This window comes from Ruminococcoides bili (assembly GCF_040093295.1).
In the GTDB taxonomy this organism is placed as follows: domain Bacteria; phylum Bacillota; class Clostridia; order Oscillospirales; family Acutalibacteraceae; genus Ruminococcoides; species Ruminococcoides intestinale_A.
The window spans coordinates 1-57,671 of the sequence record NZ_JBBNJY010000010.1; the positions used below are offsets into that span (position 1 = coordinate 1).

49 protein-coding genes, 4 tRNA genes, 1 pseudogene and 2 riboswitches (1 of these 56 running past the window's edge) are annotated in these 57,671 nt (G+C 37.7%); of the genes and pseudogenes, 25 read left to right on the top strand and 29 right to left on the bottom strand.

The window, feature by feature from the left end; genetic code table 11:
* Positions 1 to 262: 262 nt before the first annotated feature.
* From AAAY30_RS04900 to AAAY30_RS04920, 5 genes are all read right to left on the bottom strand, one after another.
* Entirely contained in the window at positions 263 to 559 is a 297-nt protein-coding gene (locus AAAY30_RS04900) for a sigma factor-like helix-turn-helix DNA-binding protein (RefSeq protein ID WP_186935083.1), read from the bottom strand.
* Entirely contained in the window at positions 559 to 768 is a 210-nt protein-coding gene (locus AAAY30_RS04905; RefSeq protein WP_022235317.1) for a hypothetical protein, read from the bottom strand. Before AAAY30_RS04905 ends, AAAY30_RS04900 begins: the two co-directional genes overlap by 1 nt.
* A 272-nt stretch (positions 769 to 1,040) precedes the next feature.
* The gene (locus AAAY30_RS04910) at positions 1,041 to 1,358 is read right to left on the bottom strand and encodes a hypothetical protein (protein ID WP_302190969.1); all 318 of its coding nucleotides are present in this window, start codon (positions 1,356 to 1,358) and stop codon (positions 1,041 to 1,043) included.
* Between the two features lie 117 nt (positions 1,359 to 1,475).
* Positions 1,476 to 1,787, bottom strand: a complete 312-nt coding sequence (locus tag AAAY30_RS04915) for a hypothetical protein (protein WP_302190968.1) — start codon at positions 1,785 to 1,787, stop codon at positions 1,476 to 1,478.
* On the bottom strand, positions 1,774 to 1,947 hold the full coding sequence (locus AAAY30_RS04920) for a hypothetical protein (protein ID WP_301965970.1): 174 nt from the start codon (positions 1,945 to 1,947) through the stop codon (positions 1,774 to 1,776). The genes AAAY30_RS04915 and AAAY30_RS04920 overlap by 14 nt, the downstream gene beginning before the upstream one ends.
* A 419-nt stretch (positions 1,948 to 2,366) precedes the next feature.
* On the opposite strand from AAAY30_RS04920, the gene AAAY30_RS04925 reads away from it, so the two are divergent.
* A tRNA-Arg gene (locus AAAY30_RS04925) sits at positions 2,367 to 2,443 on the top strand.
* A gap of 353 nt (positions 2,444 to 2,796) precedes the next feature.
* Positions 2,797 to 3,342, top strand: coding sequence for a restriction endonuclease (locus AAAY30_RS04930; protein ID WP_295026167.1), 546 nt, complete (start codon positions 2,797 to 2,799; stop codon positions 3,340 to 3,342).
* 128 nt (positions 3,343 to 3,470) lie between these two features.
* Here AAAY30_RS04930 and AAAY30_RS04935 read toward each other — a convergent pair whose 3' ends face one another.
* Genes AAAY30_RS04935 through melB form a run of 5 tightly spaced genes read right to left on the bottom strand, consistent with a single transcriptional unit; the run spans position 3,471 to position 9,861 of the window.
* The gene (locus AAAY30_RS04935) at positions 3,471 to 4,538 is read right to left on the bottom strand and encodes an aldose epimerase family protein (protein WP_337781613.1); all 1,068 of its coding nucleotides are present in this window, start codon (positions 4,536 to 4,538) and stop codon (positions 3,471 to 3,473) included.
* A 16-nt stretch (positions 4,539 to 4,554) separates the two neighbouring features.
* Complete coding sequence (galT, locus tag AAAY30_RS04940) at positions 4,555 to 6,066, bottom strand: UDP-glucose--hexose-1-phosphate uridylyltransferase (protein WP_178586094.1); 1,512 nt, start codon at positions 6,064 to 6,066, stop codon at positions 4,555 to 4,557.
* Between the two features lie 10 nt (positions 6,067 to 6,076).
* Positions 6,077 to 7,069: a UDP-glucose 4-epimerase GalE gene (galE, locus tag AAAY30_RS04945; RefSeq protein WP_302197216.1), complete on the bottom strand. Its 993-nt coding sequence runs from the start codon at positions 7,067 to 7,069 to the stop codon at positions 6,077 to 6,079.
* A 34-nt stretch (positions 7,070 to 7,103) separates the two neighbouring features.
* Positions 7,104 to 8,384: a galactokinase gene (locus tag AAAY30_RS04950; RefSeq protein ID WP_499215780.1), complete on the bottom strand. Its 1,281-nt coding sequence runs from the start codon at positions 8,382 to 8,384 to the stop codon at positions 7,104 to 7,106.
* A gap of 1 nt (position 8,385) precedes the next feature.
* Positions 8,386 to 9,861 (bottom strand): melibiose:sodium transporter MelB, encoded by a 1,476-nt coding sequence (gene melB / locus AAAY30_RS04955; RefSeq protein WP_499222349.1) that lies wholly within the window; start codon positions 9,859 to 9,861, stop codon positions 8,386 to 8,388.
* A 228-nt stretch (positions 9,862 to 10,089) separates the two neighbouring features.
* On the opposite strand from melB, the gene AAAY30_RS04960 reads away from it, so the two are divergent.
* A complete protein-coding gene (locus tag AAAY30_RS04960) occupies positions 10,090 to 11,103 on the top strand; it encodes a LacI family DNA-binding transcriptional regulator (protein WP_302197219.1) in 1,014 nt (337 codons plus the stop codon).
* 571 nt (positions 11,104 to 11,674) lie between these two features.
* Here the strand turns inward: AAAY30_RS04960 and AAAY30_RS04965 are convergent.
* Positions 11,675 to 11,773: pseudogene (locus AAAY30_RS04965) on the bottom strand (NfeD family protein); the annotation flags it as partial.
* 301 nt (positions 11,774 to 12,074) lie between these two features.
* Here AAAY30_RS04965 and AAAY30_RS04970 point away from each other — a divergent pair.
* The 4 genes from AAAY30_RS04970 to AAAY30_RS04985 all read left to right on the top strand — a co-directional run bounded on the left by AAAY30_RS04970 (position 12,075) and on the right by AAAY30_RS04985 (position 13,500).
* Positions 12,075 to 13,073 (top strand): nucleoid-associated protein, encoded by a 999-nt coding sequence (locus AAAY30_RS04970; RefSeq protein WP_302190964.1) that lies wholly within the window; start codon positions 12,075 to 12,077, stop codon positions 13,071 to 13,073.
* Positions 13,074 to 13,182: 109 nt separating this feature from the next.
* Positions 13,183 to 13,257: transfer RNA gene (locus tag AAAY30_RS04975), tRNA-Cys, on the top strand.
* 54 nt (positions 13,258 to 13,311) lie between these two features.
* A tRNA-Val gene (locus AAAY30_RS04980) sits at positions 13,312 to 13,387 on the top strand.
* A gap of 37 nt (positions 13,388 to 13,424) precedes the next feature.
* Positions 13,425 to 13,500, top strand: a tRNA-Gly gene (locus AAAY30_RS04985).
* 145 nt (positions 13,501 to 13,645) lie between these two features.
* Here the strand turns inward: AAAY30_RS04985 and fic are convergent.
* From fic to AAAY30_RS05000, 3 genes are all read right to left on the bottom strand, one after another.
* Positions 13,646 to 14,251, bottom strand: coding sequence for a protein adenylyltransferase Fic (fic, locus tag AAAY30_RS04990; RefSeq protein ID WP_302186731.1), 606 nt, complete (start codon positions 14,249 to 14,251; stop codon positions 13,646 to 13,648).
* A 299-nt stretch (positions 14,252 to 14,550) separates the two neighbouring features.
* On the bottom strand, positions 14,551 to 14,988 hold the full coding sequence (locus AAAY30_RS04995) for a dockerin type I repeat-containing protein (RefSeq protein WP_499215781.1): 438 nt from the start codon (positions 14,986 to 14,988) through the stop codon (positions 14,551 to 14,553).
* Positions 14,989 to 15,242: 254 nt separating this feature from the next.
* A complete protein-coding gene (locus AAAY30_RS05000; protein WP_252559445.1) occupies positions 15,243 to 16,946 on the bottom strand; it encodes a MutS-related protein in 1,704 nt (567 codons plus the stop codon).
* Positions 16,947 to 17,213: 267 nt separating this feature from the next.
* On the opposite strand from AAAY30_RS05000, the gene AAAY30_RS05005 reads away from it, so the two are divergent.
* Both AAAY30_RS05005 and AAAY30_RS05010 read left to right on the top strand, forming a co-directional pair.
* Positions 17,214 to 18,593, top strand: coding sequence for a Mur ligase family protein (locus AAAY30_RS05005; protein WP_022235089.1), 1,380 nt, complete (start codon positions 17,214 to 17,216; stop codon positions 18,591 to 18,593).
* Complete coding sequence (locus tag AAAY30_RS05010) at positions 18,590 to 19,306, top strand: hypothetical protein (RefSeq protein ID WP_412438008.1); 717 nt, start codon at positions 18,590 to 18,592, stop codon at positions 19,304 to 19,306. Before AAAY30_RS05005 ends, AAAY30_RS05010 begins: the two co-directional genes overlap by 4 nt.
* Before the next feature lie 521 nt (positions 19,307 to 19,827).
* Here AAAY30_RS05010 and AAAY30_RS05015 read toward each other — a convergent pair.
* On the bottom strand, positions 19,828 to 21,234 hold the full coding sequence (locus tag AAAY30_RS05015; protein ID WP_499215782.1) for an aminotransferase class I/II-fold pyridoxal phosphate-dependent enzyme: 1,407 nt from the start codon (positions 21,232 to 21,234) through the stop codon (positions 19,828 to 19,830).
* A complete protein-coding gene (locus tag AAAY30_RS05020; RefSeq protein ID WP_418523237.1) occupies positions 21,234 to 22,823 on the bottom strand; it encodes a peptide chain release factor 3 in 1,590 nt (529 codons plus the stop codon). Before AAAY30_RS05020 ends, AAAY30_RS05015 begins: the two co-directional genes overlap by 1 nt.
* 284 nt (positions 22,824 to 23,107) lie before the next feature.
* Here AAAY30_RS05020 and hemW point away from each other — a divergent pair, with 284 nt between their 5' ends.
* On the top strand, positions 23,108 to 24,202 hold the full coding sequence (hemW, locus tag AAAY30_RS05025) for a radical SAM family heme chaperone HemW (protein ID WP_499215783.1): 1,095 nt from the start codon (positions 23,108 to 23,110) through the stop codon (positions 24,200 to 24,202).
* A gap of 150 nt (positions 24,203 to 24,352) precedes the next feature.
* The gene (hcp, locus tag AAAY30_RS05030; RefSeq protein WP_337781619.1) at positions 24,353 to 25,990 is read left to right on the top strand and encodes a hydroxylamine reductase; all 1,638 of its coding nucleotides are present in this window, start codon (positions 24,353 to 24,355) and stop codon (positions 25,988 to 25,990) included.
* A gap of 237 nt (positions 25,991 to 26,227) precedes the next feature.
* On the opposite strand, the gene AAAY30_RS05035 is transcribed toward hcp, so the two are convergent.
* On the bottom strand, positions 26,228 to 26,494 hold the full coding sequence (locus tag AAAY30_RS05035; RefSeq protein ID WP_022235083.1) for a hypothetical protein: 267 nt from the start codon (positions 26,492 to 26,494) through the stop codon (positions 26,228 to 26,230).
* Positions 26,495 to 26,969: 475 nt separating this feature from the next.
* On the opposite strand from AAAY30_RS05035, the gene AAAY30_RS05040 reads away from it, so the two are divergent.
* Complete coding sequence (locus AAAY30_RS05040; RefSeq protein ID WP_337781620.1) at positions 26,970 to 27,602, top strand: 4'-phosphopantetheinyl transferase family protein; 633 nt, start codon at positions 26,970 to 26,972, stop codon at positions 27,600 to 27,602.
* A 121-nt stretch (positions 27,603 to 27,723) separates the two neighbouring features.
* On the opposite strand, the gene AAAY30_RS05045 is transcribed toward AAAY30_RS05040, so the two are convergent.
* The 6 genes from AAAY30_RS05045 to asd all read right to left on the bottom strand — a co-directional run bounded on the left by AAAY30_RS05045 (position 27,724) and on the right by asd (position 33,204).
* Positions 27,724 to 28,524: an amino acid ABC transporter ATP-binding protein gene (locus AAAY30_RS05045; protein ID WP_337781621.1), complete on the bottom strand. Its 801-nt coding sequence runs from the start codon at positions 28,522 to 28,524 to the stop codon at positions 27,724 to 27,726.
* A 12-nt stretch (positions 28,525 to 28,536) separates the two neighbouring features.
* Entirely contained in the window at positions 28,537 to 29,187 is a 651-nt protein-coding gene (locus AAAY30_RS05050; RefSeq protein ID WP_022235080.1) for an amino acid ABC transporter permease, read from the bottom strand.
* 2 nt (positions 29,188 to 29,189) lie between these two features.
* Entirely contained in the window at positions 29,190 to 30,029 is an 840-nt protein-coding gene (locus tag AAAY30_RS05055; protein WP_249376553.1) for a transporter substrate-binding domain-containing protein, read from the bottom strand.
* A gap of 328 nt (positions 30,030 to 30,357) precedes the next feature.
* Entirely contained in the window at positions 30,358 to 31,125 is a 768-nt protein-coding gene (gene dapB, locus AAAY30_RS05060) for a 4-hydroxy-tetrahydrodipicolinate reductase (RefSeq protein ID WP_252559431.1), read from the bottom strand.
* 24 nt (positions 31,126 to 31,149) lie between these two features.
* Positions 31,150 to 32,052 (bottom strand): 4-hydroxy-tetrahydrodipicolinate synthase, encoded by a 903-nt coding sequence (dapA, locus tag AAAY30_RS05065; RefSeq protein WP_294388478.1) that lies wholly within the window; start codon positions 32,050 to 32,052, stop codon positions 31,150 to 31,152.
* Between the two features lie 60 nt (positions 32,053 to 32,112).
* On the bottom strand, positions 32,113 to 33,204 hold the full coding sequence (gene asd / locus AAAY30_RS05070) for an aspartate-semialdehyde dehydrogenase (RefSeq protein WP_301954755.1): 1,092 nt from the start codon (positions 33,202 to 33,204) through the stop codon (positions 32,113 to 32,115).
* Between the two features lie 242 nt (positions 33,205 to 33,446).
* On the opposite strand from asd, the gene queA reads away from it, so the two are divergent.
* The 6 genes from queA (at position 33,447) to AAAY30_RS05100 (ending at position 40,855) form a co-directional block, all read left to right on the top strand.
* Entirely contained in the window at positions 33,447 to 34,472 is a 1,026-nt protein-coding gene (gene queA / locus AAAY30_RS05075) for a tRNA preQ1(34) S-adenosylmethionine ribosyltransferase-isomerase QueA (RefSeq protein WP_186935103.1), read from the top strand.
* A gap of 43 nt (positions 34,473 to 34,515) precedes the next feature.
* Positions 34,516 to 35,646: a tRNA guanosine(34) transglycosylase Tgt gene (gene tgt, locus AAAY30_RS05080; protein ID WP_499215784.1), complete on the top strand. Its 1,131-nt coding sequence runs from the start codon at positions 34,516 to 34,518 to the stop codon at positions 35,644 to 35,646.
* Positions 35,647 to 35,728: 82 nt separating this feature from the next.
* A complete protein-coding gene (gene yajC / locus AAAY30_RS05085; protein ID WP_195410574.1) occupies positions 35,729 to 36,145 on the top strand; it encodes a preprotein translocase subunit YajC in 417 nt (138 codons plus the stop codon).
* A gap of 99 nt (positions 36,146 to 36,244) precedes the next feature.
* Positions 36,245 to 36,637, top strand: coding sequence for a TIGR04086 family membrane protein (locus AAAY30_RS05090; protein WP_022235072.1), 393 nt, complete (start codon positions 36,245 to 36,247; stop codon positions 36,635 to 36,637).
* A 327-nt stretch (positions 36,638 to 36,964) separates the two neighbouring features.
* Entirely contained in the window at positions 36,965 to 39,100 is a 2,136-nt protein-coding gene (locus tag AAAY30_RS05095; RefSeq protein ID WP_499215785.1) for a YARHG domain-containing protein, read from the top strand.
* Positions 39,101 to 39,139: 39 nt separating this feature from the next.
* Positions 39,140 to 40,855: a hypothetical protein gene (locus AAAY30_RS05100; RefSeq protein WP_337781622.1), complete on the top strand. Its 1,716-nt coding sequence runs from the start codon at positions 39,140 to 39,142 to the stop codon at positions 40,853 to 40,855.
* Between the two features lie 168 nt (positions 40,856 to 41,023).
* Here AAAY30_RS05100 and AAAY30_RS05105 read toward each other — a convergent pair whose 3' ends face one another.
* Positions 41,024 to 42,172 carry an LCP family protein gene (locus tag AAAY30_RS05105; RefSeq protein ID WP_249376566.1) on the bottom strand — a complete coding sequence of 383 codons (1,149 nt, stop codon included), beginning with the start codon at positions 42,170 to 42,172 and terminating at the stop codon, positions 41,024 to 41,026.
* Positions 42,173 to 42,328: 156 nt separating this feature from the next.
* Positions 42,329 to 42,916: a 5'-deoxynucleotidase gene (gene yfbR / locus AAAY30_RS05110; protein WP_303106824.1), complete on the bottom strand. Its 588-nt coding sequence runs from the start codon at positions 42,914 to 42,916 to the stop codon at positions 42,329 to 42,331.
* A gap of 155 nt (positions 42,917 to 43,071) precedes the next feature.
* On the opposite strand from yfbR, the gene AAAY30_RS05115 reads away from it, so the two are divergent.
* The 5 genes from AAAY30_RS05115 to AAAY30_RS05135 are packed head-to-tail and all read left to right on the top strand — an operon-like array spanning position 43,072 to position 49,568.
* Positions 43,072 to 45,528 carry a YfhO family protein gene (locus AAAY30_RS05115; protein ID WP_499215786.1) on the top strand — a complete coding sequence of 819 codons (2,457 nt, stop codon included), beginning with the start codon at positions 43,072 to 43,074 and terminating at the stop codon, positions 45,526 to 45,528.
* Positions 45,529 to 45,549: 21 nt separating this feature from the next.
* Entirely contained in the window at positions 45,550 to 46,926 is a 1,377-nt protein-coding gene (locus AAAY30_RS05120) for a Sapep family Mn(2+)-dependent dipeptidase (RefSeq protein WP_302602137.1), read from the top strand.
* A gap of 49 nt (positions 46,927 to 46,975) precedes the next feature.
* Positions 46,976 to 47,764 (top strand): hypothetical protein, encoded by a 789-nt coding sequence (locus tag AAAY30_RS05125; RefSeq protein WP_022235065.1) that lies wholly within the window; start codon positions 46,976 to 46,978, stop codon positions 47,762 to 47,764.
* A 2-nt stretch (positions 47,765 to 47,766) separates the two neighbouring features.
* Positions 47,767 to 48,843: a glycosyltransferase family 2 protein gene (locus AAAY30_RS05130; RefSeq protein ID WP_499215787.1), complete on the top strand. Its 1,077-nt coding sequence runs from the start codon at positions 47,767 to 47,769 to the stop codon at positions 48,841 to 48,843.
* Entirely contained in the window at positions 48,843 to 49,568 is a 726-nt protein-coding gene (locus tag AAAY30_RS05135; RefSeq protein WP_329961495.1) for a DNA alkylation repair protein, read from the top strand. Before AAAY30_RS05130 ends, AAAY30_RS05135 begins: the two co-directional genes overlap by 1 nt.
* Before the next feature lie 48 nt (positions 49,569 to 49,616).
* On the opposite strand, the gene AAAY30_RS05140 is transcribed toward AAAY30_RS05135, so the two are convergent.
* Entirely contained in the window at positions 49,617 to 49,994 is a 378-nt protein-coding gene (locus AAAY30_RS05140) for a hypothetical protein (RefSeq protein ID WP_370740017.1), read from the bottom strand.
* 159 nt (positions 49,995 to 50,153) lie between these two features.
* A riboswitch (FMN riboswitch) is annotated at positions 50,154 to 50,275 on the top strand.
* Positions 50,276 to 50,397: 122 nt separating this feature from the next.
* Between AAAY30_RS05140 and AAAY30_RS05145 the strand changes: the two genes are divergently transcribed.
* Both AAAY30_RS05145 and AAAY30_RS05150 read left to right on the top strand, forming a co-directional pair.
* Entirely contained in the window at positions 50,398 to 51,051 is a 654-nt protein-coding gene (locus AAAY30_RS05145) for an ECF transporter S component (protein WP_370740016.1), read from the top strand.
* 47 nt (positions 51,052 to 51,098) lie between these two features.
* Positions 51,099 to 51,195: riboswitch (THF riboswitch) on the top strand.
* Positions 51,196 to 51,282: 87 nt separating this feature from the next.
* Positions 51,283 to 51,855 carry a folate family ECF transporter S component gene (locus AAAY30_RS05150; RefSeq protein ID WP_252559407.1) on the top strand — a complete coding sequence of 191 codons (573 nt, stop codon included), beginning with the start codon at positions 51,283 to 51,285 and terminating at the stop codon, positions 51,853 to 51,855.
* A gap of 163 nt (positions 51,856 to 52,018) precedes the next feature.
* Here AAAY30_RS05150 and AAAY30_RS05155 read toward each other — a convergent pair whose 3' ends face one another.
* The 3 genes in view from AAAY30_RS05155 to AAAY30_RS05165 are tightly spaced (at most 46 nt apart) and all read right to left on the bottom strand, a layout consistent with a single transcriptional unit that may run on beyond the window.
* Positions 52,019 to 52,822, bottom strand: a complete 804-nt coding sequence (locus AAAY30_RS05155; RefSeq protein ID WP_337781628.1) for an MBL fold metallo-hydrolase — start codon at positions 52,820 to 52,822, stop codon at positions 52,019 to 52,021.
* A gap of 46 nt (positions 52,823 to 52,868) precedes the next feature.
* The gene (gene addA / locus AAAY30_RS05160) at positions 52,869 to 56,405 is read right to left on the bottom strand and encodes a helicase-exonuclease AddAB subunit AddA (RefSeq protein WP_499215788.1); all 3,537 of its coding nucleotides are present in this window, start codon (positions 56,403 to 56,405) and stop codon (positions 52,869 to 52,871) included.
* Positions 56,405 to 57,671: the end of a PD-(D/E)XK nuclease family protein gene (locus tag AAAY30_RS05165; protein ID WP_499215789.1), read on the bottom strand. The gene runs 2,066 nt beyond the window's last position; the window shows 1,267 of its 3,333 coding nt (coding positions 2,067-3,333); the start codon falls outside the window, past its right edge; the stop codon is at positions 56,405 to 56,407. The genes addA and AAAY30_RS05165 overlap by 1 nt, the downstream gene beginning before the upstream one ends.

The following is a 57,671-nucleotide window of genomic DNA, read 5'->3' on the forward strand; positions in this document are numbered from 1 at the left end:
CGATCGGCAAAGCCCACAAATACTTTCCGATTACGCAATCTAGCAATAGCAAAACAGCTTGCTGTTTGCGCCTGATAAATTGCAATATAGGAAAATATTATGGGCGCTGCCCAAACCCGCAATTGTTGAAAAAATTGAGTAAACTTTTTTTGTTTTTAGGAGGATAATTTAGCTTTAGCTAAATTTCAATGCCCGACCGACACTCCGCTAAATCATAATTTAATGTTACCCCAACATTTAGAACCCAACCAAAATTCAATATTCACATATAATATTTTGCAATTTTATAGAGTTTTGCCGCTCCCATTTGAATATGTCTTGTGACAACGGGCGGAGTTATACCAAGTTCGCTTGCAATGGTTTTCATCTTTTTTCCGTTAAAATAATACTCAAAAACGCAATGGCGCTGTCTGTCGGTAAGGTCATTCTCTATGACATTCATTAGTATTTTTAAAACTTTCTGACGGTTTTCGCTGTTGGTTTCGCCGTCCATAAGGCTTTTTTCAAAGCAAATCTTATCGGAATTTAAATCGGAAAAATGTATAAGTTTACTTCTCATCACATTACCCCCTTATATCTTGCCTCAAGCAAATTTGCAATATCAAGGCACTCAAGGTAATAACCTCTGTATCTGCAAATTTTCTCATTGATTTCCTTTTTATTTAATAAACTTTTAGTTTTTAACATACTTTTATATTTATCAACAACAGACAGCATTTTGTCTGCCTCTGCCCTGTATTCTTTTGACCATTCAAGATAATTGTTCATATTAACATCCTTTCCGCTTACTATTCATCAAATAAGAACCAACGGGGCTTGGTTCTCTATATAATATTATAGAGAGAAAAAATCACAAAATCAAGAGTTTTTAGAACATTTGTTCTAATTTAACTGATTTTAATGAACAAAGTCCCTTTTTCAGTACTTTGCTAATTGTTTTTTTAATTATTAACAGAACAAAAAATAAACCGACATTGATAAAAAACTCAATATCGGTTTAATGTCGGTTATGATTTTTAAATAAAGAGAATATATAACTGTTATGCATCATACCAATTAAAATTTTCATAATCGGGATACATTTCAGAAAACTCATCGTCACTGTATTCGTTTTTCACTTCATTTGCTATATCTACTACATAATAAGTATTACCGATTTTCAAATACGCAAAATTATTGGCATAAGCAAATGAATCAAAACGGCCGCTCAATATTTTTGTGCCGTTATTTATTACATCATCAACTTCTGTCGGTGGAATATATAACTCGTCCTGTAACATACTGTCTGATTTATCGTTGTTATGAGCGATTTTAAAAATAGATTTATTTTCAAAGGTATATACGGTCACATCAATCATCGAAATTACAGCCTGCCGTAAAAATTAAAATTCCGCATATAAAAGTTAGTATAAAAAAACTTAACACTTTCCTCATAATTTTCTCATATCTAAGATAATCCGAGAATTTATATTTATTTAAACATCACTGTGAAAATAATATAAAATTTGTGTTTCCTTATCTAAATAATATAAATTAAAGTTATTCAAAGGATTGCTTTTGTCCTTTGATATAAAACAAAAGTAATCATCCACATTAATTTGATTTTCTAAGAAATCATAATTATTACGCATATCATCGGTTGAATTATTTATTCTTCCGCTAAAATATTCTATACAGTTTTTAATGCTGTCCGTATTTTCATTCGTAACTTTCTGAAAGTTGTCATTTGATTTTATACTTTCCGATATATCATTATTATTTACATAATAATATTTATGATAATCCACAAAATCTCTTGCTCCGTACTCTTGCTCCGTAAGAATATTTCTCACAACCGGAATATTTAGGCAATGTTTTCAAAACACCGCTTTCATAATTACATGCTGAAAAAATAAAAATTAACATTACTGAAAATTGCAGCAATAAAAGTTTTTTTGTCAACTTCATAAATACCACTCCTTCTATAATTGTATAAATATTTTAAAAAACAGAAAGTTAAATATTTATCATATACCCTTACTTTACAGTATAATATTATCATATATAATATTGTTTAGCAACACATTCGCAATAATCTACAGCTTTTTGTATGAATACCTAACAAAAATCAACAGTGATTGGTATATATCACTAACAGTATAATTTAAAGGATTTTCAAACAATACTTAATTTTAAAGCTGACAAACTTCAACTGTTTTATTGTTAAACTTTCTTGACAAAGCAAAATATTTATAATAGAATATTAACAGATATGTGCCAATAGCTCAGCAGGATAGAGCGTCTGCCTCCTAAGAATATGTTGCAACACACACTTTTGATCGGAAAGTGTATGGTAATGTGGTAGAATAATCGTAAATTTAATACACGTCTTCGTAGCTCAGCCGGATAGAGCGTCCGCCTCCTAAGCGGAAGGCCGTGGGTTCGAATCCCGCCGAGGACGCCAAAAATTCCGCCGGAAAACCCAGTAAAATCAAGGGTTTCCGGCGTTTTTTCATTTTTACGAAGAAACAGCAAAAACGAAAAAATCACAAATTTTCATCAGCAAATTCTCCGTCTGCTAATGGAATTTAGGACTAATGTCGTCCGACTTTCAGGTGGACAGCTTGCTAATAAAAATTAGCAAAAAAATCGCTGTTTTGCTAATGAAAATGCCCTCTCTGATAATGGCGGAAAAAATCGAGCCAAAAATCCTGCTAATGGACAAGGCGGTCGTTACTCTGTTAATTTGTTCATTTAGGGGTGGCGAGCGACAATCGCACACTACCTCTATGCCCTTTTGACCTTGTAAATGTGATAATGGCAAATACAATGTTGCCGAGATTGGCTATCATAAGAATAATAAAAGGTTTATCAGCAGAAGCAAGGAACAAAATTAACAATCAGGATTATCTTGAAGAAGCGATTAAAACAATTAACAAGCTGCTCAAAGAATTCAAGAGTAAGGAGTTTTTGACATCCGAACTAATTGAGGGCATTGGTGCTCTTGAAAAGGACATTTTCGAGGTGGATAAGATTGTCAATGAGGACGAGATAAAGTATCTGTTTACACCAAATCCAGCTCATAAAAAAGCTATGAACTTGAAATATAAGTTTGACAGTGAAGGTGAATGGAAGTTTGCAAAAGCTCTTGACGATGATCCGAATGTAATGCTATACACTAAGCTCAAAAAAGGCGGTTTTGTTCTTGAAACTCCGGCAGGAAATTACTCTCCTGACTGGGCGATTGTCTATCAAAAGGGCAACGAGAACTTTGCTATGTATTTTATAGCAGAAACAAAATGGGATCCTCACTGCTTTTATTCCACAGCTCGGCACATAACCGCTAAAACAGAATATGTTTAAGACGGTGTAATACTATAAAACATGAAACATCCTCATAGATTAAAAATTAAGGACCACCCAAGAAAAAAATAGGTGGTCCTTGATTTTAGAGAGATTTTATTTTTAAAGGAGTTAGAAATCAGCTCATTTTATTTGTTTATACCAAAAATATATTTTGTAGTTTGTGTATAGTTTTCGTTTGCTTTTAATATTGTCGTAGGAAAACTCTTGTGATTTACAGCATCGGGAAAGCCCTGGGTTTCAAGACAAAACGCGGGATTTTCTCCGTATGTTGCTGAATCCTTTCCCATATTGGACAAAACATCGACATAATTTGCTGTATATACATGAACACCTTTTTGAGAAGTATAGCATTTTAATGTGATTCCGCTATCAATACCCTCAGCTTCAGCTGCAAGCACAAATTCTTCATCAGAATGATTCAGCACAAACATATGATCAATACCGTTTGCAAAACCAATCTGCTTGTTTTTTCTGTCAATGCCATTTCCAATTAACTTGGGTTCGGTAAAATCAAACGATGTATTCTTAACGGGAGTTATCTCTCCTGTGGGATTGAGGTTTGAATTTATCGGTATGAAGGAATTTGCATTTATTTTCAGCTTGTGATTTTCTGTAACTTTACCGCTTTTATGTCCGTTAAGATTAAAATATGAATGATTGGTCAGATTACATATTGTGTCTTTGTCAGAAACTGCCGACCATTTTATCGTAAGTGCATTTTCATCATCAAAGGTGTAGCGTACAAAGACCTTCATATTTCCGGGATAGCCCTCATCACCGTCGGGACTATCAAGCATAAATAGAACTGTATTTGGAACTTTATCATCAACTACCGCAAGCCACACTTTGCGGCTAAAGCTGTTAAATCCGCCGTGTAGATGGTTACTCCCATTGTTTACAGAGAGCTGATAATCTTCTCCGTTAAGAGTAAACTTGCCGTAAGCAATTCTTCCGCAACATCTTCCGACAGTAGCACCGAAGTATGTTCCGTCAAATTCATAACCGCCAATGTGCTCATAGCCGAGAACTACATCTCTAATACTACCATTTTTGTCGGGAACTTTTATCGAAACGACACTTGCGCCTAAATCACATAATGTCACGCTTGCTCCGCTGTTATTTTCTATTGTATAAAGATGAGTGTTTTCACCTTTGGATGTAGGTTCAAAATTTACTACCCTTACCTTTGACATTTTAGCACTTCCTTTACTACAGAGTCTTTATAAATTTATCAAACGCCTTTTGTCCTTCAGGAGTTCTTTTGAATACACCTGCATCCAAAAGAACATTAAGAAACACCTTTCCTATCTCATTTTGAATTATTGAATCAACATTATTTTCATTGATTTCATCATACTGCGAAACAAATTCATTTACCCACTCGGAATGTTTGCTGATTTTCGGAATTTCACTTACATCCTTGTGATTAAGAATAGCATCCTTTAAAATAGCCATTTCATCTTTAAGCCTTGAGGGCAATACTGCAAGTCCCATAACTTCAATAAGGCCGATATTTTCTTTTTTAATATGATGCAAATTCGCATGAGGATGAAATACTCCCAGAGGATGCTCTTCACTTGTAATATTATTTCTGAGAACGAGGTCAATAACAAATTTTCCATCCTTTGTAAAAGCAATCGGAGTAATAGTGTTGTGAATTTCACCATCTGTTTCGGCAAAAATGCCAACATCTGCGTCCGTGTACGCTCTCCAACTCTTTAGAATATAAGAAGATAATGAAATAATGCTGTCCTTGTTTTTACCTGTCAATCTTACAACTGACATAGGCCACTTTACAATTCCACACTCCACATCATCAAAGCCGTTAACAATAAACTTTCTTTCAACCTCTGCCCTATTAAGTGCAAAGCTGTATCTGCCACCCTGAAAATGTTCATGTGTAAGTATTGAACCGCCTACAATCGGTAAATCAGCATTCGAACCGATTATATAATGCGGAAACTGTGAAATAAAATCAAACAGTTTTCTGAATGTAGAATCATTGATTACCATTGGTGTATGCTCACCGTTAAACACAATACAATGTTCATTGTAATAAACATACGGAGAATATTGCATAAACCAGTTATCTCCGTCAATGGTGAGCGGAATAATTCTGTGATTATCTCTTGCAGGATGATTTACTCTTCCGGCATATCCTTCATTTTCCTTACAAAGCAAACATTTCGGATAGCCCGACTGTTTTTGAAGTTTTGCCGCTGCAATAGCTTTCGGATCTTTTTCAGGCTTTGAAAGATTTACAGTGATATCAATATCACCGTATTCGGTTGATGTTTTCCACTTTAAATCTTTCTTAATACGATATCTTCTTATATAATCGGTATCGCAGCTGAATTTATAGTAGCTATCGGTTGCAAGTTTAGGAGAAGCGCTATAATTCTGCCAAAATTCTCTTATTACTTCTGACGGTCGCTTAACAAGTGAAGCCATAAGTTTCACATCAAATAAGTCGCGATATGTTACTGTATTTTCGGGAATGATTCCTTTTTCGTATGCATAATCAAGAAGTCCCGACAAAATTTCTTCAAGAGTATCCTCGTTATCTGCTGTAAGACAAGTACAACTGTCATCAGGTTCATCCATATGGAACAACGATAAAAGCCTATTTTGCGTGTAGATTATATCCTCTTTTTCAATAAGCCCTGTATTGATTCCGTATGAAACAAGTCTTAATATTAAGCCGTAAACGCTGTTCTTCATAAATACCGCCTCACTTACTATAGCCGTTTGGATGTGTTGAATGCCATTCCCACGCTGTTTTAATAATTGTTCCCAGATCATCATACTCAGGTTTCCAGCCAAGTACAGTTTTCGCCTTATCGCTTGATGCAATCAATACAGCAGGATCGCCGCTTCTTCTGCTTTCTTCAACAACCTTAATGTTTTTCTGTGTAACTTCCTTTGCTTTTTCAATTACCTCACGGACAGAAAAACCTACACCGTTGCCAAGATTGAATATATCACTTTTACCGCCCTTCATAAGATATTCAACTGCAAGAATATGAGCCTGTGCAAGGTCAGTGACATGGATATAATCACGAATACAAGTTCCGTCAGATGTGGGATAATCAGTACCAAAAATACTTATGTGGTCACGGGTACCCTGCGCCGCTTGAAGAATAATCGGAATAAGGTGGGTTTCAGGATTATGTGCCTCACCGATTTTTCCGCTGATATGTGCTCCGCATGCATTAAAATATCTGAGAGAAACATATCTTAAACCATGTGCTTTTTCAACCCAATAGAACATTCTCTCCATGGATTTTTTTGTTTCTCCGTAGCAGTTTGTCGGATTTGTCGGATCGGTTTCAAGAATAGGAGTTCTCTCAGGCTCACCGTATGTTGCCGCTGTTGATGAAAATACAATCTTATCAATTCCGTGAGCAACCATTGACTGAAGCAAAACCTTTGTGCCGTTGAGGTTATTATCATAATATTTGAGAGGGTTGGTCATACTTTCACCGACAAGTGAATTGGCTGCAAAATGAATTACAGCATCAATACCTTTTTCTTTATCAAAAACGCTGTCAATTTCACTTCTGTTTCTGAGATCGCCTTTATAAAATTTTGCTTTGGGATGAACCGCCTCGATATGACCTGTTTCAAGGTTATCGAATACAACAACCTCATTACCACTTTCAATAAGTCTGTAAACTGTATGCGAACCGATATATCCGGCACCGCCTAAAACAAGAATTTTCATTTTGTCCTCCTTAATAAAAACAAAACCTACATAATTACATTACTTTTATTCCGCCGTATTTTCTCACTTTGAGAACATGGCATGAGTTTTCTCCGAAAATTTTATTTATAAATTCTTTGTAATTACTTACAAAATCATTTTTGACAAACGCCTGAATTGTACCTGCAAATCCACCGCCGTGAACACGGCACACGCCGTAATTGCGAAGAAGGCTTTCGCTGAGTGCAAGGGCTACCGAGATGTTCTGATGTTGAATATCTCTTGTTGTATATACATTCTGAAGATACTTAAACGATGAATTACCGGATTTTCTGATTGCGTCAAGGAATTCAACAAACTTACCGTTTTCAAGTGACGAAACGGCATTTTTAACATTATGCTCCTCATTAAAGAAATGAATTGCACGAAGTACCGGTCTGTCGCCAACAGCCTCACGAATTTCGCCAAGGTGAATATAAAATTCGTTTGAATCACAATTTCTCAGATAATCTTCTCCGAGAAAATTTGCAACTTTTTTCATTTCCGAGGGAATCATAGCATAATCATCTGTAAGATCAACATGATCACCCTTTGTGTCAACAATACAAAGACTGTAATCATATTTTTCAAATTCGGTAGGTACTTTCTTAACAATTGGCTTTGTCGGATCTTTAAAGTCAATGTTAACCATTCCTCCGACTGAACAAGCCATTTGATCCATAAGTCCGCACGGCTTTTTGAAAAATACATTTTCAGCATACTGAGAAATCTGAGCAATCTCAACTGAATTTATTTTCATATCATTATATAAACCGGAAATAATAGTTCCGACAACTACCTCAAAAGCTGCTGACGATGAAAGTCCTGCACCAACAAGTACATCACTTGTTGCATAAGCATTGAATCCACCAATTTTGTATCCATGATCCTTAAGTCCACGAAGAACACCTCTGATGAGGCTGACCGTTGTGCCTGCCTCATCATTATTAACTTCAAGGTCATTTATATCGAGAGTAATCATATCATAACCGTCAGAAACAAATCTTACAACATCATTGTTATTCTTGGCCGACACAGCAATAGTATCAAGATTAATGGATGTTGCAAGCACCATTCCATGCTGGTGATCTGTATGATTACCGCAAACCTCACTTCTGCCGGGAGCACTGAATATTGCTACTTTATCAGGGCAATAAATTGTTTCATACTGCTCAATTGCATGAACATATCTTTTTTTCTGATAATCAATCATTGATGAATCTATATATATATCAGTGAAAAGATTATCAAATTCGCCGTTTGTAATTTTTTCAATTGCTGTTTTAGTATCAATCATTTTATTTACCTGCCTTTTCCGCAACTGTAGGAAAGAACATAGAAGGCTCTGTGTTACCGCTTTCATCAAGCTGTTGTGTCATATCAATCTTGCCTTCTCTTCTTGCACTGATTGTGTTTATAACCTTCTTCATCATACCGTCATTGAGTTTATATTTCTTTCTGTAAACAACATAAGCAATAAGCATACAAACCGCAGGAACAATGCACATAAGTGTACTGATTGATGCTACTGTTGCAAATGACTGTTCCTGTCCCGGAATATACTGTGTGCTTCCAAGTGCCGCGCCAATACCGAGTGCTGTAAGAGCTGCTGTGAATTTTACGATAAGCGTCTGAAGTGAGAATACAACGCCTTCATTTCTTGTTCCAAGCTTAAATTCACCGTAATCAACAACATCTGCAAGGAATACTGTTGCACAACCAAGTTCAAGACCTGTACCAAGTTTTACAATAACACCTGAGATTGATGTGAGCACAACATTGTGCGGAGCAAAAATACCTACGAGCAAAAGCATTACAAGACCAAATGCAGGGAAAAGACACGCAAGAAGGAACGAAGTTTTTCTTGAAAGAAATTTTGTAACCTTAGGGAATACGATAAGACCTACAACCTCTGCGATTGATGCGCTGATCATAAATGATGACATCATTCCTGCGTCGCCGCAAACATATTTGAAATAATATGTAGCAACACCCATAATGCACTGAATGCCGATGTTGTAAAGGAAGATAAGAGTTACCGCCCAACGAAGTTGATCATTCTTGCCGATGATTGAGAAAATATCTTTAAACTTAACTTTCTTTTCCGGAACAGAATCATCTCTCTTTTTTGGAAGATTGATTACTGTAATACCGATTGTAAGAATAAATACAATTGCAATTATGATTGCAAATCTGTGATAACCTGCCTGATTTGTTGTGCCGCCGCCGAGAGCCTCAATAATTTGAACACCAAAGCCTGCAATAACAAGTGACTGACCGATACTTGCAAAGATTCTCGGAAGTACCGAAACTTTTTCTCTCTCCTCAGGATTTGAAGTGAGGTTAGGAATAATTGACCAATAAGGAATATCCATAATTGTGTAAGTCATACCCCAGAGTATGTAAGCTGCTGTTGCAAATATGCAAAGTCCAACACCATTGAGGTGGAAGTCTGTGAATAAAACAACAAATATAATTGAATTAACCAGCGTACCTATTACAAGCCATGGAATAAATTTACCCCATCTGCTGCGTGTGTTATCAACAATCATACCCATAAACAAATCATTAAAGGCATCCCATAACTTTGCAACAAAGAACATTACGCCGATAAATACCGGGTTGACCTTGATGATGTCTGTGAAATAAATCATTGAAAATGTGGCAATCATACCATAAATCATATCTTTGCCGAGGGCACCTAAAGCAAAGGTGTATTTGATTCTACCTGGGATTTTGCCATCAAGTCTTGGTTGTGATGATGTCTGTTTCATAATTTTTCCTCCTTTTAATTTTAAATGAAACGCCGTGACAACCTGCACAAAAGATTTCGCTATTATTTGATAATAATGTTTCTTTTGTTTTTATGTTAACTAAATTATATGTTTTGTTTCGTAAACTGTCAATAGTTTTTGGTAAACATTTTTACTTTCTCCGTTTTTTACTAAACACGACTTGATTTTTTAGTAATATTTCACTATAATAGTAGTGAGGTGATTCAAATGGCTACAATCAGAGATGTTGCCAAAAAGGCAAATGTATCAGTAGCTACTGTTTCAAGAGTGCTTAATAACGACGCTACCCTCAGCACCTCGCTTGAAACAAAGCAAAAAATATTTGCAGCAGCTAAAGAACTTAATTATGTAAAGAAAAAAAGGGTTACATCAGCACCTTCATGTCGCATTGGAATTCTACAATGGTTCTCTTTCAAACAGGAAATTGAAGATAATTATTACTTTTTGATGAGACAGGGTATCGAGGACTACTGTTCAAAAAATAATATAAGTATTGTACGAACATTTAAAACAGACAATGACTATCAGAATGTACTCTGCGATGTTGATGGCATAATCTGCCTCGGGAAGTTTAGTAAACAAGAAATAAAATTACTGCATTCATTGAATAATAAAATTGTTTTTCTTGATATGACCGTTGAGAATATTGAAATCACATCCGTATCGCTCGACTTTCGTCAGGCAGTGTCCGATGCAATTAAATATCTATATGATTTAGGCCATAGAACAGTTGGCTTTATCGGAGGCATTGAACAGCTTGAGGACGGAACGATATTTCCTGATAAACGACTCAACACTTTCACAGACATTTGCGATGAACTAAACATTAAATATGATGGGTTTATTATGCAGGACAAATTTTCAACATCATCCGGTTATAAAATGATGTCAGAAATGATCAGCAAAGGAAATCTCCCCACAGCTATTTTTGCGGCAAGCGATCCTATTGCAATCGGTGCAATGAGAGCTCTGCAAGAAAACGGTTACAAAATTCCTGAGGATATTTCTGTTATGGGATTTGATAACACGGAGCTTTCGGGATATACAAACCCTCCGCTCACTACGGTAAACGCACCTGTATATGCAATGGGTATTTATGGCATTAGATTTATTTTGAATATGATGAAATCTAAAAGCACCGATTATTATTCTCCTATGCGTGTCTATCTGCCTTGTCCAATAAAAGTTCGCAACTCATGTGCAAAACCTAAAAGTTTATAATTATTATCGTTATCATACGATTGTATGCTATAATAAAATTATCGTTATACGGTTGATTTTGAAAGTAGTCTGCCCTCTTAACCGACTGCTGCTTGACTACTTTTGAAGAATCTAATATAGCACATTTGGCGTGATTTGAGTCGGCGATTAGTCAGAAATATAAAAATGAATCTGCCTCTTATTTATAATTAACATTTTTAAAGAATCTCATATGCATTTTTGCAAAGTAAAAATCCACCGGCTAAGCCGGTGGATCTTTACTATATTCTCAACATCTCTCACCCTCTCTATTCTACCGTCCTCATCAGTCATTCTTGTAACACGAAAAAACAAGTTTACAAGAATTTTAGGCATAAAAAAAGAGCCCAATGGCTCAGATGTTAAAAATATTAATAAGTAATGTTATTGATTATTTCTAATTCTGCGATATTTCCTTACTTTTTAAGATTTACAAGAAGGTATCGTTTTATTCACTCCTTGCTGCGGGACTACTTTTACATTGCTTACGATTACTATAAGCAGGATTAAAAGGATAATTCCTAAAATAATAAGTCCTAACATTATTTACCTCTCATTCTGTTACGGGTTCTACTATGAGCTTGACGCCTTCTATTGCGAGAACCTTAACTTTTGTTTTTTTAAAAAGCGGTGCTTTGTCGGACTTTACCGTCCATGTTTCCTGCTGAAAACCGCATTAGGATGGGAAAAGTTGAGGTTTGTTTATCTTGGAAATAACGCTTCGGAATGAACTCCTAAGCAGAAGGTCGGGGGTTCATTCCCTTTTGGCACGCCAAACCAAACCCGCACCGAGGAGTTGTTTTTATGACTTTCGGTGCGGGTTTTTCTGTATCTCTTGATTTTTATTTAATATGAGAATATAATAAATTTCAACGGAATGTCGGCGGCTTGTGCCTGATTATTCGATATTCGTTTTTATTTAACAAAATATTACACAGATTAGGAAAAATGATATGATTATTAAAAGAGCTGTTTTACATATACTTGACTTCAATTCGGGAATGAGCGTTTTTTCTCAAAACGAACTCGACTGTACAGACGATACGGTAAGCACATTTCTTCAAAAGCACCTTGAAAAACTTCACAAGGATTCCGCGGGAAAAAGCGGTACTTTTAATGCCGACAGTGGTTTTGCGGCGGCGCTGACGGAATACGGCAACAAAGGTCTTGAATTTATAGATTTCACTTCACAAATTGCCAATGTTCTTTATGAGAATATTTCTCTTTCCGACAAACTTGACGCAATAGATTTTGTTGCGGCAGATTATATAAATGACGATTCCGACTACTTTGCAATTCTGCTTATAACCAACAAATCCGCCTATACTCATCAGGTAATTACAGATGAAAACGGTATTCATAACGAAATTATGAAGCATTACGCTATCCTGCCTGCCCCGTCGCAAAAAATAGATTCATATGCGATTATAAATATGAAAACGGGAGAAATACATTTTTCGGATAAAAAGCGCCAAATCGACGGCAACAGCGTATATGTACTTCCGGAAATACTGCTCGAATGTTCGTCGGGCGTTTCCGCAAAAGAGGCTGTAAAAATCGTAAGGGAAACCGCAAACGAGGTTGCCGAAGAATACGGAGTAAACTCGGCAGTCGCCGTTTCAAAGGCAAAAAGCTACATTGTCGAAAACTGCGAGGAATCCGACACCATTTCCACACAGGAACTTGCCGAAAATATTTTTTCGGAGTCACCAATTATGCAAGAGGCATTTGAAAAGAAAATCGAAGAAAAAGAAATACCCAAAGACTTAAAAATCGAAAAAACATCTGCCGTAAGAGCCAGCAAAAGTCAGAAAATAAAAACCGATACGGGCATAGAAATAACCGTACCTGTAGAATATTTTGAAGATGACAGATATATTGAGTTTATCAACAACAACGACGGCACAATTTCAATCGCACTTAAAAATATCGGCAAACTTATAAACAGATAAACCCGCTTTTTTAATTTGCAAAAAATTTTTGAATAATTTTTAAATAATGCTTGACAAATCAATCCGTATTTGATATAATCAATATCGCTGATTGAGATTACAGCATTTCGGCGACATAGCCAAGTGGTAAGGCACGAGTCTGCAAAACTCCGATTCCCCAGTTCGAATCTGGGTGTCGCCTCCAAATTTTGTAAAAGCACTTCGTAAGAGGTGCTTTTACAAATAACAATAACTTTATGGGAGCATAGCTCAGCTGGGAGAGCATCTGCCTTACAAGCAGAGGGTCATAGGTTCGAGTCCTATTGTTCCCACCAAAGGGTAAAAGTTTTATGCCTTTGCCCTTTTTATTATGCGGATGTAGCTCATCTGGTAGAGCGCCACCTTGCCAAGGTGGAGGTAGCGGGTTCGAGCCCCGTCATCCGCTCCAAAAAACATTAAAAAAGCACTTGTCTTTTGACGAGTGCTTTTTTGACTATATACCAACTTTTGGTAGATACTCGAATTGAATGTTGAAATATTCTGCTTGATTGGAAATCTGATGGTTATTATATGACAATACAGAGTCTGTCTGTTTACAGTTCTTCCGTCTTAAAGGTTGTATAACCCTCATAATAGTAACTATGGTCGATACCTTTCATATAGATCTCTCGACTGTCTGTTTCGTCTGTAAGTGCACATTTTAGCAACACTTTAATTTCCACATCTTTAATTGGGCTGCGCTCCATTGCCAACAGATAATCTTCTTTATCAACTTTGCTCCAATCAATCACCTTGCCGATTTCGTTTTTCAAAATATGGTCAAGCCAAATGCGTGTGCTTCGCCCGTTTCCCTCACGAAACGGGTGGGCAATGTTCATCTCAACATACTTTTCTATAATCTCGTCAAAGCTCGCCTGCGGCATCTTGTCAATGCTTTCAAGTGCCGCCTGCAAGTACAATAAAGGTGCAAAACGAAAATTACCTTTTGCAATATTGACGGTTCTAAGTTCACCTGCAAAATCGTAAATATCCTCAAAAAGATATTTATGAATTGCCTGCAATGTAGAAAACTTGCCGGCAGGAAGACTGTCTAAAACGCTATTTTCAAAAAGTTCCACAGCTCTTTTCTTGCTGACGAATTCTTCTTCACGGGCAAGGTCAGCAGAACTTGTCAGTCCGAATTTATTTTCAAGTGTCATTTAGTTTCTCCCTCATTCAATTAATTATCTGCACACTTTCGTATAGTCAAAATTTAGTCAAAATTCTGTTGTTTTAGTATAACATATTTTAAATTTAGAAGCAATGATTATTGCAGATTTATAAAAAAGGCAAGAAAATATTATAAAAGTGAAACTGATTTTGTTATAGCTCCGTCAGAGATAATTTAATTTTTCTTACTTTTCTGCTCTACTGTCAATTTACCCTATCTGCAACCGTATGCCAAATACTCGCCGTTTTATGCGGCGAGTATTTTTTAGCAAATATTATTCGATTAAACTTACATATTGTCGGCGGATTCTGCGATTTTCATTTGAAGATATGTAACATCCGTAATCATAATAAGACCGTCACCGTCCAAATCTGCCGACAATACCTTTAAGTCGGATAATTTATGTCCGCCCGAAATAGACATTTGCAAAATTGTTGCGTCATTAACATCAATCTTACCGTCGCTGTTAAAATCTCCGAATACAGCCTTTGTTGTATCAATTTCATAACTGCCCGTAGCGTTGTCTGCGCTGACATATGCCACATAGCAAGTACCGCCCTTTGCCACAGATGTTACGAATGTATATTTCTCATCTTTACCGAGAGTTTTACTGTTAATAACCTCGCCCTTTTCATTTAAAAGATATACATTCACACTGTCCATATGAGATGTTGCAAGAACCGCAAGCATTGCTTTCTTGTCAAAACTGTATTTAAAAATATCCACATTGTCGGTTTCTGTCAAATGTCCGCTGTAAATGGTTTCGGTTTCCGCATTGTTTGCGGTTTCGAGAGTATTGTTTGAACCCTCTTCGGTTTCGGAGAAAGATTCATAAAACGGCGTAAAAGTAGAGTCAACGCTGTACTTTCCCGTTACTTTTTCGTATGCCGAAATTTTTATTGTATATGTGCCTGCCGAAATATATAACTTCTCATTAAAACTTCCGCTGTGACAGCTTTCTTCAACATAATTATCCCCGATTATGTTTTATCAATATTTAATTTTATCTGTTCAAAAGTTACACCGTATTTTTTTGCAATATCTCTTGCATAACTGCTTCCTTGCGGCGGTGAAATGTAAACTTTAAACGAGCGTTCACCGTTGTCAACTCCCGTTACAAGGCTTTGTACAATACTTTTGCCCTCTGTTTTGGTGTTCATTTCGTCAAGGTTTTTAGCCAAATCGTGCATATGTGTGTTAAACACCGACCTTACTCCGAGGTAACGCATTGCCCGCACGACATCTTTTGCAATAAACAAACCCTCCGATACATTTGTGGTTGCAAGGCTTTCATTAAGCAAAAGCATACTGTTTTCGGTTGCAATATCAAAAATTTCCGCAAGTCTTTTGCTTTCTTCGCCAAGTCTGCCCAGGTCAACTGTGTCGTTTTCGTCTGCCGGAAAGTGCGTAAAAATATTATCGCAAGGACTGATTTTCAGCTCACGGCAAGGTGCGTAAATACCGTTTTGAGCAAGCAAAACAGCAAGACCGACAGCTTGAGTGAAAGTGGTCTTTCCTCCCCTGTTCGGACCCGTAAGAATATAAATTCTGCCTGATTCGTCGTCAAAATCAATATCATTTGCCACGATATTAAATTCTTCTCCGTTCACACGCTTTATGCCGAGTTTCAGATTATACACGCCTTTAGCAAAAATCTCTCTGTTTTCCGACGGCAGGATTTCGGGCTTGCACATATCAAGTCCTTTTGCTCTGATTTTTTCAACCAGCTCTGCCCACCTTATATAAAAAACGATTTCAGGCATAAGCGCAGAAAGCGTGTATCCGCTGATATTTACATACTTTGTAAGCACGCTCTGAATGTCACGGACTGTTTTTCTCATAATATCGGTTACCGCCTTTTTAAGGCTGTCCGAAAGCGGATCGGCGCCTGTCAATCCGCTTGAGGTTATATGAGGATTACCGTTTGTCGGCACTGCGTCAAGAGTACCGATTCCTATATCATTTTCCTTAAACTTCGGACTTGACGGGTGAAATTTCTTAATATCCGATATATCTGTACCGAAATGAATTTCATCTCCGTTGTTGGTAAACTTCATAAAATGCTGCATAAGTCCCGAAGATGTAAAAGCCTTATCGTTAAGCGACAAAATTCCCGCATTTTTCGGTCTTAACAAATCATCAAGATTTACTCCTATCGTAATGCTCTTTACTTTTTGCACCTTGGCAAAGGTTTCGTTAATGTCGGCTTTTAACTGCGGAAAACCGCTGTTGGCATAAATATCGGTAACTTCTTTTTTCAGGGTAAGCAATCCCTCCGACTTTATATCAAGACTTTCAAGGCATTCTTTTATTTTTGTAATGCAATTAACATAACCGTCAATCTCTCGCAGACGGTTAATCAACTTCCATAAAGAAGATGCCTCCGTGTCCTTTTGAAATCTTGAAATGTCACGCAAATCGTTAAGTTCTTCAAGAAGTTGAGCAAGAGAATCACGCAGTTTCGGAAATCTTAGAAAATCGTCAAACACATCTCCCCTATATTTCACGGTTTCTGCATCGTCTGTAATTTCGGTCATAATTTTCATTATAACATTTTGCTCATATTCACTTTTGGTAAGCGCCTTACAAATAAAATCAAGCGAAAGGTCGTTTATACTTTCTTTTGTCAGGCTCTTGAATACCGCTTTTGAATTTTGCGGATTCAACAAACTTATTTCAGCCATAAGATTATACCGCCTTTTATAAAAAATATCTACATCTTCACAAAGTTAAGTTTAATATATTGTTAAACTTTCACTATATATAAAATAACATTATTTTCGTTAAATGTCAAAGATTTTTTGTTGCAGATTGTCAAACATTTAAGATTTTTAAAAATATAATAAAATTATTGTGATTTATTAGTCTGTTTTATGTACTCGTAACCTTGCACTATTATGCTCAATTTGCTATAATAAAATTTATAATCAGTAATTAAAGGAGCTTTATAAATGAAAGGTATTCGATTTTTTGCGGCGCTTTATGCCGCAAAGCTTGCGACTGTGGCACTTTCTGTAATGCACCGCAACGGTACTCATATGCCGGGCGTACTTGCTATGAAAATCTGCCCCGACTTTCTCGGCAGAATGGACAAGCCGAAAACAATCATCGGCATAACCGGCACAAACGGCAAAACCACAACTGCAAATATGATTAACGATATTCTTGCAGACAACGGGTATTCTCCTGTAAATAACCGTGCAGGCAGTAACATTCTCGGCGGTGTGGCAACAACCTTGATCTCCGCCGTTAATTTGAGAGGCAAAACAGTAAAAGACCTTGCTGTACTTGAGCTTGATGAACGCAGTTCAAGACTTATATATCCGTATGTTCATCCGACATACTTACTCTGCACAAACCTTTTCAGAGATTCTTACAAGCGTAATGCTCACTCTGAATTTATATTCGACATTCTCGACAAGCACATTCCAAAGCAGACAAAACTTGTTTTAAATGCAGACGACCTTGTAAGTGCAAGACTTGCCAAAGGCAATGACAGAGTATATTTCGGCATTGAGAAGCAGGACAACGAGGTTCTCAATGAGAATACAATAATCATCGACACTCCGCTTTGCCCCGAGTGCGGCAGCAGACTTGAATATGACTTCCGCCGTTATCATCATATCGGTTCGGCTCACTGTACAAAATGCGGTTTCCGTTCGCCAAAAGCCGATTACGATGTTACAAAGGTAAACGAAAGCACCGGAAGAATTACAATGTCACTCAAGGGCAAACAGGCTGATTTTAAAGCAGTCGGTACTTCTGTTACGGATACCTACAACCTTGCAGGTGCGATTGCCGTTCTCTCCGAATTTGGTCTTAGCGCAGAGCAGCTTAAGAAATCCGTTGAAAAACTTGAAATTGTAAAGAGCCGTTATGACGAAGAAAAAATCGGCGACAAGCAGGTTATTATGAGTGTTGCAAAGGGACAGAACCCCGTAGCCTGCTCAAGAGTATTTTCTTCCATTAAAAATCACACAGGCAAAAAAGCCGTTGTACTTATGCTTGACGACCTCGGCGACGCCGAAGAAACAAGCGAAAACACAGCTTGGATATACGATACCGACTTTGAATTTTTAAATGACGATTCAATTACACAGGTAATTTGCAGCGGTGTTCGCCGTACAGACTACAAGGTAAGACTTCTGCTCGCAGGCGTTCCCGAAGAAAAAATTACTTGTGTTGAAAAAGAGTCCGATGCGGCAAATGAAGTTGACCTTGACAAAGCAGATACAATTTTCTTCCTTTATGATGTTTACACAACATCTTACGCCGCAATTTCAAAAAATACAATCAGTGACAGAATGGCTGAAAGGGGTGCAAAACAATGAAAATAGAAATTCTATTCCCTGAAATATGCAATCTTTTCGGCGATATGGGCAATATGAAATATCTGAAAAAATGTTTGCCGAACGCTGAATTTATTTCAACCGCATTTGGTGACAAACCGCTTTTTGCAGACGAACGGCCAAATTTAATTTACCTTGCACCGTCAAACGAAAAAAATCAAGAGCTTATAATAAAAGCTCTGCTCCCCTACCGTGACAGACTCAAAGAATTGATTGACAACGGCACTCCTATGCTTTTCACGGGCAATTCGGGAGAAATTCTTTTTAAAGAGATAGAAAACTATGACGGCAGAAAAATCCCTGCGCTTAATATTTTTCCGTTTACCGCAAAGCGTGAGCAATACACAAGATTTAACGGTCTTAACCACGGCACAATGGCAGACGGAACAGAAATTCTCGGTTTCAGAAGCCAGTTTACATATTGGTTTGGTGATAATTCCGATTGTTTCTTTGTCAAATGCATTAAGGGAATCGGTATTAATAAAGAGTCCGATAAAGAGGGCATTATGGTGAACAATGCAATTGCCACGGCACAGCTCGGACCGCTCCTCGTAAATAACCCCGCATTTACAAAAAGATTATTAAAACTTATGGGCGCCGAAAACACCGCACTCGCATTTGAAGACGATGTAAAAAAAGCCTTTGAAATTCGCAAAGCAGAGTTTGAAAATCCAAAGACTAAATTTATTTTGTAATTAATATTTTAAGCATAAAGCCTGTTGATTCAGTATAATCGACAGGCTTTGATTTTTGGTTTTTTATTAAATTCGGGATAAATTTCGGTTTAAGCCGCATACTGCGACAAGTAATTATAAAAAATTGCGTGTGGTGTGTGCAAAGCCAATAAAATCTTCCGTCACAGCAAACTAAATTTAATAGCCATAACTTACATTTACCCAACTGCCGCCCTGCTTATCAGCAATCATCGCCTTGGGCAAGAGTTTTGGTAAGATGCAGTTGTCCGCCGTCGTTTCTGTAATTTCTTTCGTCCATATTGCAAAGGCAAGGCACAAACTCAAAACAATTCTCTCATTTGCCGATTTTACCTTTTCTTAAAAACTTTTACATCAATTTCTGGGGCAAATCGGAAAGTTTACCCAAAGCGGGTTTAAAACACAGCAATTTCACAGACTTCGCATAAATTCCGTACTTTAACAATTGTATCATTCATTTTGTATATAATTAAAACAGTATTCCTACTGCTCATTAAATATAATCATTCACAACAAAGTATCTCTTTAGGAACTTTGCCTTTGGTAGAATACACATTTATACTGTTTTTAATCTGCATAAAAATTGTGTCGACAATTTCTTGAGTTATAACTTCGCCCTTTGCCACAATCGGAATCCCGGGCGGATATGCCCACACATACTCAAGTGAAATTTTATTAATACTGTTTTTCAATCTGTAAAAATCTCCGCTTTTGCCGCTGCAATCACAAGGATTCAGTGCTATGCGAGGCTGTGAAAGAAGCAGATTATTATAATTTAATTCTTTTGCAGAACATTCGCTGTCAATGATTTGTAACGCATTTACAAGTCTTGCAAAACCCTCATCAGTATCGCAAACTGTCGTAATAAGTAAAACATAGTCCGAGCATACCATTTCAGGCTCAATTTTAAAATCATTTCTAAGTTTGTCCGCAAGCTGAACACCGTTAATATTCAGTCCTTTTACGGACACGGTAATTTTAGAAATATCAAAATCAAAAAAATTATGATTTTTAATATTATCATTGCCACAGCAAAGAACCTTTATATTTTTCAATTCTCGGCATTTTTCGTCAAAAGAATTAAGCCTGATTATATATTCATCAAAAGCCTTTGTATTCTTACAAAAATCAAGGCACTTTTCGATTGACGACATAAAAACATATGACGGACTGCTGGTTTCAAAAATTGCAAGGTTTTCGGCAAGAGGATTGATTAATTCTTCGTTTGAAGTGAGCAAAAGCGCAGTTTGTGTAAGTGACGGCAAAGTTTTATGCAAACTTGCAACCGCTGCATCCGCCCCACTTGCCACTGCCTCACTCGGAAAACTTTTTGAAAACGGAAAATGCGCCCCATGCGCCTCATCTACAAGCACCATCACATTATGTAAATGTGCAATCCTGCAAATTTCTTTTATGTCGGACACCACGCCCTCATAGGTCGGAGAAGTGATAATCAACAGCTTTGCATCGGGATTTTCCCTAATTGCTTTTTCTGCCTGTGACGGTGTAATCGAACAGTTTATACCAAACTCTTTATCAACTTTCGGCACAATATATTTTGGGGTTAATCCGCAAAGCTCAAGCGCATTATAAACAGACTTGTGACTGTTGCGGGCAACAATCACCTTATCTCCCTTGTCGGTCATGGCACGAACAGCAGACAATATTCCGCCCGTTGCGCCGTTTACAAGCAAAAATGCTTTCTTAACATTATATAATTTCTCCGCAAGGTTCTGCACTTCAAGAATACAACCCTCCGCATTATGCAAATTGTCAAAGCCGTCAATCTCTGTAAGGTCAATTTCATAAGGCATTATGCCGTCACAAAGCATAGGATTGCGTTTATGTCCCGGCATATGAAATGGATATACTCCGATTTCGGAATACATTTTTAATTTATCGTACAGCATTACCAGTCAGTGCCAAACTCTCTTAATTCAAGTCCCTTGTTATGCTCAAGCGCCCAGTCAATGCTCCAATAACTTGTAAACAGCAACAAATGATTGCCTTTTAAGTCCTGAATACGCTTTGTATCTGACGCAAGGTCAAGTTCCTTTGGATTTACATCTTTATTTACAATCCATCTGATATATTCGTAAGGCAGATTTTCCATAATAATATCAACATTGTATTCGTTTTCAAGGCGGTATTTAAGAACATCAAACTGCAGCACACCTACTACGCCTACAATTACTTCTTCCATACCTGCGTCAAGTTCCTGGAAAATCTGAATTGCACCTTCCTGCGCAATCTGACTTGTACCCTTTATGAACTGCTTACGCTTCATAGTGTCTTTCTGACGAACAAGAGCAAAATGCTCGGGTGCAAAGGTAGGAATACCCTTAAACTGAACTTTCTTTCCCGGTGAACAGATTGTATCGCCTATAGAGAAAATACCCGGGTCAAACACACCGATAATATCGCCTGCATATGCCTCTTCCACTATTTCACGCTCCTGCGCCATAATCTGTTGTGGCTGAGAAAGACGCATTTTTTTGTTGCCCTGAAGGTGGTAAACCTCCATATTTTTCTCAAACTTGCCACTGCAAATTCTCATAAACGCAACTCTGTCACGATGCGCCTTGTTCATATTCGCCTGTATTTTAAATACAAATGCCGAGAAATAATCAGACATTGGCTCAACAATGCCGTCAACGGTTTCTCTTGCAAGCGGTGAAGTTGTTATTTTTAAGAACTGCTCAAGGAACGGCTCTACACCAAAGTTTGTGAGGGCAGAACCAAAGAATACAGGTGTAAGCTCGCCTCGTCTTACAGCCTCAAGGTCAAAGTCATCGCCTGCACCGTCAAGCAGCTCTATATCATCAAACAAATCCTGTCTGTGGTACATACCGATTACATCATCTATGCTCGGATCATCAAGGCTGATTTCGTTTTTCTCAACCTCTTTCTGACCGTTGTTAGCGGTAAACGCAAGAATTTTCTTTGAGTTTCTGTCATACACACCCTTAAATTCTTTACCGGAACCGATAGGCCAGTTTATAGGGCAGGTATGAATACCGAGTACATTTTCTATGTCTTCAAGTAAATCAAATGGATTTTTTGCATCTCTGTCCATCTTATTGATAAATGTAATAATCGGAATATGGCGCATTACACAAACCTTAAAAAGTTTGATAGTCTGTCGCTCAACACCCTTTGAACCGTCAATTACCATTACCGCCGAATCGGCAGCCATAAGTGTACGGTAGGTATCTTCGGAGAAATCCTGATGTCCGGGGGTGTCAAGAATATTTATGCAGTAGCCGTTATACTTAAACTGCAAAACAGAAGAAGTAACGGAAATACCACGCTGTTTTTCAATTTCCATCCAGTCCGATACTGCGTGCTTTGCAGTACGCTTGCCCTTTACAGAGCCTGCAAGATTGATTGCTCCGCCGTATAAAAGGAGTTTTTCTGTAAGTGTTGTTTTACCCGCGTCAGGGTGCGAAATAATCGCAAAAGTCCTGCGCTTGCTGATTTCTTCGTTTAATGAACTCATCTTTTACAATCCTTTCGGAATCATTTTTACATACTTTTCTACAATACTATATTTTACTATTTTTATTATATATATGTCAATAAAACGGAAGAAAAATATTTGTTTTACGGTATATAAAAAATCAATTGCTACAAAAGCTTGACAAATTTGTAATTTTATTGTAATATATAATTGATGAAGGTAATAAATTCATTTTATATTTTGTTTTTTCCTATTTTTTCATATACCTTCCAAATCGGGGCAGGAGTTTTACTTCTGCCTCAAATTCTTTTACGGAGATTATTATGAGTAAATCAATCGGACTGTATCTGCATATCCCATTTTGCAAAAGCAAATGCCCTTACTGCGATTTTTACAGCACAAGGGCGGGCGAATATGAATATAACGACTATGTTATTGCTTTAAAAGAAAAATTAAAATATTGGAGCAATCACTTTAACGGAACTGTAAAGACCGTATATATCGGCGGAGGCACTCCGAGCGTTCTTGGAGCGGAAAGGCTTTGCGATATTCTTAGTTCTGTAAAAGAAAATTTTACACTCGAAAGCAATGCGGAAATCACGGTTGAAGTAAACCCTGACAGCGGAAAAAAACTTGATTTTGCCTTAATGAAAAGTACAGGCTTTAACCGCTTGTCAATCGGTATGCAAAGCGCAGTACCCGCCGAATTAAAAAAGCTCGGCAGAATACACACCGCCGAAGACGCAAAACATACGGCAGAGCTTGCACAAGCTGCGGGAATTACCAACATTTCACTTGACCTTATGACAGGTATTCCTCTGCAAACAAAGGAAACTCTGAAACAATCCGTTGACTTTTGCGCTCAATGCGGAGTCACTCATATTTCATCGTATATTTTGAAAATTGAGGAAAACACAAAATTTGCGCAAATAGAATCAAAATTAAATCTTCCGAGCGATGACGAGCAGGCTGAACTCTACCTATATACAGTTGAATTGCTTGAACAATACGGCTATATGCAATATGAAATTTCTAATTTCGCAAAAAAAGGCTTTGAAAGCAGACATAATTCAAGCTATTGGGAATGTGGCGAGTACATTGGCATAGGTCCGTCCGCTCATTCCTTCTTTAACGGTAAAAGATTTTTCTATGACAGAAGTATAGAGAATTTTAAAGCAAACAAAATTATCAATGACGGCGAGGGCGGCACTGCCGAAGAATATATTATGCTGTCTTTGCGATTGAAAAAGGGACTCGATACCGAAGAATATGCCAAAAAATACGGTACTCCGTTGCCGCAGAGTTTTTTCAAAAAAACTGATTTGTATGTAAAAAACGGTTTTATGGAACACAACGGCACTTCTTTTACTCCGAAAGGCTTTTTGGTTTCAAACACAATACTTGCCGATTTAATATAACTTAAATTTTAACAATTTTATAAAATAATGTTAATTTTAATTTCGTTGCCGTAACAACATATTTGCCGACCGAAAAATATTATACTTATACCACAAGGTAAGTAATTACAACAACTTACAATTGTATAAATAAATATTTTGGAGGCAACTATGGATTATAAAATGTTTTGTTATCAATGTCAGGAAACAGCTAATTGTTCAGGCTGTACAGTAAGCGGTGTATGCGGCAAAAAGCCTGATACAGCAAATATGCAGGACTTGCTCGTATATGTTACAAAGGGCATTTCGGCAGTTACCACACAAATCAGAGCAGAGGGAAAACAGATTGACAAAAGCATAAATCATCTTATTACTCTCAACCTTTTCACAACAATTACAAACGCAAATTTTGACAAAGATGTTATCGTTGAACGCATTAAAACAACCCTCAAAGTAAAAGAGAATTTGTTAAAAGAAGTTTTCGATAAATCAGCACTTCCAAGCGCATCTTTATGGAACGGAAATGAAAGTGAATTTGCGGCAAAAGCGGCTACAGTCGGCGTACTTGCCACAGAAAACGAAGACATAAGAAGTCTTAGGGAACTTATAACCTACGGCTTAAAGGGACTTTCGGCATACAGCAAACACGCAAATGTTCTTATGGAAGACAATGAAAAGCTTGACGCTTTCTTACAGAGAGCGCTGTCGATGTTGCTTGACGATACACTGTCAGTTGACGACCTTGTAGCACTGACGCTTGAAACAGGTAAATTCGGCGTTGACGGAATGGCTATGCTTGACAAAGCCAATACTTCCGCATACGGTAATCCCGAAATTACAAAAGTCAACATCGGTGTACGCAGTAACCCTGCAATTCTTGTTTCGGGGCACGATCTTCGAGATCTTGAAATGCTTTTAGAACAGGCAAAAGATACAGGTGTAGATGTTTACACTCATTCGGAAATGTTGCCTGCGCACTACTACCCTACTTTTAAAAAATACAGCCATTTTGTCGGCAATTACGGCAACGCATGGTGGAAACAAAAAGAAGAGTTTGAGAGCTTTAACGGCGCAATTCTTATGACTACAAACTGTATTGTACCGCCAAAGGACAGCTACAAAGACAGAATGTTTACAACAGGCGCAGCGGGCTATCCGGGTGTAAAACACATCGGCGGCGAAATCGGAGAAATAAAAGATTTTTCGGAAATCATTGAAGTTGCAAAAAAATGCAAACCTCCCGTTGAAATCGAAAGAGGCGAGATTGTAGGCGGATTTGCTCATAATCAGGTACTTTCTCTTGCCGATAAAATTGTAGAGGCCGTGCAGAACGGCGACATCAAGAAATTCATTGTAATGGCAGGCTGTGACGGCAGAGCAAAGTCAAGAAATTACTACACCGAATTTGCAAAAGCATTGCCAAAAGATACGGTAATTCTCACCGCAGGCTGTGCAAAATACAAATACAATAAACTTAATCTCGGCGATATAAACGGTATTCCCCGTGTTCTCGATGCAGGTCAGTGCAACGATTCCTACTCGCTTGCGGTTATTGCACTTAAGCTAAAAGAAGTGTTCGGTCTTGATGACATTAACGAACTTCCAATTATCTACAATATTGCCTGGTATGAGCAAAAAGCCGTAATCGTTCTTCTCTCTTTGCTTTACCTCGGAGTCAAAAACATCCATCTCGGCCCTACACTCCCTGCTTTCCTCTCTCAAAATATATTAAATGTACTTGTAGAAAACTTCGGAATAAGCGGTATCGGTTCTGTAGAGGACGATATAAAACTTTTCTTTAATAAGTAAGATTAGTGTTTAACGCACGGTTATTATTAAATAATTATAAAAGTTCGTCAAATTTTTCACTGACTGATATTTACCCCAACTTTTGATAAAAATAAAAATCACGGGCAAAACATTATGCTTGTTTTGCCCGATTTGCTTATATACCAAAAAACAGCCGCATTGCTGCGGCTGCCCTCAGTTTTTATGAAGTTTTGAAATTATCGTGAAAACACGGTGTTATCAATGTAACTCGGGTTATCAGCCAACCTTGGCATCTGCTGTATCACCAAAGAAATTGAATCTGAAAAGTTTGCTTTCATCATTCTTATTATCACAGATGATGCTTGCCTCTGCAATTCTGCCGCCCTCAATAAGCTTTGTTAAGCCAACGAGCTGACAAAGTTTGCTCTTAAGGTTTAATCTGTCGCCTTCGCTTGTAACGAGATATACATTGCCCTCGCAGGTATCGAGCACGGCGAGGAATTTGGTTACATCAATGTCGTGTAAATTAAGGATTGGTGTCATAAAAATTTCCTCCTTTAAAAATATCAATTTTTATTTTTTCGTGCGCCATTTACCATTTGGCAAAATCTAGACTTAAATTCGACTTAATTAATTTTACTCGAGTAATGTGACTGTTTAATCAGCCGATAGTCAAGCGGACTATTTACTTGACAATTATTATTATACTCAAAAGTTCGTGAAAGTCAACATTTTTTAAAATATTTATTTGTGTAATATGCTACTCAAATGTACATATCAACTAATTTAAAGTTGATATTTTTGTCTATATATTACAACAGTTAGAACATATGTTTACATTTTCTTCATTTGCTTTTTGCATTAGTTAATCATCTTTACCATTATAAAAGGATACTTAGAACAATATTTTGACTTTTTTAACAAAGTTGTATTTTTCATAAACAGAATAATATATCTATTACGATTGACTAAAAACAAAAATAATACTATAATTACACTAAAAGATGAGGTGAAAACATTGATAAAGCTCTATTTAGCTGATATTTCAGTTCTTTGCGACCCCTTGAATGATAACGGTAAAATTTCTCTTTTACCTCAAGAAAGGCAAATAAAGATACTAAGATATAAACTTGCCGACGATCGCAAACGCTCGCTCGGAGCAGGTTTAATTATAAATAAAATTCTCAATGAGAATAATATTGACATAAATTCAATTTATTACGGCAGTAACGGCAAACCGTATGTTGATAAAATTTTCTTTAATGCGGCTCACTCCGGTAACTTTGCTTTCGGAGTCAGTTCCGATAAGGAGATAGGCTGTGATGTTGAAATCATTAAAAAACCTCGCCTTGACATTGCAAAAAGATTTTTCACCGAAAATGAATACAATTATATTATTCATTCGGAAAATACAAGCAATGCATTTTACAAACTTTGGACGATTAAAGAAAGTTATATAAAGCAGAGCGGCAAGGGATTGCGAACACCTCTCAACAGTTTTGAAATTAATATAAATAAAGATACAATTACCGTTTCGGAAAATAACACAAAGAAAAATTGCTATATCACCCACTTTGAATTTAAAAATCATTCATTTGCCATATGCAGTATAGAAGAACCTCCGCTTGAAATTAAATTTAATTACTTATAAAGTAGTTCTGTTCAAAATGTTTTATAATCATTTAAGCAAAAGCGTGTACTAACCCCATAACTTGCAAAGCAAAACGCTCCGACTGCAATTAAACAGTCGGAGCGTTTTTATAATAGGTAGATTAATGATTGAATCTTGATAAAAATGCCTGTGTTCTCGGATTTTGCGGATTATTGATTACTTGTTCGGGTGTACCTTGCTCGGCAATTACACCGTCAGCCATAAAGATAATTTTATCTGCAACATCTCTTGCAAACTCAATCTCATGAGTAACAACAATCATTGTACTGTCAGAAGTTTTAAGACTTCTGATAACATTGAGCACCTCGCCTGTAAGTTCAGGGTCAAGTGCCGATGTAGGCTCGTCAAAGCACAAAACATCAGGATTAAGAGCAAGCGCTCTTGCAATGGCAACTCGCTGTTGCTGACCGCCGCTTAGGTTACAGGGAAATGATTCGCTCTTCTCCGAAAGTCCCACTTTTTCGAGCAAGCTCAATGCGGTTTCTCGGATAATTTTTTGTGCGTCTTTATAATTTTTCGCACCCATATATTCGCCTGTCTGCTTTATCTGTTCTTTTGCCGCAAGGTGTGGAGCAAGCATAATATTGTCAATTACGCTGTACTGCGGGAAAAGATTAAAAGACTGAAACACAAGTCCGAAATGCAGTCTGTTTTTGCGAATTTGTGACTCACTGTTTTTGCCGGAATCATTGCTGTCAAAAAGCACCTTATCCCCTACACTGATTTTGCCATTCTGCGGAGTTTCAAGAAAATTAAGGCATCTTAAAAGTGTGGTTTTGCCCGAACCGGAAGAACCGATAATTGCAAGCACCTCGCCTTTCTCAAGCGAAAAGCTGATGTCTTTCAGGACGGGAGTTTTGCCGTAGCTTTTACGGATATTTTCAACGCTTAACAATGACATAACTGTCCCTCCTTAACCTTTGTAATAATCGAGCTTTTTCTCTATAAACGAGAAAAGAATTGTTAAAACACCGCAGAATACAAGGTAAAATACCGCCGAGTAGAACAACGGCCAAATAAGTCCCTGCATTGAGAAGTCTTTTGCCATCATCAAAATTTCAGGAATAGCGATAACGCTTGAAAGTGATGTATCCTTTACAAGCGTAATAATTTCGTTGCCGATCGGTGCTGTGATTTTCTTTACAACCTGCATAAGCACAACCTTAAAGAAAATCTGCGGCTTAGTCATACCAAGCACCTGTCCTGCCTCATACTGTCCCTTTGGCACAGACTCAATACCGCCACGGTATATTTCAGAAAAATATGCCGAATAGTTAATAATAAATGCTATAAGCGCCGCATTTATTCTTGAAAAATTGAATCCGCCGTTTGTCATAAGCGGTGGTACATAGAACACAACAAAAAGCTGGAGCATAAGAGGTGTGCCTCTGATTATCCACACAAAAGTTTTTGTAATCCACTTAATCGGTTTAAATTTTGACATTGAACCCATAGAAACAATAAGTCCAAGCGGCATAGCCGCAAGAATTGTCACTATAAAGATAAGGCAGTTTTGTCCAAAACCCTCTAAAAGGCTGTTTGTAACATTTATAAACTGGTTCATAATTATTTTGCCTTTACAAGGAGTAAATCCTGAAGATTATATTTTTCTGCAATCTGCTCAAGTGAACCGTCATCGGCGCAAGCCTGAATAGCGTCATTGAGTTTTGCAAGAGTTTCTGTGCTGTCCTTACGAAGTGCGATACCGTACTGTTCAGGTGAGAAAGCCTTGTCAGAAACTACCTTGAGGTCTGAATAATCAGAACCCTCTGCAAGTGTACCGATTGACATTACATAGTCGATAACCGCAACATCAGCTGTGCCTGACTTAACCTCAAGCAAAGCCTTTGCCTGTGAGTCAACCGAAACATAATCGGCGCTTGTAAAGAATTCATCACTCTGGGCAACCTCTTCACCTGCTGACTTCTTCTCTGCAACGACAGTCTTACCCTTAAGTGCATCTGCCGATGTAAGCTGATCCGCAATGTCTGCCTTAGCAACCATAACCTGCTTATTCTCCATATACGGAGTTGAAATGCTCATATTTTCCTGACGCTCTTCTGTAATTGTAAGACCGTTCCAGATGCAGTCAATAGTCTTTGCATTAAGCTCTACTTCCTTTGAATCCCAGTCAATCTTCTGGAACTTAGGTGTAACGCCCATCTTTTCGCAAACCTTTGTAGCGAACTCTGTTTCAAAACCTGTGAGATTGCCGTTTTCGTCCATATAGTTCATCGGCTCAAAATATGTAATACCGATTACAAATTCGCCTTTATTCTGAATATAAGTCCAATCGTTTTCAGTTTCCGAAGAACCTTTAGCGGTTGTTGAATTTGAACCGCCGCAACCTGCAAGAGCAGTTGCCGCCATAACACCTGCAAGTAATAAAGCTGAAATCTTTTTCATAAATGTTTTCCTCCATAATTTAACTTAGCGAAAAGCTACACTATATTATAGCATTATCACATTAGCAAAGTAAAGTGTTTTCGACAGATTTTTCCCTGTTATCGTAAATTTTATAACATTATTACAATCTGCAAGTTTGCAAAATTGCAATCGGATAACAGTTTCTTAAAAAACAAACCTGTTATATTCTAAATGTTGGGGTAAAAATAATAAATAATGGTTTAGCAAATTGTTTCGACAAGCAATCAGCTAAACCATAATTATCCCCCAACTATAAAAAGCCAAAAAAACGGCACTGATAAAAAGTGCCGTTTTAAAGTTAAAATAATCAGCCGAGCTTTGCGGCAAGGAGATTACCCATATTGTACATACCTGCGCCCTGATCTGCAAGATAAACAGCGGCATTTACTGCGCCGACTGCAAATACCTCTTTTGATTGAGCCTGATGTGAAATAGTTACAACCTCATCGTGACCCGCAAAAATAACCTCGTGTTCGCCAACAATAGTACCGCCTCTTACAGAGTGAATACCGATTTCATTCTTAGAACGCTTTTTGCGGTAAGAATGGCGGTCATAAACATACTGCGGTTCTTCTGCAAGTGTGTCGGAAATGCCGTCTGCAATCATAAGTGCAGTACCGCTTGGAGCGTCAATTTTCTGATTGTGGTGTTTCTCTATGATTTCAATATCGAAATCTGCCGCACCGAGAATCTTTGCAGCCTCTTTTGAAAGCTCAATAAGAAGATTGATACCGAGCGACATATTTCCCGAATAGAAAACAGCTACACTTTCAGACGCTTTTTTTATTTTTTCAACCTGCTCCGGTGAATAACCTGTTGTGCAAAGTACGCAAGGAATTTTTTTCTCAAGCGCATATGCGAGAATATCGTCAAGAGATGCAGGATTTGAAAAATCTATAATAACATCAGCCTTTTTGTCTGATACGGCAAGGCTCTCAAATACAGGATAATCGTATGCAGGTGTGCCGAAAGGATCTGCACCGAAAACAATTTCACAGTCATTTCTTGACTGAACAGCCGAAGTAACGGCCTTACCCATTTTTCCGTTACAGCCTACAAGAGCTATATTTACCATTTTAAACTTCCCCTTTTGTACGAATTACTTTACGTGCTTGCCGAGAAGATCGTACTTAGCAAGGCAATCCTTAAGATCGTGATAGCCTGCTGCGCTCATAGGAACGAGCGGAAGTCTGCACTCACCGCAGTCAAAACCAAAGAGGTTCATAGCTGTCTTAATCGGAATAGGATTTACATCGTTAAACATAATGTTCATAAGCTCAAGATAGTGGAAATGGAGCTTTTGAGCCTCAGCAAAGTCATTTTCAAGACAAAGCTGACAAATCTTATGCATTTCGGCAGGGCAAATGTTTGCAAATACTGAAATTACACCTAAAGCGCCGAGTGACATAAACGGAACTGTCTGGTCGTCATTACCCGAATAAATGTCAAGATTATCTCCGCAAAGTGAACGAATGAGCGCAACCTGTGAAATATTGCCGCTTGCCTCTTTTGCAGCAACAATATTAGGGTGCTTGCAAAGCTCCTCATATGTCTTTGGCTGAATGTTACAGCCTGTTCTTGAAGGAACATTATAAAGAATGATAGGAAGGTCAACTGCATCCGCAATCACATTGAAGTGCTTTACAAGACCTGCCTGTGAAGTTTTATTGTAATATGGAGTTACACAAAGGAGTGCGTCTGCACCGGTCTTTTGGGCAGACTTTGAAAGCATAACGGCAGTTGAAGTATCATTGCTGCCTGTGCCTGCAATAACAGGAATTCTTCCGTTGATTTTCTCTGACACGAAAGAAAGCACTTTGCAGTGTTCTTCCTCCGAAAGAGTTGCTGCCTCGCCTGTTGTACCGCAAGCGATAATGGCATCTGTACCGTTTTCAACATGGAATTCAAGCAACTGCTCAAGTACATCATAATTTACGCTGCCGTCAGAATTCATAGGTGTTACAAGAGCAACACCGGAACCTGTGAAAATGTGATTTCCCATAATTTACCTCCATTTAAGATTTTTAATTTAAAATTAAATTTATAAAGCTGACGGCTTAAATCAGTCCATATAGCCTTCAGCGCAAAGAAGTTCCGCAAGCAATACTGCGCCGCCTGCTGCACCTCTTAATGTGTTGTGTGACATACAAACAAACTTGTAATCATACTGTGTGTCTTCTCTGAGTCTGCCTACAGAAACAGCCATACCGTTCTCAAGGTTTCTCTCGCTCTTAATCTGTGGACGATCAGGCTCTGTAAAGTAGTGTAAGAACTGCTTTGGTGCGCTCGGAAGCTCAAGCTCCTGTGCTCTGCCCTTGTATGATTCCCAAATCTTGATGATTTCTTCTACAGACGGTTTCTTTACGCCGTCTTTAAATGACATAAATACAGCAGCTGTGTGACCGTCTGAAACAGGTACACGAATACACTGTGCTGTGATGGCAATATCGTCTGTCTTAACGATTTTGCCGTTCTCAATATGGCCCCAAATCTTGAGCGGCTCCTGCTCTGACTTCTCTTCCTCACCGCCGATGTAAGGAATAACATTATCTATCATTTCAGGCCATGTCTTAAATGTTTTTCCTGCGCCTGAAATTGCCTGATATGTGCAAGCGAGAACCTTATTTACACCAAGCTCCTTGAGTGGGTGGATAGCAGGAACATAGCTCTGGAGTGAACAGTTAGACTTAACGGCAATAAAGCCTCTCTTTGTGCCGAGTCTTTTTCTCTGCTCGTCAATAATTTTGATATGATCTGCATTAATCTCCGGAATAACCATAGGAACATCCGGAGTAAATCTGTGTGCCGAGTTATTAGAAACGATTGGGCACTCTGCCTTTGCATATCTCTCTTCAAGAGCTTTGATTTCGTCTTTCTTCATATTTACAGCGCAGAAACAGAAGTCAACCTGTGAAGCAACCTCTTCAACATTCTCTGCGTCAACAATTACCATATCTTTATATTTCTCTGGAAGATCCTTTGTCATATGCCATCTTCCCTCAACTACATCACCGTATTTTTTACCGGCACTTCTTGCACTTGCCGCAAGAACCTTTACCTCAAACCATGGGTGATTCTCAAGAAGGAGAGCAAAACGCTGACCAACCATACCTGTTGCACCGATAATACCAACTTTAAATTTCTTCTGATTCACAACAATTCCTCCGAATGAAATATTTTTTATAAAAAGCAGTTGCCTTATTTGATAAAATATTATATTATTAAGACAGTGTGTTTTGCAATGCCGAGCTTTGTCGAACAAACGCACAAACTGCTCATATTAAATTATAATATATCATTTAATATTTATAATGTCAATTATTTTTGCAATCACAAACACAATTTTTATAAATTTTCAGCCTCATTTTCGAGGTTTTTTCTTGAGAGGAACTAAAAATGAAAACAAGTGATTTTTATTACGATTTACCGAAAGAACTTATCGCTCAAACCCCCGTCGAACCCCGTGACAGTTCAAGACTTATGCTGCTTGACAGAAACACAGGTGAAATTGACCACAAGCATTTTTACGATATTATAGACAGCTTAAACCCCGGAGATTTGCTTGTGGCAAACGATTCGAGGGTTTTGCCTGCAAGAATTTACGGTATCAAGGACGAAACAGGTGCGAGAGTCGAGTTTTTATTATTAAGACAGATTACAGGCAACCGTTGGGAAGCTCTCTGCAAACCCGGTAAAAAAGCCAAAGAGGGCGCTTCTTTTACTTTCGGTGACGGACTTTTAAAAGCTACCGTTGCAGAAGTAAAAGATGACGGCAACAGAATAGTTGACTTTGAATGTGACGAAAACTTTTTCAGCACACTTGACAAAATCGGTCAGATGCCGCTTCCTCCTTATATTACGGAGGAACTTAAAGACAAAGAGCGTTACCAGACAGTTTACAGTCACGAATTGGGTTCTGCAGCCGCTCCCACAGCAGGACTTCACTTTACAAAAGAGCTTATGCAAAGAATAAAGGATAAAGGCGTAAATATTGCTTATGTTACACTGCATGTCGGTCTGGGAACATTCCGTCCCGTAAAGGTAGATGATGTAACAAAGCATAAAATGCACAGCGAACATTACGAAATTCCGCAAGAAACCGCAAAACTTATTAATGAAACAAAGAAAAACGGCGGCAGAGTAATTGCAGTCGGTACAACTTCCTGCCGTACTCTTGAAAGTGTTGCGTCATTCTACGGAGAAATTAAGCCGTGCGAGGGATTTACGGATATATTCATTTATCCGGGTTATGAGTTTAAAGTGCTTGACGGACTTATCACAAACTTCCACCTCCCGGAGAGCACACTTATTATGCTTGTAAGCGCATTTGCAGGATATGACAATGTGATGAATGCGTACAAAACCGCCGTTGAAGAAAAATACAGATTTTTCTCATTCGGCGATGCAATGTTCATTTCTTAATCAAAAACATTATTATTGCGAATTAAAAGGAGATTTCTATAATATGTTAAAAATTATTAAAACAGAGGGAAACGCTCGCCGAGGCGAATTTGTTACACCTCACGGCACTGTGCAAACTCCTGCGTTTATGAATGTTGCCACCTGCGGAGCAATCAAAGGCGCTGTTTCCGCACTTGATTTAAAACAGATTAAATGTCAGGTTCAGCTTTGCAACACATATCACCTGCACCTAAGACCGGGTGACGAAAAAGTCAAGCAAATGGGCGGACTTCACAAATTCACCCGTTGGGACGGTCCTATCCTCACCGACAGCGGCGGATTTCAGGTTTTCTCACTTGCAAAGCTAAGAAATATTAAAGAAGAGGGCGTTTACTTCAACTCTCATATTGACGGCAGAAAAATTTTTATGGGGCCCGAAGAAAGTATGCGTATTCAGTCAAACCTCGGATCTACTATAGCAATGGCTTTTGACGAGTGTGTAGAAAACCCATCTCCGTATGACTATACAAAGAAAAGCGTTGAGCGTACAACACGCTGGCTTAAAAGATGTATAGCAGAAATGAACCGTCTTAACTCGCTTGAAGATACAATCAACCGTGAGCAAATGCTCTTCGGCATAAATCAGGGCGGCATTTACAATGACTTGCGTATTAATCATATGAAAGAAATTGCAGACCTTGACCTTCCGGGCTATTCAATCGGCGGTCTTGCTGTCGGAGAACCTACGGAAAAAATGTATGAAATCATTGAAGAGGTTGAGCCTTACGCACCTAAAAACAAACCGAGATACCTTATGGGCGTAGGTACTCCCGTAAACATTCTTGAGGGAATCGCAAGAGGCATTGACATTTTTGACTGTGTAATGCCAAGCCGTAACGCAAGACACGGACAGCTGTTTACATGGGAGGGTGTGCGCAACATTAACAACGCAAAATACGAAGTTGACGAACGCCCGATCGACGAGCATTGCGACTGCCCTGTTTGTCAAAACTTTTCAAGAGCATATATACGACATCTCCTCAAAAGCGGTGAAATGCTCGGTATGCGCCTTGCCGTTCTTCACAATCTGTACTTTTATAATAATCTTACGGCAGTTATCAGAGAACAGCTTGACAACGGCACTTTCACAGAATTTTACAATAAATATCGCAATATACTCGGAGTGAGAATTTAATACCGATATTTTTTAAAAAACTTCTTGCAAGATTAATATAAAGCTGTTATAATCAATGTAATGTATGAAAGGAATGACTGCTATGAATTTTTTAAATCAGGTTGTACTTGCTGACGCTGCTTCGGGCAACGCTTTCGGTACATACGGTATGATTCTTATTTGGGTTTTGGTATTTGCTGCAATGTACTTCTTTATTTTGCGCCCAAGCTCAAAGAAGAAAAAAGAAGAAGCACAGATGAGAAACTCTCTTGAAATCGGTGATGAAATTACAACAATCGGCGGCATTATGGGCAGAGTTGTTGCAATTAAAGATGATGAGGACGCTATCATTATTGAAACAGGTTCCGACAGAGTTAAAATGAAATTTAAAAAGTGGTGCATCTCTACTGTTGATACAGTTAAGGAAGCTCCCGCAAAAGAGAAATCTTCTGAAAAAGAAGAAAAGACAGAGAAAAAAGGTCTTTTCGGTAAAAAGAAAAAGGATGAAGAGGACAAGTAATCTAATCTTTTCGTTTCATTCACTTAGTTTTTGAATTAAATAACTTTCCCTCGAATATATATGAGTATATTAATATTTATATTATTCGGGGGAATTTTTATGTCTGATAAAAAACAACTCATAAAATCGGTTTTTGTAGGTGTACTTACATCCGCACTTACGGAAATTATACTTATGTCGCTGTTCTCCGTACTGATAATAACCTCGGGGTTACTGCCTGCCGATATTACCGACTACATAATGGTGGCAGTCACAGCTATGTCGGTATTCTGCGGCGGATTTATCTGTGCAAAAGTCAATAAATCTTCCGGATTAATATGCGGTTTACTCACAGCAGCGGCGGTATTTGTAATTATTACCGTAATCGGGCTTTTGCAAAGCGAAGCCGTACTTACCCCCCTTTCTCTGATTAAACTCGGCGCAATGCTTATCTGCGGCTGTGCGGGCGGTGTATTGGGAGTTAATCAAAAAGAAAAGGTATTTATAAAATAAAAATGTAATTTTAACGATTTTAAATTATTTTACTTAACTCGTGCAATAAACCATAATTTATTAATATTATCCAAACATTTAGAACAGAACTAATTATTTTTCTTTATACATTTTCTTTATACAAAATATGACAGAGCTTTGAGTTTTTGAATCAAAGCTCTGTTTTTTGTAAAAATTTACAAGTTTGTTTACAAAATATTCATAAACTATTCAGAAAAAAATATAGAAAAAAATCCTGTAATATGATATAATAGCATAATACGGAAGTGTGCCGTATTGAAGGTATATGAAAACAATACATTTGTGTAATAGATAGGATGTGTAAAAATGGCCAGAGGTATTAAATTACCGGAAGAATTAAAAGATTGGAAAATTACTTCGCTTGTTTCCGAAAAGAAAGGGCAAAATAAATATCGAATTGTAAAAAAAGACAGCAACGGCGAGGTTTTCGCTAACCTGTTCCATATTTTTGCATACGGTAATCACTACAGCAATGAGAAAGCCGATTTTTTTGAAGATGAAGTTAATTTTCTCAATTCCATAGCTGATAAAAAAGAATATTTCACCTGCTTTGGCGCTTATCTTTATGATAATCCGTCAAAAGAAAAAGCAGATATGTATATTGCTACAGAGGAACTTGAACCTCTTTCAAAAGTAATGCGCAGTAAAAACTTTACTGACGACGAAATTACCGATTTCGGCTTGCAGATGGCTGAAATTCTTATGTTTCTCGAAGAAAAAAATATTTTTCACGGCAATATCCGCCCGGAAAATATTTTTGTAACCGCAGACGGTAAGTACAAGCTCGGAGGTTTTTCCGATTTTGAATGTAAAGCATCTGACCTTGACTTCTCAGCACCCGAAGTTGCAGAAGGCAGAAATCCTGACCTTACTACAGATATTTACTCCGTAGGTCTTATTATGTACTGTCTTGCAAACAATAAGGCTTTACCTTTCGAGGGCGGTCTTACAACAAAATCGGAGGCTGTTAAAATTCGTACCGACGGTACGGCAATTACCGCTCCTAAAAACGGCAACGAAAAGCTGAAAAGTATTATCGTTATAGCTATTCAGCCGAAAAACGAAAACAGATGGAAAAATGCCGTTAATATGAAAAACGCTTTGCTTGCGTCTTGCGGAAAACTTACTGCAGAACCCGAAAAAGCACAGGAAAAACAGGAAGAAAAAGAAACTCCCGCAGTAACGGGCGCAGTGCCGACGCTTTTTGAACAGGCAGAAAAAGCCGAAAAGGACAAAAAAGCAGAAGACAATACAGAAAAATCCACACAGCCGGAAGAAACAAAAGAACCTGTTGAAAATAAACCCGATGTACCTGTTGTTAAGGAAGATGAAGCAAAGGTTACGGAAACAAATTCGGAAGATACCGCAAAAATTAAACCGCAGACTGCTGAAAAAGAAAATTCGGTTGCTCCCGTTGTTCCTATTTCAAACGATGTTTTTGACGAGTACGAGGTAACAAAAAAGCCCGATACCCAAGTAAAAGCATCTACTAAGGATTACGGTTCGTTCTTTGATGACATTGACGATACAGACAGCAAAAAGGCAGAACCTGTAAAAAATACCGTTTCGGAAACCGAAACAAAGAAACCGGAACCTGTAAAGCAGAAACCCGAAAAGAATGAAATCAAAAGCAGTATTCCGATTGATTATAAATCTAAAAACGCAAAAAATGCAGAGACGGACGAAAAGCCACGCAAAAAGGGCGCTGCAATTGCAATAATCACGGTCAGCGTAATTATTATACTTGCAGTTCTCGCCTTTGTCGGATGCATTGTTTACAATGAGATTTTTGCTGAAAAAATCAATAATACAAAGCCTGCCACGGCAGACGAGATAACAACAGCGGCAACTACCGTGCCTCCTACGACGGTTGCACCGACTACTCAACCTACAACCGTTGCGGAAAAAGAGATTAGTTCAGTTGTCGGATATGACTACGAAAGCGCTAAAAATAAACTTGAGGAGCAAGGCTTTAAGGTTGCGGAGGGCAATCACCTTTACAGCACACTTTACAGCGAGGGATATGTAATTTCTCAAAGTCCCGAATCAGGCACAAAGGCAAAACCGGGCACTGTAATTACACTTGATATTTCACTCGGCGAAGAGTATGTTGAACCCGAAACCACAGCACCAGAAGAATCAAGTCAGAGTTCTGCGACCGAAAACAATTTTATCTTTGCAAACAGCGATTCTTCATATATCAGTCAGTCAGAAGTAAAAGACCTTAGCGACAACAATCTTGAGCTTGCACTCAATGAAATTTACGCTAAGAGAGGCTGGATATTCTCCGACCCGGAGCTTTCCGCTTACTTTAATTCACAGTCATGGTACACACCACGCTACACTTCTTCTGAGTTTTCTAAGAATGTAACATTTAACGAATATGAGCAGGCTAACATTCAGCTTATTATAAATGAGCAAAAGAGCAGGGGTATTCGCTGATAACCACAGACACAAAAACATTAAAAGGATAAATCATTTATGAAAAAATTTTTTATTAAATTATTTAAAAATAAATTATTTGTTTCCTTTGCAGTAAATGCTTTGATAATGGTTTTTTGCATATATGTTTCTTCGTTTTCATACGACTCTTACAAAGACTATGAAAATTCTCTGCTTATTTCACATTATCACATACCGTACAACAATACAGTCAACTACTTACTCGCATTTGCTGTAAGCAGTATTCAATATATTTTTTCCACAATCAATATTTTTGTATTTGCACAGGTAATATTCGGCTGGCTTGCCTTTTCATCTATCACCTATGCGCTGACCGATAAATTCGGATACAAAATAGGAATTGTATTTTCTGTATTTTTAAACATTTTATTTGCACTTAACCACTATGCAGACATAGCAAGTCAAAAGACATCCGCTATTATGCTTACTGCGGGTTTTCTGCTTATGTTTAATGCAATCAGACGAAAAAGATACAGATTTATGTGTCTGCTTGGCGCAATTGAAATTTTGATTGGCTCGTTCTACTGCTTTGAACTTTTCTTTGTTGCATTGGCGTTTGCGATTGTTTATCTTATTGCCGACCTTATTGCAAAAGGTAAATATAAAATCAAATTTCATAAGTTTATGTGGTATTTCAGACCTTTTCTCATTTTATTCGTTCTTATTACGGCTTTGACTTTTGCTCTGCATAACTACTCCGTAGCAGTCAATACTCAAAACGATACTTTAAAAGGCAACTATGAATACCATCAACTGACAGAGAAAATCGCTAATTTTCCTTATCCCGATTACAGCAAGAACAAAGAGGCTTTTAGCAATGTGGGAATAACAAAAACAGAGTACGAACTTCTCAAAGACGGTTATTACGATGAAAGCACACCGATTAATCTTGATGCGTTAAAACTTGTTGATTCACTGCAAAAGCAGAACAACAATCTTATTACAATTTGGGACAGCTTTGTGGATTTTCTTTCATCAAGCGGAGTAAGTCTTGCCTCGTTTGATAATGACGCAATGCTTATCATAATCTACATTATATTCGTTACACTGTTCCTTGTTTTTCACAAGAAAACTCATATGTTCTTCCCTATCCTGATAACTTTACAGCTCATTGTTTCAAACTCTTTACTGAGATATTTGTTCAACAGTTACTATTACACTGTATATATTTCGTGGATAATGGCTTATTGCGTACTTTTGTACAGCATAGATTTTACAGCGTTTAAAGACGGTTGTAATGCAATGCTGAAAGCCGCAAGAAAAGGAACTTTCTTTGTATCGGCTATGCTTGTTGTAACACTGTTGCTTGTAAACTGCCTTGTTTATCAGTCACACCTGCACAACAACATAGATACCAAAAGCCGACCGAGCAGACTGTATGTTGAGGTTGAAAGACATCCCGAAAGATTCTATATACTTGATACAAAGACTGCAATTGAATACACAAAATATTCAACAAACTATGTCCATCCTATGTGGGGCTTTAAATCCTCATATTTGAGCAATGTTGACAGCTTTGGATATATGCATCATAATTCGGTGCTCAACAAAAAGGGAGCAGACAGTGTGTACCGGGCGGCTATAAGTATAAAAAATGTTTATGTTATTGACAACTACATCACCTATAAAAAAGAAAACTACTTAAAGAAATATTACTCGACAGAAGAAAACAAAAGTTATTTCTATAAACTTGAAACTGAAATTGACGGTTACAAAATTTATTCGGTAGTTTAATAAAGAAAACGCTTTAGCAAGTTTAATTGTTGCTAAAGCGTTTTTTGTACAGTGCAATGAATACGCAAGTGCTTTGCTTAGTAGATTTCTCTCGGGCAGATATGTAAACTTAAATCTATAAATTAAAAAGTGCCGCACCCGTTTAGGATGCAGCACCTATGTTAGATATTAATTTGAACTTGTTGAGGTTGTATTTCCTGTTATAAGCTCCTCATAAATAAACTCCGCAAAAAGTTTTCTCTGGGTTTCAAGATCCGAGAATGCAATTACCGAACCTACCGGAGTATCGTTCATATAATACCACTGACCTTCTTCAGGTACTGTGTATTGTTCAACCGAATATGTGAGGTATGTCATTGAATGTGATACAAGCGCTGTAATTTCATCTTTCTTGAGGTTTGTTGTAACAAGAGGGCCAACCTTACCTACGATTGAAATTATTTGAGTTAAGTCAGCGCCTTTCATATCGTTGAACATTGTTTCAAGTAACTTACGCTGACGGGATGTTCTGTCCCAGTCATCACCGGCAATACCGATTCCTTCTTCGGAAGAATCAAGACCTCTGTTTCTTGCATACCAAAGAGCCTGCTGACCTGTAAGGTGAACCTTGCCCGGTGCGTCAGTTATTGTTGTACGGGTATCCGACTGCTTGTTCTTGTAAAGCTGATAGTTGATGTAATCAATCTCGTCCTGAGTAAGCTCAAGGTCAATACCGCCGAGAACATCAATAATATCAATAAAACTTGCATAGTCAACAACCGCATAACGGTCAACCTTTACGCCGAAGTTTGATTCAATAGTCTGAATTGTAAGTTTCGGACCGCCGTAAGCATAGGCATTTGTAAGTTTGTCATAACCGTAACCGTCAACATATACATAACTGTCACGCTGGAAAGAAGTCATCTTAAGCTTTTTGTGACGGTTGTCAATAGACAACATAATCATTGAGTCGCTTCGGCCGAATTTCTCTCCCTTTGCATTATCCTCACCGAACAGCATAACATTGAGGACTTTTGAATCTTCAAGCAATTCATCATTGCTAAGCTGCGACTTGCTGAAAGTACCGTCAGATGTAGGCAATGTACTTGAAGTGGCTTTCGTTGAATTATTATCCGAAATATCAACAAACTTAAGCGAATTAAGAACCGAATAATAATAAAGAAGTCCGCTGCCGCCGATAAGCAAAAGAATTGAAAGAACAATTGATGTTATTCTAATTGCTCTGCCCCTCTTTTTGTAAATTTTATTTACCTGCTTATTAGAGCTTATATCGACAAAACCTTCTTTTATTTCGTTATTGTTATCGTGATTTGCCATAACATTCCTCCGAAAAACAAAGATTTAATTATGTTACAATCCGAGCATAACTAATTTAATAATTATACCATATAAGCACAATAATTAATTCTAAATAAGAATTTTATGTCTGATATTTTATAATTTTGTAAAATTATGTAAATATCAGAGGTTTTTTTACTGCATTTCGTCAAGAGAAAGTGAAAATGCAGGTAAAAACTCATTTGTAAACACATCTGCTTCAGGCATATTCATATCGGAAATTGATTTTTCTATGCCGTTTTTAGCCTCTCTGAATTCTTCGTTTCCCATACGCAGTTCTTCTATGCACTTTATAAGAGCAGAAAATCGGTCGGCTGCCTTAACAAACCTTTTGAGTTTTAGGTCATCTTTACCGCTTTGTTTTATAATTTCTTCCATATCTTTTCTGAAATCTTCGGGCAAAAGTGAGCAAAGTCTGTCGGCGGCGGCATTTTCAATTTCTTTGTATGCATCTTTTATTGTATTGTTAAAATACTTTATCGGTGTCGGCATATCTCCTGTAATAATTTCTGTGGTATCGTGGAAAATCGCAAGAACACTTGCTCTTTCAGCATTCAGATTACCGCCGAATTTTTTGTTATGAATAAGCACAAGACAGTGCGCAATCATTGCAACCTGCAAACTGTGCTCGCTTAAATTCTCATATTTTGTATTATTCATAAGTCCCCAGCGATTTATGTATTTCATTCTTGACATCATAGCATAAAAATTCGACTGTTCCATAGCTGTTTTCTCCTGTTTTTTCCAAAAATATAGTGCAAATTGCCATACAATGTGGTATAATAAATATTAAGTATAAATTTTAATATAATTATAGCCGTATTTAAAGGCTTTGTAAAGAATTTTGATTTTAATATTAACCCTTTATGGAGGATAATATGGGCAGGCAACTTGAAAGACACACAAATAAAAATCATCACTTTGGATTACAGGCTTTTTTGATAGCTTTGGTAACTGCCTGTGTGCTTATTATTCCGTTTATTATTTTTGACGGCGGAGTTTTTTATTACTACGGTGACTTTAATGTACAGGAAATTCCGTTTTACCAAATGGTACACGATGCGATAAAAAGCGGTAATCTCGGGTGGAATACAACTACGGACTTAGGTTCCGATTTAATTTCAAGTTACAGCTTTTATCTGTTGGGCAGTCCGTTCTTTTGGCTGACAATTCCGTTTCCGAGTGAGGCTGTTCCCTATCTTATAGGCCCGTTGTTAATTCTGAAATTATCGCTCGCCTCGCTTTCGGCATATCTTTATTTAAAAAGATATGTACGACACGGGCAATTTGCCGTTATCGGCGGACTTCTGTATGCATTCTCGGGTTTTTCGATTTATAATATATTCTTTTTCCATTTTCATGAACCTATGATAATGTTTCCGTTACTGCTTGCGGCATTGGATTCATTTTTATTTGATAAAAAGCGTGGCATTTTTGCTCCGGCAGTGTTCTGCGCCTGCGTAGTTAATTACTACTTCTTTACGGGACAAGTTCTGTTTGTGATTATCTACTTCCTTATGCTTGTATTTACAAAAACATATAAATTTTCTATAAAAGAATTTTTACTTCTTGCGGTAGAGGTTTTAACAGGTTTTCTTGCATCTGCTTTCATACTTTTGCCGTCGGTTCTCGGCATTATGGGCAATCCTCGACTCAACACTCTGCCAAACGGTTGGGACGCACTTGTTCACAGCAGTCCGCAACGATACTGGCTGTCGATTGCAAGCTTTTTCTTCCCTGCCGATATGCCTGCATTCCCGACATTTACGCCCGATTCAAACTGTAATTGGGCTTCTGTCGCAGGTTGGCTACCGCTTGTCGGTATGACGGGAGCAATTGCTTATCTGCAATTAAAAAAGCGTGACTGGATAAAGAAAATAATCAGTCTGCTTATAATTATGGCATTTGTCCCTGTTTTAAACTCCGCTTTCCAAATGCTCAACAGCTCAATTTACTATGCAAGATGGTACTATATGCTTGTACTGATGCTCACACTTGCCACAATCCGTGCATTTGAAAGTCATCAGTCCGATTGGGGCAGGGCTATAAGATGGTCAACGGGAATCACCCTTGCTATGACGGTTCTTATAGGATTTATGCCCAAAATTACCACCGTTACTACAAACGATGTCGAAACAGATGAATGGTCAATCGGTATTGCGGGCGACACACGAAGATTTTGGATATACGCACTCATTGCAGTTGTTTGCATTTTAGGATTTGTGCTTATATTTAAAAAATTCGGTTTCCATACAAAAGCATTTTATATTACAACAACCGTCACACTTTGCTTTACAATTCTGCTCACAAGCGGATTTATTATCGGCTCAGGAACCGCATACAGCTCTACCATAAAGCCGATAAAAGAAAATATAATAAACAAGCGTGACACTATTCATATCGAAGACCTTGACGATGACAGCGTAAGAAGTGATTTTTACGAATGTCCCGATAACACGGCAATGTTTTGGCAGATTAAATCCATTAATTGTTTCCAAAGTTCGGTTTCACCTTCAATTATGGAATTCTACGATTCTCTCGGAATGACCAGAGATGTTGCCTCACGCCCCGAAACAAATATGTACGGCATACGCTCTTTATTAAGCTGTAAATATCTTTTTGATTATATGGGTGACGATGCCGATATTTCAAAGTCATTTACAGAAAAAGACGGCAAAACAAAAATGCCTTACTGGAAATTCTTAAAAGCGGAAAACGGTTTCAGAATTTACGAAAACACCTGCTACATTCCGATGGGCTTTACCTATGATTCTTTCATTACAAACGAAGAATTTGACCTTATTACAAATTCTCACAAAACCGAGGCTATTCTGTACTCAATGGTTTTAAGCCGTGAGCAGATGCAAAAATATGCCTTTGTTACAGGATATTCCGATAAAGATTATAAATATTTGTACAGTAAAACACCCGAAAAATTTACAAGTAAGGTTAACGATTATTCTTACGATAAAGACACCTATACAAAGATTTGTAAAAGCCACGCCGATAATTCTTGTTCGGAATTTAAATACACTAATAACGGCTTTACTGCCGAGTTTGATAATACGGATGGCAACGAAAATTTACTTTTCTTCAGCGTTCCTTACAGTGACGGTTTTACGGCATATGTAAACGGTAACAAAACAGATATAGAAAAAGTAAATAACGGACTTATGGCTGTTTATATTCCCGAAAATACAAAATGCAGTATTGAGTTTGTTTACGAAACTCCGGGACTTTCCACAGGTATTCTTATTTCTGTACTTTCAGCCGCAGCATTTGCTGTTTACATTTTATCAATAATTATATTCAGATTAATAAAAAAGAGGAAATAATTACATTCGGAGGATTTTAAAATGATGTTTGGTGACAAAATATTAAAATATAAAGACGAACTTCTTGCAGATCTCAACACGCTCATAGGCTTTGAATCGGTTGCAAACGAAAAGCCCGAAGAATGTCAGAATGCAATAAATTTTATGCTCAAGAGAGCAAATGACTTTGGTCTTACAGGCGAACAGGTTACCGACGAAAGTATGCACATTCAGCTTGGCAGCAAGGGTAAACTTTGCGGTGTTTTAAGCCATCTTGATGTTGTACCCGCAGGCAATAATTGGAGCGTACTCCCCTATTCTCTGACAGAAAAGGACGGCAGACTTTACGGCAGAGGAATAGCCGATGACAAAGGTGCCGCACTCGTTACATTGTACTGTCTTAGAGCTTTAAAAGAAGAGGGTATTGACGGTGTAAATACTCTCCGTGCCATTTACGGTACAAGCGAAGAATGCGGTATGGAAGATATTGACGGCTATTTTGAAAAAATGCCTGTTCCCGACCTTTCTTTCACTCCCGACAGTGATTACGGTATTTGCTATGCCGAAAAAGGTATTTTACAGATTGAAGTAAGCACAAAAGGAAACCTCGCAACCGTACTTTCACAGCTACATTCGGGAAAAGCAATAAACGCCGTACCCGATATTGCCTATGCATTGCTTGATTCTTCAAACTATGATGAGCAAAATCTTCTTGAGCTTTCAAAAAAGACAGAGGGTAATTTTGAATTCAACTCAACAATTGACGGTCTTATGGTAATCAGCCGCGGTAAAGCCGCTCATGCCTGCGAACCGCATAAAGGATTTAATGCCGCAGCAGCGCTTGTTGAACTTCTTGCAAAGGCATATACATCAACCGAAATCGGTGCAATTTGTGACTTTATTGATATTGCCCTCGGAAACGAAACCGACGGTTGTTCCCTCGGACTTAAAACTCATTGCAGTATTTCCGGTGACCTTACCGTAAACCTCGGTTATATTCATATTGAGGGTAATGAGGCAAGAGCCGCATTCGACATTCGCTATCCTGTTTCAATTACAGGCGGCAGTGTTTACAGACAGTTCAGATATGCAGCTAAACATAATAAATTAGATGTTAAGGTACTTAACCACGAAAAACCTCTTTACATTGAAAAGGACAGTGAGCTTGTTAAGCTCCTTTCGGGCGCATATAAAGCAGTAACAGGCGAAGAACCCGAACTTTACACCACAGGCGGCGGAACTTACGCAAGAAAACTCGGCGGTAAAGGTCTTGCATTTGGCCCTGCTTTTAAAGATGATGAGGTTAATATGCACAATGCAGACGAAAGCATTGATAAAGAAAAATTCTTTACCCACGCACAAATCTGCCTTGAGGCAATGTACAGAATGTACTGCGGTATTTCTGACAACGAAAATTAATAAATTATATTGTTGTATAGACACACTTTAATTAACAAAGGATTTTTTTATGAATAAAGAAAAACTTATAAAAAATCAGGCGCTGACCTCCTTAAAAGGCTCATGGATAATTCTGATTGCAATGGTTCTTACAATATCTGCCGTAATGATTGCAATATATAGTATGGGAAGTATAGTTCAGTTAATTACAAAGTCACTTGATACTGCCACAGGTATGGCAAAATCGGGAAAAGAATTTACTTTTACTCTTATAAGCATAATAGATTTGGTTGTAATGTTCTTTTTAACACCTCTTATAAACGGATTTTTTAAATCTGTTTATACTGTTGCTCACAATGAAATACCGAGCTTTTGGGAAATATTCAGCTTTTTTAAATCACCTAAATTGTATTTTAAGACTATCTTGCTTAATCTTATTTTTGTTGTAATTCTGTCTTTGGCGTTTTTCGCATTTGACTTCGGTTACCTTGTAACTATGATTACAGATTCGCTTAAAACAAGCAATACCGCTCTTACTACGCTTATAACTGCCGTATTAAATATTGTATTCGGCGCTGTATCGGTACTTTTGATTTCATTTGTTTATTTGTTCTTCGTAAATTATGCTATGTTTTTATTTATTGACGATTCAAATTCAAATGTATTTTGTTGCTTTGGCAAAGGCGTAAAAATGTTTGTTAAAAACTTTGGCAACACAATGAAATTGTATTTCGGTTTTGCCGGTTGGATTGCACTTTGCTTTTTTGTTGTTCCGGCATTTTATGTATTACCTTATATTTCAACTTCCTTTGCTACCTCTGCAAAGTGGCTTATATCAATTGAAAAAGGCAGGAATTAACTATGATAGTTTCTCTGTGTATGATAGCCTACAACGAGGCGGACGCTCTTAGCGGACTTTTTAAGGATATTTCTTTACAGGACTATCCTCACAGCAAAATAGAGGTTGTATTTGTTGACAGTATGTCCACCGACAAAACCTATGAAATGATGGAAAAATTCAAAGAAACCGGTTACGGATTCCGCAATATTTCCATTGTACAGTGTATGAAAAAAAATCAGGCGAGTTCATGGAATGCCGCTTTGATGACTGCCCGTGGCGATGTAATAATAAGAGTTGACGCCCATGCCCGTATTCCAAAAGATTTTGTATCACGAAATATTATGAATCTTGAAGACGGTGAGAATGTAGTCGGCGGCGGCAGACCAAACATTACATCCGACATCTCTTCATGGAAACTCACTTTACTTGCTGCCGAAGACTCGCTTTTCGGCAGTTCGGTAGCCTCATATCGCAGACCGTCTGCACAAAAAGAATACCTCGACAGCCTTTTTCACGCTGCTTACAGACGAGAAGTAATCGCAAAAGTCGGCGGTTTTAACGAAAATCTCGGAAGAACAGAGGATAATGAGTTTCACTACCGCATAAGAAAAGCAGGCTATAAGATGTGCTGTTGCCCTGACATTGTGTCATATCAGCACGCAAGAAACAACCTTAAATATATGGTTCATCAAAAATATTCAAACGGCAGGTGGATAGGACTTACCCTATCGGAATGTCCGGGTTGTCTTTCCTATTTTCATTTTGCTCCGTTTCTTTTCGTAATGGCATTGCTGTTCTGTTCTATCCTCGCATTTCTCGGACTTCCGCTGTTTTTATATGTTTTGCTTGCAGTTTACGGAATGTTTGACATTGTAAATACAGTCGGTTGCTGTACAATGAAAAATGTTCAGCCGCAGTTTGTACTTTTGCCGTTCATCTTCCCTATGCTCCATATTGCATACGGAATAGGCACAATAGTCGGCTTAATTCAGATTCCGTCATGGCAGAAAAGCATAAAAAACAGTAATGCAAAAGAAAAGATTGAAAAGGTAAGACGCAAGGTAATTCAGAATACCCTGAAACCGGAGGAACGCTGATGTTTACACTTGACAGTTGGTCAGCGGATGACTACGATAATCTTACCGAGTACCTTAAAAGCAATGCAGATTTAAAATACAGAGATTTTCATTCTTCGCTTGTTCCCGATACCGAAAGCAACAGCATTATTGGAATTCGTATGCCGATAATGCGCAAAATTGCAAAAGAAATTTCAAAAGGCAATGCACGGGAATTTCTTGATATTTCTCAAACAGAATATTATGAGCAGCGTATTATCTCCGCCCTTGTTATGGGACTGATAAAAACCGAAAGTTTTGACGATTTTGTTTCTCTTGTAAATGCTTTTGTCCCCAAAATAAATAATTGGGCAGTTTGTGACGGCTTTTGTGCGGGACTTAAGGAAGTCAATAAATATAAAAAGGAATTTTTTGACTTCCTTGCAAATTACTTAGAAAGCAAAAATGAGTGGTACATTCGCTTTGCATTTGTAATTATGCTTAATTATTACCTTGAGAGTGAATTTATAGACGATGTGCTTGCTCGTTGTGACAGCGTAAACAGTGATAAATATTATATTTTAATGGCGCAAGCATGGATGCTTGCAACAGCATATGCAAAGCAAAAAGAAAAAACTCATAAATATTTTCTGAACAATAACCTTAATGACGCTACTTTTAATAAAGCTATTCAAAAGTGCATTGAAAGCAGACGGGTTACAGATGATGATAAAAAGTTTTTAAGAACTCTTAAAAGGCATAAATAATTAATAACAAAAGCCAATTAATCGCATATTGATTAATTGGCTTTAATATTACCTGTATAAATCTATTAAATTGTTTATAGTATCGTAATCGCTTTCGGATATTTTGTACTTGTGCTCCGAATCAAAACTAAAACTGATATTTTTATAACCGCATATCGTAATACTGTATTTTTCGTTATCATCAGTATATGCCTTAAGCCATAACCCGCCGTCCCTTTCTTCGTTATCCGATGACAACTCGGCTTTAGAAAGAATATCAAGTATTTTCTCTGAATCTTCTTTATTAAAATTGACTTCATTTTCATCAGGTTTTAGCCAAGAAATACTGGTAATTTTATCAAAATATACATCATTATTGACCTTGTTACTCTGACAGCCGACAAGTAAAATAAGAGTTGAAATTAAAAAAATCAGAAATTTTTTCATACACTCACCTCACAATATGTTAATTTTATTTTAAGGTATAAATAATTCGTTGTCAATATAAATTAATATAATAAATGTTTGTTTCAAAAATTGTGCATTACATAAACAAATCTTATTTCATATTGACAAATCAAACATAAGGATTATAATATAATTAACAGTTGTCTTCGGGGCGGAGTGAAATTCTCCACCGGTGGTAAAAGTCCACGAACAAGCAATTTGCTTGCCGAGTCTGTGAAATTCAGACACCGACGGTATAGTCCGGATGAAAGAAGAAACGCAAACAATCAACATTGCCTTTGGCTTTGTTGAACCTTTTGTGCAGAAAATTTCCCCGTTACGGCAGTAGCGGGGATTTTTATTTTCTCGGGACATCTGAATTTATTTCTAAGGAGTGTGTTCTATGAGAACAGCACAAAACAGTCAAAAAATTATGACAACCAAAATCACCGTAACGGCACTTTTAACTGCCGTTGCCATTGCACTTCAGTACATTGAAGTTCCTATTCCGCTTGTACCGTCATTCTTAAAACTTGATTTTTCGGATCTGCCCGAACTCATCGGCGCATTTGTGTTGGGCCCGCAGTACGGCATAATTATTTGCCTGCTTAAAAATCTTATTCATTTACCTGTATCAAGTTCAATGTTTGTCGGTGAATTTTCAAACTTTATACTCGGTGCTATTTTTGTATTTGTTGCAGGCATTATTTATCAGTATAACAAAACTAAAAAAGGCGCTTTAATCGGTTGCGCAGCAGGTGCATTTGCAATGGCTGTATTAAGCGTAGTTACAAACTACTTTATAGTTTATCCTGTTTATGCCGAGTTATGGGCAGGCGGTGATATGAATGTAATTGTAAATATGTACAAATTACTTCTTCCGTCTTCAGACACATTGCTCAAATCTTTAATCATCTTTAATGTGCCTTTTACCTTATTTAAAGGTATAGTTGATGCAGTTATAGCTATGATTATTTACAAGCCGCTTTCAAATATGATTGTTCGTATGAATACGGCTTTTACAAAAAAGCGTAATTCAAAAGCTGAAAAGGCTTGACTTTTTTCGACATAGTGATATAATGTACTTCGTAAGCATTTTTGCTTAACAGAGTAGAAATTTGTGCGTAAAGTGTTTTGTGGACGGGGAGTTGCCACAAAAACGAAAGGGTATCCTGCGGTACAAGTTTCGCATCCCGCTGTTACTTTGGGACTGATAGCGGGCAGAATTTCTGTCCGCTTTTATTTTTCTCCTAAAGCAACACCGAAAAAATCTTTAGGAGGAAAATATATGTCAATTTCTAAAAAGTTCTATAATTCTTTTACAGAACTAAAGTCAGTTAAGTCACTTGCCATGATTGCAATGTTGCTTGCTCTTAGAATCATCCTCGGATTCATCGGCAACAGCACCTTGCCTTTCTTTGGCAACAATGTAAAATTAAGCGGTGCATTTTTGCCGATAGCAATTACAGGCTCGATGTTTGGCCCTGTACCTGCTATGATTGTCGGTATGCTTGGTGATGTTCTTTCATTCATTATGAATCCGACAGGCGGTGCTTACTTCCCCGGTTTTACAATCAACGGTATTCTTACAGGCCTTATTTACGGTTTATTTCTCTATAAGAACGAAGTAACTGTTCCAAAGGTAGTCATTGCTTGGGTTATCAACTGCATTGCTGTTGAAATCTTCCTTTCCGCATATTGGCTCTTCTTCTTGTATGGCACTTCTTCGGGCAAGTCATATTTCATTTACCTTTCAGCAAGACTTATCAGTCAGGCTGTTAAATGTATTCCTGAAATTTTACTTATTCTTGCCTGCGGTAAGATAATGTCACGAGTAAAACTCCCACAAAAAGCTAACTGATAACAAAATCGGCTGTTGCAGTAATTTGCAACAGCCTTTATTTTTGCTTTGATTTTAAATGTCTTTTTAGTTAAAAGTTTTTTGAAATTATTGTTTAGCAGAATACTTTGCAAAGCAACTATAAAAGTTTACTGTTTTTCAAAATTCATTCCAAACCAACACTTTACAAAATATCAAACACTTCAAGGTCATTCGGAATATACAGATTTCCGCTGAAATACTCTCTGCCCTCGTTATAGTACAGAGTTTTTCTGTTTTGCAAATTCTTATCCTCCGTATGATATAAAATAAGATTTTTTATTTTTAACTCTGCTGCGAGTTTACAGGCGTCTGCGACTGTAGAATGATTTTTCTCATACGGCTGAAAAATATCCGCCTGCGAATACAGGCAAAAAGCCTCGTGCAAAAGCCATTCACTGCCATAGACATATTCTTTTTCGCAGTCGTGAAACGGCTCGTCACCACAGCAGGTGAGTTTTTTGCCATTGCCATACTGCATGGTAAAACCAAACTGCTTTGTCTTTACCGACTCAACATCAAAGAACTGCACCCTATGCCATATTATTTCAAGCTCTTCTCCGTCCTCAACGGTTACAAGATGAAGTTTATCTCCTATTAAATCAAGCTCACGCTTAAGTAAAAGCAGATTTGCAATTTCTCCGATGATTTTTATTACTTCGTCATGACCGTAAATATACGCCTCTCCCTCATATGTATTGCGGTTTATATGTTGGCAAATCATTCGTACAAACCACATTATACCAAATAAATGGTCCATATGCTTGTGTGTAATAAAAATATGTCTTATGCTTTTCCAGTTGATTCCCGCTGACTTTAGCTGTTTAAAAATCGTATTTCCGCCACCGCCGTCAACCATAAAATTCTGCCCGTTATCCGAAAGCACAAAGCAAGTATTGTAACAGTCGGTTACGCTTGCACACCCTGTGCCGAGTATTGTCAGTTTCAAAATATCACCCTGTAAAATAATACCATATTTCCCGTTAATTGTCTATTTAGCAGTCGACCGAAATATAATCGTTAAGGTGAATTGAATAAATTATACATTCTTTTACCTTATAGTCGGTAAACTCCTCTACCGCAAGTTTGTAAAGATTTAACTGCTTAGCATAAAGCTCTTTCAATCTGCTTATATCACGAACACGGTCAGTTTTATAATCAACCACAACAAGTTCGTTATCCTCTTTAAAAATAAGGTCAACAGCTCCCTGCATTACCACTCTTGTGTCGGCAGAATTGCCCTCAAGCGTGCTGTCGAGCATACCTGCTTTGATATTTACGGTAAAGCGTTCTTCGCGCATAATTAACGGCGAAGCTGTAATTCGCTTTGCAAGACTGCCGTCAAGGAATTTTTGAATTTCATCTTTATTAATGGCGTCAAACTGCTCTTGCGTCAAAATATTTTCTGATAAAAGTCGGTCAAGTTCTGCCTGCAAATTATTTTTAGCATCTTTAAAATTGCAAAACTGCAAAAATTTATGATGAGCCGTACCTTTTTCAACAGCCGATGTATTCCCCTTAGACATAAATGCAGGTTTAAGGAAAATTTTATCAAAGCTGTCGCCCTCATTATGGGCAAGCTCAGAGGCACTGACTTTTTGAGGAATTTTTAGAACAGCTTGATTTCTATATACAAAACCTGTTCTCTCTTTTAATAAATCTATTACGGAATTATCGTATGTTTCGTTATCGGAATTATTTTTTACATCATTACTTCGTTCATCTGTTTCACTTACAAAATCATACGGACTTATAAAATTAATCTGCCACGGCAATTCTTCCGATGCCGTGCCCATTAAATCCGATTCACCTATTTGCAATTTCATTCTCAATTCGTTATGCAGCGGATGAACAAGCGCACACATACTCACCCAGTCGCTTATTGACCTTGCTTTCATAACCGCATACGGGTCAATTACACCGCCTGCAAGTTTTGAATTTAATTTCACAAGATAATCTTTTGGGTCTTTTTGCGATGATATTACAATCAGCTTTTCTTTTGCACGGGTTAGCGCAACATAAAGAACACGCATCTCCTCGGCAATTTCGTTTTCCGATATTTCCACTCCCACCGCCATTCTCGGCAATGTATTGTATCTGCAAAATCCGTCAACTCTCCTTATGCCAAGACCTGCCTTACTGTCAATAAGCACATCTGCGCTCAAATCGGTTTTATTAAACTTTTTTGATGAACAGGCAATAAAGCAGACAGGATACTCAAGACCTTTGGATTTATGAATACTGATTACTTTTACTGTGTTTTCGGTTTCACCGTTTGCACCCGATGACGATTCAAGGTCGGCACCGTTTTCAATCAGCTTATCCATATATGTTATAAATGCCGACAATCCCCTGTAACCGCCCGACTCAAAGCCACGGGCATATTCTCTTAAAAGATTAAGATTTTTTATGCCTTTTGAACCGTCAATTGCGGAAATGACTGCAGAAAAAGAAGTAAGCTCATAAATTCTGCCCAACAGTTCATCAACGGAACAGGTGCAGGAATATGTTTTGAGCAAATTAAGTTCCCTGAAAAACTCGGCTGTGCGACTGTCATTTTTAGCGTAAGCGGCAACTGCCGAATACAAATTAGTATGCCTGTTGTTGCCTTTGATTTTTGCGAGTTCGTCAACGGTAAAGCTGTAAACAGGACTGCACATTACAGAAAGCAAAGGAATATCAAGCGACGGATTGTCTATGCAGCGCAAAAAGTTAAGCATAACCTTTATTTCGTTCGCATCAAAAAAGCTCTCTTTTATCTCTGAACTTGCAGGCACACCAAAGCTGTTTAAAATATTTACAAAGGCAGTCGCCGTATTCTTTGTACTTCTCAAAAGAATTGCACAATCACCGTATTCAAGAGGCTTTTTATCTTTGCCTACGGTAAATCCCTCTGCCCTCATTTTAAGAATTTTGTTTGCTATAAATACAGCCTCGTTCTCTACGCTTTCGTCCGAACTTTCATATTGAATATAGTCAACTTCAAAATTACAGCCGTCACTCGTAGGATATGCCGCACCGACATTCAGATATTCGTCAGTACCGTAATCCATTTTTGCCGAAGTTTTCGTCATAAGATTTTTAAAGATAAAATTGACTGCCGAACAAACCTCTTTGCGGCTTCTGAAATTCATATCAAGAATTATAGCCGCAGGGAAAATCTCTTTTTCTCGGTCATATTTATTGTATTTATCCTTGCGGTCAATAAAAATTTCGGGCTTTGCCTGTCTGAATCCGTAAATGCTCTGTTTTACATCGCCGACAACAAACATATTGTTTTCGTCCGTACTTACGCATTTAAAGATAAGGTCCTGAACATCGTTTACATCCTGAAATTCATCGACCATAATCTGGTCAAAACGCTTTGAAATTTCCTTTGCCTGCTCGGTTTTTGTATATCCGTCACCGCAAGGCTCGGCAAGTAATTTTACGGTCAAAAGCTCTACATCCGAAAAGGAAAGAATATTCTTTGCATACTTCATTTCAGAAAATTTGCTTAAATACGCTTTCACTACCTCAAAAAGCTCGGCAACTGTTTTGCTTAAATAACCAATCTCGTTTTTTATTTCTTCACTGCTCCACATAAAGATATTGCAAATACTTTCAACCGATTTCTTGACATCATCACGGGAATTTGCTATCGAAATTTTTATCGGGTCATCCTTATATCCTTTAGGAGTTTTAAGTCTGCCTTTCACAAAAGTTTCGGCAAATCTTTTTATTTCATCCCACGAACCGTCCTCAAAACGCTCCGACAATTTTTCAAAATATGCTTTATCGTCAAGCAGCAGCGGCAAATTTGCATCTCGGAGTTTTTCGTCCCCATCAAGCAATTTAATTGAATTAATCGTAATCAAAAGCGAGTGGTCAACCATAGACCTTGCATATTTAATTAATATTTTGCCAAAAAGCGATTGTTCAACGGGAATTTCGGGACTGTACTTTAACAACATATCGTCAAGCCACTTTTCGCCGAACGGTTGGGTTGCAAGAAAATCAGAAATTTTCAGCACCGCCGCTCTTAAATTATCGTCACCGTTTTTATTCGCAAAAGCATCAACAAGCGCCGTAAAATCGGGGGTATTTTCTCTGTAAAAATCTTCAAGTACACTTTCAAGCGCCTCACTGCCGATTACTTTTATTTCGTTTTCATCGGCAAGGCGAAAATCCTTTTGCACGCCGAGAATATGAAAATACTCTCTTACCACAGAACCGCAAAAGCTGTCTATTGTACATATGCTTGTATTGTACATAAGCTGTCGCTGGCGCAAAAGCAGAGAATTGTACGGGTCATTTTCAAGGAGCGAATTAATGGCTTTGGCAAGTCTTTCTTTCATCTCGCTTGCCGCTGCTCTCGTAAAAGTTACAATAAGCAATCGGTCAACATCTATGGGATTTTCTCTGCGTGTTATCATTCTTATAATTCTTTCGATAAGTACGGTAGTTTTGCCCGAACCCGCAGCCGCAGATACAAGCACACTGCCGCCTTGAGCATTTATCGCATCGGTCTGCGCATCAGTAAAAGCAGCCATTACTCCTCACCCCCGTTTTCCTGTTCTTCTTCAAGTATTCTGCATACCTCGTCGTTTTTAAGTGAAAAACTGTTTCTGCAGTCACTCATATGATATGCACAAATACTGTCATACGGACAATATTCGCAGGAATCTTTACCGCCTTTAAGCGGAGAAGCCTCTACATTGCCCGAATAAAGCGTTGTACCCATTTTGGCAACCGTCATATCAAGTTTTTTGAAAATCATACCCAATTCTTCAAGGCTCGCAAGACTTCCGCCCGCTGTAAGCGTTCCATTTTTGGTATTGAATGAAATATAAGCGGCATCCGAATTATCAATAACATCAAGAGAATTTAACAGCATACCGTTCATTTTAAGTCCCTTGGAAACCTGCTCGTTTATCTGCTCGTCACTTATGGTATTATCGGCAGAAATCGGCTTTACGGTGGCAGGCATATAGAGTATTCCTGCAGGAGTAACCTTACCGTAACGCTCTTCACCGCCAAGCGTAATGGCGTAAAGATAGATAAGCATTTGCAAATTAAGTCCGTACAAAATATCAGACAGTTTAAATTCCTTTGAACCTGTTTTATAGTCAATAATTCTGATATAATTTTCCTCGCCTTTTTTCAGAATATCTACCCTGTCAACACTGCCTCTCAACAATATTTTCTGCCCCGTAGGCAAAACGACTTCGTACCCCGGAATATCTCCGTCTATTTTAAGTTCACAATCCACGGGTTCAAAACCGCTGTTCTTAAGTTCTTCTATGATATGCAAAACAAGAAAATGTACATTTTCTCTTATCTTATTGAACCTGTACATAAAGCGGGGAGTATTTTTTTTTGAACCTCCGAAATGTTTATTGACATAATCATCAAGAATACTGTCACATTCCTTGTTTATCTCATCTTCACTCATATTTGAGAATTCGTTTTTAGAGTATTTGCTGAAAAATACTTCCATAATATAATGAATAAAAGTACCGTATTCAAGGGGATTTATCTCCGCTTTTCTGCGTTCACGAACATTCAGACCGTAATTGCAAAAATATGAAAATCTGCATAAACTGAATTTTTCAACCTGCGAGGCGGATATGTTTAAATCATTGCCAAACAAAAGACCTACATTGCTTTTATCGTCAAACACAAAAGGCTTTGCTTTGCTTGCGTTTGCAACGGCACTGTACTTATCTTTAAATATTTCGTTTTCGGAAAAATATTTTTTTAACGCTCTTTCTTCATTGCTGTCACTGTTAAAATTTCTTGCACACTCCTCAAACGCA

Excerpts from the sequence above, each read along its gene's own strand:
- AAAY30_RS04900 (WP_186935083.1), bottom strand. The coding sequence starts at position 559 with ATGAGAAGTAAACTTATACATTTTTCCGATTTAAATTCCGATAAGATT.
- AAAY30_RS04905 (WP_022235317.1), bottom strand. The coding sequence starts at position 768 with ATGAACAATTATCTTGAATGGTCAAAAGAATACAGGGCAGAGGCAGAC.
- AAAY30_RS04910 (WP_302190969.1), bottom strand. The coding sequence starts at position 1,358 with ATGATTGATGTGACCGTATATACCTTTGAAAATAAATCTATTTTTAAA.
- AAAY30_RS04920 (WP_301965970.1), bottom strand. The coding sequence starts at position 1,947 with ATGAAGTTGACAAAAAAACTTTTATTGCTGCAATTTTCAGTAATGTTA.
- AAAY30_RS04930 (WP_295026167.1), top strand. The coding sequence starts at position 2,797 with ATGGCAAATACAATGTTGCCGAGATTGGCTATCATAAGAATAATAAAA.
- AAAY30_RS04935 (WP_337781613.1), bottom strand. The coding sequence starts at position 4,538 with ATGTCAAAGGTAAGGGTAGTAAATTTTGAACCTACATCCAAAGGTGAA.
- galT (WP_178586094.1), bottom strand. The coding sequence starts at position 6,066 with ATGAAGAACAGCGTTTACGGCTTAATATTAAGACTTGTTTCATACGGA.
- galE (WP_302197216.1), bottom strand. The coding sequence starts at position 7,069 with ATGAAAATTCTTGTTTTAGGCGGTGCCGGATATATCGGTTCGCATACA.
- AAAY30_RS04950 (WP_499215780.1), bottom strand. The coding sequence starts at position 8,384 with ATGATTGATACTAAAACAGCAATTGAAAAAATTACAAACGGCGAATTT.
- melB (WP_499222349.1), bottom strand. The coding sequence starts at position 9,861 with ATGAAACAGACATCATCACAACCAAGACTTGATGGCAAAATCCCAGGT.
- AAAY30_RS04960 (WP_302197219.1), top strand. The coding sequence starts at position 10,090 with ATGGCTACAATCAGAGATGTTGCCAAAAAGGCAAATGTATCAGTAGCT.
- AAAY30_RS04970 (WP_302190964.1), top strand. The coding sequence starts at position 12,075 with ATGATTATTAAAAGAGCTGTTTTACATATACTTGACTTCAATTCGGGA.
- fic (WP_302186731.1), bottom strand. The coding sequence starts at position 14,251 with ATGACACTTGAAAATAAATTCGGACTGACAAGTTCTGCTGACCTTGCC.
- AAAY30_RS05000 (WP_252559445.1), bottom strand. The coding sequence starts at position 16,946 with ATGGCTGAAATAAGTTTGTTGAATCCGCAAAATTCAAAAGCGGTATTC.
- AAAY30_RS05005 (WP_022235089.1), top strand. The coding sequence starts at position 17,214 with ATGAAAGGTATTCGATTTTTTGCGGCGCTTTATGCCGCAAAGCTTGCG.
- AAAY30_RS05010 (WP_412438008.1), top strand. The coding sequence starts at position 18,590 with ATGAAAATAGAAATTCTATTCCCTGAAATATGCAATCTTTTCGGCGAT.
- AAAY30_RS05015 (WP_499215782.1), bottom strand. The coding sequence starts at position 21,234 with ATGCTGTACGATAAATTAAAAATGTATTCCGAAATCGGAGTATATCCA.
- AAAY30_RS05020 (WP_418523237.1), bottom strand. The coding sequence starts at position 22,823 with ATGAGTTCATTAAACGAAGAAATCAGCAAGCGCAGGACTTTTGCGATT.
- hemW (WP_499215783.1), top strand. The coding sequence starts at position 23,108 with ATGAGTAAATCAATCGGACTGTATCTGCATATCCCATTTTGCAAAAGC.
- hcp (WP_337781619.1), top strand. The coding sequence starts at position 24,353 with ATGGATTATAAAATGTTTTGTTATCAATGTCAGGAAACAGCTAATTGT.
- AAAY30_RS05035 (WP_022235083.1), bottom strand. The coding sequence starts at position 26,494 with ATGACACCAATCCTTAATTTACACGACATTGATGTAACCAAATTCCTC.
- AAAY30_RS05045 (WP_337781621.1), bottom strand. The coding sequence starts at position 28,524 with ATGTCATTGTTAAGCGTTGAAAATATCCGTAAAAGCTACGGCAAAACT.
- AAAY30_RS05050 (WP_022235080.1), bottom strand. The coding sequence starts at position 29,187 with ATGAACCAGTTTATAAATGTTACAAACAGCCTTTTAGAGGGTTTTGGA.
- AAAY30_RS05055 (WP_249376553.1), bottom strand. The coding sequence starts at position 30,029 with ATGAAAAAGATTTCAGCTTTATTACTTGCAGGTGTTATGGCGGCAACT.
- dapB (WP_252559431.1), bottom strand. The coding sequence starts at position 31,125 with ATGGTAAATATAGCTCTTGTAGGCTGTAACGGAAAAATGGGTAAGGCC.
- dapA (WP_294388478.1), bottom strand. The coding sequence starts at position 32,052 with ATGGGAAATCACATTTTCACAGGTTCCGGTGTTGCTCTTGTAACACCT.
- queA (WP_186935103.1), top strand. The coding sequence starts at position 33,447 with ATGAAAACAAGTGATTTTTATTACGATTTACCGAAAGAACTTATCGCT.
- tgt (WP_499215784.1), top strand. The coding sequence starts at position 34,516 with ATGTTAAAAATTATTAAAACAGAGGGAAACGCTCGCCGAGGCGAATTT.
- yajC (WP_195410574.1), top strand. The coding sequence starts at position 35,729 with ATGAATTTTTTAAATCAGGTTGTACTTGCTGACGCTGCTTCGGGCAAC.
- AAAY30_RS05090 (WP_022235072.1), top strand. The coding sequence starts at position 36,245 with ATGTCTGATAAAAAACAACTCATAAAATCGGTTTTTGTAGGTGTACTT.
- AAAY30_RS05095 (WP_499215785.1), top strand. The coding sequence starts at position 36,965 with ATGGCCAGAGGTATTAAATTACCGGAAGAATTAAAAGATTGGAAAATT.
- AAAY30_RS05100 (WP_337781622.1), top strand. The coding sequence starts at position 39,140 with ATGAAAAAATTTTTTATTAAATTATTTAAAAATAAATTATTTGTTTCC.
- AAAY30_RS05105 (WP_249376566.1), bottom strand. The coding sequence starts at position 42,172 with ATGGCAAATCACGATAACAATAACGAAATAAAAGAAGGTTTTGTCGAT.
- yfbR (WP_303106824.1), bottom strand. The coding sequence starts at position 42,916 with ATGGAACAGTCGAATTTTTATGCTATGATGTCAAGAATGAAATACATA.
- AAAY30_RS05115 (WP_499215786.1), top strand. The coding sequence starts at position 43,072 with ATGGGCAGGCAACTTGAAAGACACACAAATAAAAATCATCACTTTGGA.
- AAAY30_RS05120 (WP_302602137.1), top strand. The coding sequence starts at position 45,550 with ATGATGTTTGGTGACAAAATATTAAAATATAAAGACGAACTTCTTGCA.
- AAAY30_RS05125 (WP_022235065.1), top strand. The coding sequence starts at position 46,976 with ATGAATAAAGAAAAACTTATAAAAAATCAGGCGCTGACCTCCTTAAAA.
- AAAY30_RS05130 (WP_499215787.1), top strand. The coding sequence starts at position 47,767 with ATGATAGTTTCTCTGTGTATGATAGCCTACAACGAGGCGGACGCTCTT.
- AAAY30_RS05135 (WP_329961495.1), top strand. The coding sequence starts at position 48,843 with ATGTTTACACTTGACAGTTGGTCAGCGGATGACTACGATAATCTTACC.
- AAAY30_RS05140 (WP_370740017.1), bottom strand. The coding sequence starts at position 49,994 with ATGAAAAAATTTCTGATTTTTTTAATTTCAACTCTTATTTTACTTGTC.
- AAAY30_RS05145 (WP_370740016.1), top strand. The coding sequence starts at position 50,398 with ATGAGAACAGCACAAAACAGTCAAAAAATTATGACAACCAAAATCACC.
- AAAY30_RS05150 (WP_252559407.1), top strand. The coding sequence starts at position 51,283 with ATGTCAATTTCTAAAAAGTTCTATAATTCTTTTACAGAACTAAAGTCA.
- addA (WP_499215788.1), bottom strand. The coding sequence starts at position 56,405 with ATGGCTGCTTTTACTGATGCGCAGACCGATGCGATAAATGCTCAAGGC.